The organism is Massilia sp. Masssp93 (genome assembly GCF_059491295.1).
Map to the genome: position 1 here is coordinate 4,754,869 of NZ_CP168502.1, position 57,671 is coordinate 4,812,539.

General features: G+C 60.3%; 44 protein-coding genes and 1 pseudogene (1 of these 45 running past the window's edge). 11 read left to right on the top strand and 34 right to left on the bottom strand.

The features are described from left to right. Positions 1-245 precede the first annotated feature (245 nt). Positions 246-1,664, top strand: a complete 1,419-nt coding sequence (locus ACEN9Q_RS19625) for a mannose-1-phosphate guanylyltransferase/mannose-6-phosphate isomerase (protein WP_495625721.1) — start codon at positions 246-248, stop codon at positions 1,662-1,664. A gap of 21 nt (positions 1,665-1,685) precedes the next feature. Here the strand turns inward: ACEN9Q_RS19625 and flhA are convergent, their stop codons facing one another. After that, complete coding sequence (gene flhA / locus ACEN9Q_RS19630; RefSeq protein WP_495625722.1) at positions 1,686-3,812, bottom strand: flagellar biosynthesis protein FlhA; 2,127 nt, start codon at positions 3,810-3,812, stop codon at positions 1,686-1,688. Positions 3,813-3,983: 171 nt separating this feature from the next. Further along, positions 3,984-5,150, bottom strand: coding sequence for a flagellar biosynthesis protein FlhB (flhB, locus tag ACEN9Q_RS19635; RefSeq protein ID WP_495625723.1), 1,167 nt, complete (start codon positions 5,148-5,150; stop codon positions 3,984-3,986). Positions 5,151-5,510: 360 nt separating this feature from the next. Here flhB and ACEN9Q_RS19640 point away from each other — a divergent pair, with 360 nt between their 5' ends. Continuing rightward, positions 5,511-5,825 (top strand): hypothetical protein, encoded by a 315-nt coding sequence (locus ACEN9Q_RS19640; protein WP_495625724.1) that lies wholly within the window; start codon positions 5,511-5,513, stop codon positions 5,823-5,825. Between the two features lie 108 nt (positions 5,826-5,933). Here ACEN9Q_RS19640 and rfbC read toward each other — a convergent pair whose 3' ends face one another. From rfbC to ACEN9Q_RS19755, 23 genes are all read right to left on the bottom strand, one after another. Then, positions 5,934-6,485: a dTDP-4-dehydrorhamnose 3,5-epimerase gene (gene rfbC, locus ACEN9Q_RS19645; RefSeq protein ID WP_495625725.1), complete on the bottom strand. Its 552-nt coding sequence runs from the start codon at positions 6,483-6,485 to the stop codon at positions 5,934-5,936. A 7-nt stretch (positions 6,486-6,492) separates the two neighbouring features. Beyond that, positions 6,493-7,368: a glucose-1-phosphate thymidylyltransferase RfbA gene (rfbA, locus tag ACEN9Q_RS19650; RefSeq protein ID WP_495625726.1), complete on the bottom strand. Its 876-nt coding sequence runs from the start codon at positions 7,366-7,368 to the stop codon at positions 6,493-6,495. Between the two features lie 9 nt (positions 7,369-7,377). Next, a complete protein-coding gene (gene rfbD / locus ACEN9Q_RS19655) occupies positions 7,378-8,265 on the bottom strand; it encodes a dTDP-4-dehydrorhamnose reductase (RefSeq protein ID WP_495625727.1) in 888 nt (295 codons plus the stop codon). Beyond that, positions 8,266-9,324, bottom strand: coding sequence for a dTDP-glucose 4,6-dehydratase (rfbB, locus tag ACEN9Q_RS19660; protein WP_056443647.1), 1,059 nt, complete (start codon positions 9,322-9,324; stop codon positions 8,266-8,268). 99 nt (positions 9,325-9,423) lie between these two features. Further along, positions 9,424-12,273 (bottom strand): YjbH domain-containing protein, encoded by a 2,850-nt coding sequence (locus ACEN9Q_RS19665; protein ID WP_495625728.1) that lies wholly within the window; start codon positions 12,271-12,273, stop codon positions 9,424-9,426. A gap of 154 nt (positions 12,274-12,427) precedes the next feature. Beyond that, positions 12,428-12,943, bottom strand: coding sequence for a WbuC family cupin fold metalloprotein (locus ACEN9Q_RS19670; protein ID WP_495625729.1), 516 nt, complete (start codon positions 12,941-12,943; stop codon positions 12,428-12,430). Continuing rightward, positions 12,840-14,177 (bottom strand): glycosyltransferase family 4 protein, encoded by a 1,338-nt coding sequence (locus ACEN9Q_RS19675; RefSeq protein WP_495625730.1) that lies wholly within the window; start codon positions 14,175-14,177, stop codon positions 12,840-12,842. Before ACEN9Q_RS19675 ends, ACEN9Q_RS19670 begins: the two co-directional genes overlap by 104 nt. Before the next feature lie 255 nt (positions 14,178-14,432). Further along, positions 14,433-15,599, bottom strand: coding sequence for an EpsG family protein (locus tag ACEN9Q_RS19680; RefSeq protein ID WP_495625731.1), 1,167 nt, complete (start codon positions 15,597-15,599; stop codon positions 14,433-14,435). A gap of 64 nt (positions 15,600-15,663) precedes the next feature. After that, entirely contained in the window at positions 15,664-16,818 is a 1,155-nt protein-coding gene (locus tag ACEN9Q_RS19685; RefSeq protein WP_495625732.1) for a glycosyltransferase, read from the bottom strand. Positions 16,819-16,822: 4 nt separating this feature from the next. Beyond that, complete coding sequence (locus tag ACEN9Q_RS19690; RefSeq protein WP_495625733.1) at positions 16,823-18,133, bottom strand: flippase; 1,311 nt, start codon at positions 18,131-18,133, stop codon at positions 16,823-16,825. Between the two features lie 54 nt (positions 18,134-18,187). Beyond that, on the bottom strand, positions 18,188-19,054 hold the full coding sequence (locus ACEN9Q_RS19695; RefSeq protein ID WP_495625734.1) for a DUF4422 domain-containing protein: 867 nt from the start codon (positions 19,052-19,054) through the stop codon (positions 18,188-18,190). A gap of 27 nt (positions 19,055-19,081) precedes the next feature. Continuing rightward, positions 19,082-20,338 (bottom strand): glycosyltransferase family protein, encoded by a 1,257-nt coding sequence (locus tag ACEN9Q_RS19700; protein ID WP_495625735.1) that lies wholly within the window; start codon positions 20,336-20,338, stop codon positions 19,082-19,084. A gap of 147 nt (positions 20,339-20,485) precedes the next feature. Continuing rightward, entirely contained in the window at positions 20,486-21,586 is a 1,101-nt protein-coding gene (locus ACEN9Q_RS19705) for a DegT/DnrJ/EryC1/StrS family aminotransferase (RefSeq protein WP_495625736.1), read from the bottom strand. Beyond that, a complete protein-coding gene (locus tag ACEN9Q_RS19710; protein ID WP_495625737.1) occupies positions 21,583-22,038 on the bottom strand; it encodes an acyltransferase in 456 nt (151 codons plus the stop codon). Before ACEN9Q_RS19710 ends, ACEN9Q_RS19705 begins: the two co-directional genes overlap by 4 nt. Further along, positions 22,028-22,852 carry a WxcM-like domain-containing protein gene (locus tag ACEN9Q_RS19715; protein WP_495625738.1) on the bottom strand — a complete coding sequence of 275 codons (825 nt, stop codon included), beginning with the start codon at positions 22,850-22,852 and terminating at the stop codon, positions 22,028-22,030. Before ACEN9Q_RS19715 ends, ACEN9Q_RS19710 begins: the two co-directional genes overlap by 11 nt. 71 nt (positions 22,853-22,923) lie before the next feature. After that, entirely contained in the window at positions 22,924-24,054 is a 1,131-nt protein-coding gene (gene wecB / locus ACEN9Q_RS19720) for a non-hydrolyzing UDP-N-acetylglucosamine 2-epimerase (protein WP_495625739.1), read from the bottom strand. Next, positions 24,051-25,163 (bottom strand): UDP-2-acetamido-2,6-beta-L-arabino-hexul-4-ose reductase, encoded by a 1,113-nt coding sequence (gene wbjC / locus ACEN9Q_RS19725; protein ID WP_495625740.1) that lies wholly within the window; start codon positions 25,161-25,163, stop codon positions 24,051-24,053. Before wbjC ends, wecB begins: the two co-directional genes overlap by 4 nt. After that, on the bottom strand, positions 25,160-26,200 hold the full coding sequence (locus ACEN9Q_RS19730; protein ID WP_495625741.1) for a polysaccharide biosynthesis protein: 1,041 nt from the start codon (positions 26,198-26,200) through the stop codon (positions 25,160-25,162). Before ACEN9Q_RS19730 ends, wbjC begins: the two co-directional genes overlap by 4 nt. Before the next feature lie 165 nt (positions 26,201-26,365). Next, a complete protein-coding gene (locus tag ACEN9Q_RS19735) occupies positions 26,366-27,571 on the bottom strand; it encodes a GumC family protein (RefSeq protein ID WP_495625742.1) in 1,206 nt (401 codons plus the stop codon). 55 nt (positions 27,572-27,626) lie between these two features. After that, positions 27,627-30,035, bottom strand: coding sequence for a polysaccharide biosynthesis/export family protein (locus ACEN9Q_RS19740; protein ID WP_495625743.1), 2,409 nt, complete (start codon positions 30,033-30,035; stop codon positions 27,627-27,629). A gap of 406 nt (positions 30,036-30,441) precedes the next feature. After that, positions 30,442-31,356: a fumarylacetoacetate hydrolase family protein gene (locus ACEN9Q_RS19745; RefSeq protein ID WP_495625744.1), complete on the bottom strand. Its 915-nt coding sequence runs from the start codon at positions 31,354-31,356 to the stop codon at positions 30,442-30,444. Between the two features lie 59 nt (positions 31,357-31,415). Then, a complete protein-coding gene (locus ACEN9Q_RS19750) occupies positions 31,416-32,537 on the bottom strand; it encodes a phospholipase A (RefSeq protein ID WP_495625745.1) in 1,122 nt (373 codons plus the stop codon). Between the two features lie 114 nt (positions 32,538-32,651). Then, positions 32,652-33,368, bottom strand: coding sequence for a pseudouridine synthase (locus tag ACEN9Q_RS19755; protein ID WP_495625746.1), 717 nt, complete (start codon positions 33,366-33,368; stop codon positions 32,652-32,654). A 167-nt stretch (positions 33,369-33,535) separates the two neighbouring features. On the opposite strand from ACEN9Q_RS19755, the gene ACEN9Q_RS19760 reads away from it, so the two are divergent. Then, entirely contained in the window at positions 33,536-34,135 is a 600-nt protein-coding gene (locus tag ACEN9Q_RS19760) for a hypothetical protein (protein ID WP_495625747.1), read from the top strand. 223 nt (positions 34,136-34,358) lie between these two features. Here the strand turns inward: ACEN9Q_RS19760 and ACEN9Q_RS19765 are convergent, their stop codons facing one another. The 4 genes from ACEN9Q_RS19765 to ACEN9Q_RS19780 form a co-directional block, all read right to left on the bottom strand. Next, positions 34,359-35,360, bottom strand: coding sequence for a S49 family peptidase (locus ACEN9Q_RS19765; protein WP_495625748.1), 1,002 nt, complete (start codon positions 35,358-35,360; stop codon positions 34,359-34,361). Between the two features lie 16 nt (positions 35,361-35,376). Continuing rightward, positions 35,377-35,787 (bottom strand): Rieske (2Fe-2S) protein, encoded by a 411-nt coding sequence (locus tag ACEN9Q_RS19770; protein ID WP_056443669.1) that lies wholly within the window; start codon positions 35,785-35,787, stop codon positions 35,377-35,379. Then, positions 35,784-36,443: an HAD-IIIA family hydrolase gene (locus ACEN9Q_RS19775; protein ID WP_056443673.1), complete on the bottom strand. Its 660-nt coding sequence runs from the start codon at positions 36,441-36,443 to the stop codon at positions 35,784-35,786. The genes ACEN9Q_RS19770 and ACEN9Q_RS19775 overlap by 4 nt, the downstream gene beginning before the upstream one ends. Before the next feature lie 102 nt (positions 36,444-36,545). Then, complete coding sequence (locus ACEN9Q_RS19780) at positions 36,546-37,568, bottom strand: RluA family pseudouridine synthase (RefSeq protein WP_495625749.1); 1,023 nt, start codon at positions 37,566-37,568, stop codon at positions 36,546-36,548. 897 nt (positions 37,569-38,465) lie between these two features. Here ACEN9Q_RS19780 and ACEN9Q_RS19785 point away from each other — a divergent pair. The 6 genes and pseudogenes from ACEN9Q_RS19785 (at position 38,466) to ACEN9Q_RS19810 (ending at position 47,969) form a co-directional block, all read left to right on the top strand. Beyond that, complete coding sequence (locus tag ACEN9Q_RS19785) at positions 38,466-41,693, top strand: Rne/Rng family ribonuclease (RefSeq protein WP_495625750.1); 3,228 nt, start codon at positions 38,466-38,468, stop codon at positions 41,691-41,693. 230 nt (positions 41,694-41,923) lie between these two features. After that, positions 41,924-42,292 (top strand): VOC family protein, encoded by a 369-nt coding sequence (locus ACEN9Q_RS19790; RefSeq protein ID WP_495625751.1) that lies wholly within the window; start codon positions 41,924-41,926, stop codon positions 42,290-42,292. A 10-nt stretch (positions 42,293-42,302) separates the two neighbouring features. Continuing rightward, positions 42,303-43,668 (top strand): annotated as a pseudogene (chrA, locus tag ACEN9Q_RS19795) (chromate efflux transporter). After that, positions 43,661-44,779, top strand: coding sequence for a GTP 3',8-cyclase MoaA (gene moaA, locus ACEN9Q_RS19800; RefSeq protein ID WP_495625752.1), 1,119 nt, complete (start codon positions 43,661-43,663; stop codon positions 44,777-44,779). The pseudogene chrA and the gene moaA overlap by 8 nt, the downstream one beginning before the upstream one ends. 4 nt (positions 44,780-44,783) lie before the next feature. Then, entirely contained in the window at positions 44,784-46,658 is a 1,875-nt protein-coding gene (gene moeA, locus ACEN9Q_RS19805; protein ID WP_495625753.1) for a molybdopterin molybdotransferase MoeA, read from the top strand. Positions 46,659-46,997: 339 nt separating this feature from the next. After that, positions 46,998-47,969, top strand: a complete 972-nt coding sequence (locus tag ACEN9Q_RS19810) for an IS110 family RNA-guided transposase (protein WP_495625417.1) — start codon at positions 46,998-47,000, stop codon at positions 47,967-47,969. Between the two features lie 169 nt (positions 47,970-48,138). On the opposite strand, the gene ACEN9Q_RS19815 is transcribed toward ACEN9Q_RS19810, so the two are convergent. From ACEN9Q_RS19815 to ACEN9Q_RS19835, 5 genes are all read right to left on the bottom strand, one after another. After that, on the bottom strand, positions 48,139-48,678 hold the full coding sequence (locus ACEN9Q_RS19815; RefSeq protein ID WP_495625754.1) for an REP-associated tyrosine transposase: 540 nt from the start codon (positions 48,676-48,678) through the stop codon (positions 48,139-48,141). A gap of 91 nt (positions 48,679-48,769) precedes the next feature. After that, positions 48,770-50,095: a DNA recombination protein RmuC gene (locus tag ACEN9Q_RS19820; RefSeq protein ID WP_495625755.1), complete on the bottom strand. Its 1,326-nt coding sequence runs from the start codon at positions 50,093-50,095 to the stop codon at positions 48,770-48,772. 14 nt (positions 50,096-50,109) lie between these two features. After that, complete coding sequence (locus ACEN9Q_RS19825) at positions 50,110-50,547, bottom strand: group II truncated hemoglobin (protein ID WP_056443704.1); 438 nt, start codon at positions 50,545-50,547, stop codon at positions 50,110-50,112. A 155-nt stretch (positions 50,548-50,702) separates the two neighbouring features. Beyond that, positions 50,703-53,234: an ABC transporter permease gene (locus tag ACEN9Q_RS19830; RefSeq protein ID WP_495625756.1), complete on the bottom strand. Its 2,532-nt coding sequence runs from the start codon at positions 53,232-53,234 to the stop codon at positions 50,703-50,705. A gap of 30 nt (positions 53,235-53,264) precedes the next feature. Beyond that, positions 53,265-54,281, bottom strand: a complete 1,017-nt coding sequence (locus ACEN9Q_RS19835; protein WP_495625757.1) for an adenosine deaminase — start codon at positions 54,279-54,281, stop codon at positions 53,265-53,267. Positions 54,282-54,939: 658 nt separating this feature from the next. Here ACEN9Q_RS19835 and ACEN9Q_RS19840 point away from each other — a divergent pair. Further along, positions 54,940-56,862, top strand: a complete 1,923-nt coding sequence (locus tag ACEN9Q_RS19840) for a PrkA family serine protein kinase (RefSeq protein WP_056443711.1) — start codon at positions 54,940-54,942, stop codon at positions 56,860-56,862. Positions 56,863-57,044: 182 nt separating this feature from the next. After that, positions 57,045-57,671: the beginning of a YeaH/YhbH family protein gene (locus ACEN9Q_RS19845; RefSeq protein WP_056443712.1), read on the top strand. It continues 645 nt past the right edge of the window; only the first 627 of its 1,272 coding nucleotides appear in the window; the start codon lies at positions 57,045-57,047; its stop codon lies beyond the right edge, outside the window.

Below are 57,671 nucleotides of genomic sequence, written 5' to 3' on the forward strand. Positions count from 1 at the left end.
CGCTCGACCTCAGAAGAACGGCACGACTTGCGTCGACCGATCAGTGGGGTGTAACCGACTCTGCAACAAACGGAGACTCTTTGGACATTTGTCTTGGGGTAAACTCATGAGTTTTAGCAAGATGAGCCTGCGTCGATAAATCTTCACCAGCAGGGTCCTCGCTGCCGTGCCCGGGGCGGTCGCTAGCGGCCGGACAAATCGACCTTGCCAAACAGAGTCATCCCATATTTAGAGAAAGCCAACGCATGAAAATTTACCCAGTCATCCTCTCCGGCGGTGCCGGTACCCGCCTGTGGCCGCTGTCGCGGGCAGTCATGCCCAAGCAGCTGCTGCCGCTGGTGACGGACAAGACGATGCTGCAGGAAACCGCGCTGCGGGTCCGCGGCTGGCCGGGGTTGATGGCGCCGCTGGTGGTGTGCGGCAACGAGCACCGCTTCCTCGTGGCCGAGCAGATGCGCGACATCGGCATCACGCCGCACGGCATCCTGCTCGAGCCGGCGGGGCGCAACACGGCCCCGGCCGTGGCCGCCGCCGCGCAATACCTGCACGCGCAGGACCCGGAGGCCGTGATGCTCGTGCTGCCGGCCGACCACGTGATCGAAAAGAACGACGCATTCCGTATCGCGGTCGAGCGCGCCGCGGCCCAGGTCGGGCAGGGCGCACTGGCCACGTTCGGCATCGTGCCGAGCGGTCCGGAAACGGGCTACGGCTACATCCGCCGCGGCGAGCCGCTGCCGGGCTGCGACGATTGCTACAAGATCGAGCGCTTCGTCGAAAAGCCCGACCGCAACACGGCCGAAGGCTTCGTCGCCGACGGCGGCTTCTACTGGAACAGCGGCATGTTCATGTTCCGCGCCGACCGCTTCCTGGCCGAGATCGAGAAGCACGCGCCGACGATCGCCGAGGCCACCGGTGCCGCCGTGCAGGCCGCGTACAGCGACCTCGACTTCTGCCGCCTGAACGAAGCGGCGTTCGCGGCCAGCCCGTCCGATTCGATCGACTACGCGGTGATGGAACACACGCGCGACGGCATCGTCGTCGCGGCCGACATCGGCTGGAGCGACGTCGGCTCGTGGTCCGCGCTGGCCGACGTGCAGCCCAAGGATGCCGACGGCAACGTGGCGCGCGGCGACGTCTACCTCGACAGCACGACCAACACGCTGGTGCGCGCCGAAAGCCGCATCGTGGCCGTCGTGGGCGTGAAGGACCTCGTCGTCGTGGAAACGAACGATGCCGTGCTCGTGGCGCACAAGGACATGGTCCAGCGCGTCAAGAACGTCGTCGACCACCTCAAGGGCAATGCGCGCACGGAGCACCTAGTCCACACCAAGGTGTACCGTCCGTGGGGCTATTACGAAGGCATCGACGCGGGCGAGCGCTTCCAGGTCAAGCGCATCTGCGTCAAGCCGGGCGAAAAGCTGTCGCTGCAGATGCACCACCACCGCGCCGAACACTGGATCGTCGTGTCGGGCACGGCGCGCGTCACGTGCGGCGACCAGGTGACGCTGCTGGCCGAGAACGAGTCCACGTACATCCCGATCGGCATGACGCACCGCCTGGAAAATCCGGGCAAGCTGCCGCTGCACCTGATCGAGGTGCAATCCGGCAGCTACCTCGGCGAGGACGATATCGTCCGCTTCGAGGATATCTACAAGCGCGCCTGAGCGCGCGGCCCATTCGCAGGATCAGGCCGCACCAACGAGGCTCGTCACCCGGATCGTCTTCGATTCCGGAATCTCGGAATGCGACAACACCTTCAACTGCGGCAACGCCCGGCGCAGGAAGCGCGACAGCAAGGTGCGCAGCGGCCCCGGCACGAGCAGCACGGGAGTCAGCCCCATCGCTTCCTGCTGCTGTGCCGCGTTGGCGGCCTGCTGGACGATGGTGTCGGCCAGGCCGGGCTCGATGCCCGTGCCGTCGCCGCCGGCGTTCAGGGCCTGCACCAGCAGGCGTTCGAGACGGTTGTCCAGGGTCATCACGGACAGCTCGTTGGTGCCCGGGAACAATTGCTGCACGATCGCACGGCCCAGTGCGACGCGCACCAGCGACGTCAGGTCGTTCGGATCATTGGTCGCGCCGCCATGCTCGGACAGCGTCTCGATGATCGTGCGCATGTCGCGGATGTGCACGCCTTCCTGCAGCAGGTTCTGCAACACTTTCTGCAGGGTCGACAGGGACACGACCTTGGGCACCAGGTCCTCGACCAGCTTGGGCGCGTCCTTGGCCAGGTGATCGAGCAGCGCCTGCACTTCCATCCGGCCCAGCAGTTCCGACGCATGCGTCGTGATCAGGTGGTTCAGGTGGGTGGCGATGACGGTGCCGGCGTCGACGACGGTATAGCCCATGCTCTGCGCATCGTCCTTGAGACCGGCGTCGATCCAGATGGCCGGCAGGCCGAACGCGGGATCGGTCGTCACGAGGCCCGGCAGCGTGCCGCTCGCCATGCCCGGGTTGATCGCCAGGTACTGGCCGTTCATCGCCTCGCCGCTGCCCACTTCCACGCCCTTGAGGGTGATGCGGTAGGCCGACGGCTTCAGCTCCAGGTTGTCGCGGATGTGCACGGGCGGCGCCAGGAAGCCGACTTCCTGTGCGAATTTCTTGCGGATGCCCTTGATGCGCTTCAGCAGTTCGCCATTCTGCCCCTTGTCGACGAGCGGGATCAGGCGGTAGCCCACTTCCAGCCCGAGGGTATCGACCGGCAGGACGTCCTGCCAGCTCGCTTCTTCCTGCTCGGCCGGCGTGGTAGCGGCCCCGGCGCCGCCCGGCGTACCCGCCGGCCCCGCGCCACCGGGTGCGCCCTGCAATTCTTCCGGGGGCATGTTTTTACGACGCTTTTCGAGCAGGTAGGCGCCGCCGAACAGCGAGCTGCCCAGCAGCAGGAACACGAGGTTCGGCATGCCCGGGATCAGGCCCATGCCGCCCAGGATGCCGCCCGTGATGTACAGCACTTCCGGTTTCGCGAACAGCTGGCTGACGACCTGGCTGCCGACATCCTTGTCGCTGGCCACGCGCGAGACGACCATACCGGCCGCGATCGAGATGATCAGCGACGGGATCTGCGCGACGAGGCCGTCACCGATGGCCAGCAGCGTGTAGTTCTTGATGGCGTCCGCAAACCCCATGTCGTGCTGGACCATGCCCACGATCAGGCCGCCGACGACGTTGATCACGGTGACCAGGATGCCGGCCACCGCGTCGCCGCGCACGTATTTCGACGCACCGTCCATCGCGCCGTAGAACTCGGCTTCCTGCGCCACTTCGGAACGGCGGGCCTTGGCGTCCTGTTCGCCGATCAGGCCGGCGTTCAGGTCGGCGTCGATCGCCATCTGCTTGCCCGGCATCGCGTCCAGGGCGAAGCGCGCCCCCACCTCGGCAATACGACCCGCGCCCTTGGTGACGACGGTGAAGTTGATGATGGTGAGAATGATGAAGACGACGAGACCGACCGTGTAGTTGCCGCCGATCAGGAAGTGGCCAAACGCTTCGATCACCTTGCCCGCCGCGGCGCCGCCCGTATGGCCCTCGGTCAGCACGACGCGGGTCGACGCCACGTTCAGCGACAGGCGCAGCATCGTGGTCACCAGCAGCACGGCCGGGAAGGCCATGAAATCGAGCGGCTTGATCGTGTACAGCGCGGTCAGCAGCACGATCACGGACATCGCGATGTTGAAGCTGAAGAACAGGTCGAGCGCGAATGCCGGCAACGGCAGGATCATCATTGCCAGCAGCAGGATGATCAGGATCGGCGCGGCCAGCGCGTTGCCGCGGGAACCGATCTTCTTCAGCCAGGCCGGCAGTTTGAAACCGTTCATTGATGCTCCGTCATTCAGTGTCGATGCGTAGGCGCGGCAAGCCGGCCGGGATACGACATTATTGCTGATGCCTGACGGAAACTATGCAGCAAGTAGACGGGAAAAACCCGCGTATTTCGTGGGGTGGGCGCACGCGCCCACGCGAATATCTGCAATATGCTGGCATTGCGATCAATGCGGCTTGCCGGCTTTTTGCGACGCCGGGTTGAACGGGTCCATCTCGGGCGGCACCGGCAGCCTGGTCGGACGGTCCGGATACTGGTCGAGGGTACCCTTGGTGTAGGCACGCAGCTGGTAGACATAGGCCAGCACTTCGGCCACGGCCGAGTACAGCGCTTCCGGGATCTCGTCGTCGATATCGGTGTGCTTGTACAACGCACGCGCCAGCGCCGGGGCTTCCAGCATGGCGACCTTGTTTTCCTTGGCGATCTCGCGGATCCGGGCCGCGACTTCGTCGGTACCCTTGGCGACGACGCGCGGCGCGCCCCGCTGCCCTTCCCCATACTTCAGCGCGACGGCGAAGTGGGTCGGGTTGGTGACGACGACGTCGGCGGTCGGGACGTTGGCCATCATGCGTTTCTGCGCCATCTGGCGCTGCAACTGGCGGATCTTGCCCTTGATCTGGGGATTGCCGTCCGATTCCTTCGATTCCTGGATGACTTCCTGGCGCGTCATCTTGAGCTTGTCGGCGTAATGCCACATCTGGTACGGGCCGTCGAGGATGGCGATGGCGCCCAGAGCGCCGACCATCGTCAAGAACGCCTTGGCGAGCAGGCCGCCCAGGTGAGGCGCGGCCGTGCCGAACGGTTCGGTGACGAGGCCGATCACCGCATCCTTCTGGCTCAGCACGACGAACCACGCCACCGCGCCGACCAGGAAGGTCTTGGCGACGGCCTTCAGCAGCTCGACGAGGGCATGCGTCGACACCATATTGCCCAGGCCGCGCATCGGATTGAGCTTGCCGAAATTCGGCGTAAACGCCTTGGCGCTGAAGTTCCAGCCGCCGATCAGCATGGGCGACGCCAGCATCATCAGCATGACGGCGCCCGCCAGCGGCAGGCAGGCCAGCAGCACGCCGCCGACGTCCGCCGCGATGCGCTCGATGAGGACGTTGGGGTTGTAGATCTGCTCGCGGTCGAGCGACAGCCCGCGCTGCAGCACGGTCGACAGCGTGTTGACGATACCGCCGCCCAGCATCCACAGCCCGGCGCCCGCCGTCATCAGCACGGTGAACGTGGCCACTTCGCGCGAGCGGGGAATGTCGCCGTCTTCGCGCGCCTGCCTCAGCCGTTTCTCTGACGCTGGTTCGGTCCGTTCTGCGTCGCTGTCTTCTGCCATTCCTGCGCTCCGGTGTCCGCCGTCCTGACGACGGCTAGATTGTTCAGGCTGGCATTATTCCAGATGTTGCCGCGCGGCCAGGAAAGAAGAAGGAGGGGAAACAGGCTGCATATCACTTCCTGACGCATTCTCTCGACGCGATGCATATGTGAACACGCAACAAAAACCGGTAAAATTGGTAGGAATGTCGTGCGCTATCTGTCAAAATTGCAAATTGCTTATGTCGAAAAAAGATCACATTTTAGGCTGAGCTGAGTTTAAGTCGGCATTTGATGAATCAGAGCAATGTTTAATTGCTATATAATTGGCTAGGAACATTGCGCTGTGCAGGTGCCCCGTTAATTGAACAAAGGATACGAAATGAAGAAACTCCTCGTCACGACCGCTATTCTGAGCATGCTGTCGGCTCAGGCATTCGCCCAGGAAACCGGCGCCACCGCAGGCCAAACCGCAGGCACCGCGACTAGCACCGGCACCGCCACTGGCACGGCCACTGGCACCGCCGCAGGCACCGCGGGCACCGCCGCTGCAGGTACCGGCTTCGCCGCTACTACCGCAATCGCCGGTCTGTCGGTCGGCACCGTGGTAGCGATCGGCGCAGCAGTTGCCGCCGTGGCTGTCGCCTCGTCGGACAACGGTTCGACCACGAACCACTCGACCACGACCCACCACTGATCGCAACAGGGGCGCTTGCGCGTTCCGTTGCAGCCAGTTGCAAAGAAAACGGCCGCATTCGCGGCCGTTTTCTTTACCGTTGCGGCGACGCGATGCGCCGCAAGACGATCAGTCGAACACCTCGGCCTGCACCAGCAGCTTGCCGCCCTGGTCCTTGGCCGCCAACTGCGGCTCGAAATCGATGGGCCAGTCGATACCGATGGCCGGATCGTTCCAGAACAAGCTGCGCTCGTGCTCGGGATACCAGTAATCGGTGGTCTTGTAAAGAAACTCGGCCGATTCACTCAACACGACAAAACCATGGGCGAAACCCGGGGGTACCCACAGTTGCAGGTGATTATCGGCGCTCAGCACCGTACCAGCCCAACGGCCGAAGGTCGGTGAGGACTTGCGCAGGTCGACCGCCACATCGAACACGCTGCCCTGCACCACCCGCACCAGCTTGCCTTGCGCATGCTGGATCTGGTAGTGCAGCCCGCGCAGCACGCCCTTGGCCGACTTGCTGTGATTGTCCTGCACGAACTGGGCGTCGACGCCGGTGGCCTGCGCGAAATCGCGCGCATTGAAGCTTTCGTAAAAGAAGCCGCGTGCGTCGCCAAAGACTTTCGGCGCCAGTATCAACACATCGGGGATTGCGGTCGGGGTAACGGTAAAAGGCATGCTCGAATTATTTCAATAGGTTTAATAGATAGGTGCCATAACCATTCTTGGCCAGCGGGGTGGCGAGCGTCTGCAATTCGGCGGCGCCGATCCAGCCCTGGCGATACGCGATCTCTTCCGGGCACGCCACCTGCAATCCCTGCCGTTTCTGCAGTGTCGCGATGAAGCTCGCTGCCTCGAGCAGGCTGTCGTGCGTGCCGGTGTCGAGCCAGGCGAAGCCGCGGCCCATGATCTCGACGTTCAGCTTGCCGCGTTCGAGATAGCAGCGGTTGACGTCCGTGATCTCCAGTTCGCCGCGTGCCGACGGCTTGATGTCGGCCGCCACATTGCAGACGTCGTTGTCGTAGAAATACAGCCCGGTCACTGCGTACGACGATTTGGGCGCTTTTGGCTTTTCTTCGATGCTCAGTGCGCGTTGATTCGCATCGAACTCGACGACGCCATAGCGTTCCGGATCGTGCACGTGGTAGGCGAAGACGGTGGCGCTGTCCGTGCGCTCGTTGGCGCTGTGCAGTTGCCGGACCAGGTCATGGCCGTAAAAAATATTGTCGCCCAGGACGAGCGCACTCGGATCGTTCCCGACGAAATCCTTGCCGATGATGAAGGCCTGGGCCAGGCCATCGGGCGAGGGCTGGACGGCATACTGGATGTTCATGCCCCAGCGGCTGCCGTCGCCAAGCAACTCGGCAAAGCGGGGGGTGTCCTGCGGCGTGCTGATGATGAGCACGTCGCGGATGCCGCTCAGCATCAGCGTGCTGAGCGGATAGTAGATCATCGGCTTGTCGTACACCGGCATCAACTGCTTGCTGACGGCCTGGGTGACAGGGTACAACCGGGTTCCCGAGCCGCCGGCGAGGATGATGCCTTTGCGATTGTTTGCCATGGCTGTCTCTTAGAAAATTTGCTGGAGCACGTGGCGCACGCCGTCCTGCCAGGGCGGCAGGCGCAGCCCGAACGCCGTGCGGAAGCGGGCCGTGTCGAGCCGCGAATTGAGGGGCCGCTTGGCAGGGGTCGGATACTGCTCGGTGGCAAGCGGCGCGACCGCATCGACGGTCGCCTTCAGGGCCTTGCCGGCCGCCAGCGCTTCGCCGATCACGAATTGCGCATAGCCGTGCCAGCTCGTCTCGCCGCCGGCCGCCACGTGGTACGTACCGTAGGGGAAGCCGGGGCCGCCCGCGCGCGCATGCTCACGCACGAGGTGGGCGCTGACGTCGGCCAGCAGCGCGGCCGGGGTCGGCGCGCCGAACTGGTCCGCGACGACCGTGAGCTTCTCGCGTTCACCGGCCAGGCGCAGCATCGTCTTGGCAAAATTGCCGCCGTGCGCACCCACGACCCAGCTCGTGCGCAGGATCAGGTGGCGTGGATTGGCGGCCGCCAGGCCCTGCTCGCCTTCGAGCTTGGTACGGCCGTAGACGCTCTGCGGCGCCGGTGCGTCGCTTTCCGTGTAGGCGCCCTGCTTCGTGCCGTCGAACACGTAGTCGGTCGAATAATGGATCACGAGCGCGCCGAGCTTCGCGCCCTCCTCGCCCAGGATGGCGGGAGCGACGGCGTTGACGGCACGGGCCGTCGCTTCGTCGGACTCGGCCTTGTCGACGGCCGTGTAGGCCGCCGGGTTGACGATCACGTCCGGCGCCACGCGGCGCACGAGTGCGCGCAGCGCGTCGGCGTCCGCCAGGTTGCAATCCTGCGTGCCGACGGCGACGACCTCGCCGAGCGGCGCCAGCGCGCGCTGCAGTTCGAAGCCGAGCTGGCCGTTCTTGCCGGTCAGGAGAATCTTCATTCAGGCTCCGTATTGTTGGCCGACCCAGGCGCGGTAGCTGCCGCTCGTCACGTGCTGGACCCATTCCTGGTTGTCGAGATACCACTGCACCGTCTTGCGGATGCCCGTCTCGAAGGTCTCGGCCGGCTTCCAGCCCAATTCACGCTCGAGCTTGCTTGCGTCGATCGCATAGCGGCGGTCATGGCCGGGACGATCCGTCACGAACGTGATCTGGGTCGCGTACGACTGGCCGTCCGCACGCGGGCTCAATTCGTCGAGGATCGCGCACAGGGTGCGCACGACGTCGAGGTTCGCCTTCTCGTTCCAGCCGCCGACGTTGTAGACCTCGCCCAACTGGCCCGCCTCGAGCACGCGGCGGATGGCCGAGCAATGGTCTTTCACGTACAGCCAGTCGCGGATCTGCTGGCCATCGCCATAGATCGGCAGCGGCTTGCCTGCCAGCGCATTGTGGATGCACAGCGGGATCAGCTTTTCCGGGAAGTGATACGGACCATAGTTGTTGGAGCAATTGGTGGTAAGCACCGGCAAACCGTACGTGTGATGGTAGGCGCGCACGAGGTGGTCGCTGGCCGCCTTGCTGGCGGAATATGGGCTGTTCGGCTCGTAGCGGTTCGTTTCGCGGAAAGCGGGGTCGTCCTTGCCGAGGGAGCCGTAGACTTCGTCCGTGGACACGTGCAGGAAGCGGAACGCGGCCTTGCGATCGTCCGGCAGCGCACCCCAGTATTCGCGCACGGCTTCGAGCAGGTGGAAGGTGCCGACGATGTTCGTTTCGATGAATTCGCCCGGGCCGTGGATGCTGCGGTCCACATGGCTCTCGGCCGCAAAGTTCACGACGGCGCGCGGCTGGTGTTCACGCAGCAGGCGACGCACGAGATCGACGTCGCCGATATCGCCGTGCACGAAGACGTGCCGCGGATTGTCGCGCAGGCTCGCCAGGTTCTCGAGATTGCCGGCATAGGTCAGCTTGTCGAGGTTGATGACCGGCTCGTCGGCCAGGGCGCACCAGTCCAGCACGAAATTACTGCCGATAAAGCCGGCGCCGCCTGTCGTCAAAATCATCTATTCATTCTCCAGTTGACGGGTAACGCACGGACCGGCCGGACCGTGCCTGTCCGGCCGACCCGAGAATCCGGTGCGCACGATCCCTGATTTCAAATATTAATAAGTGCCGTACCAGGCCATGCCGACGGATTTCGCACCCGGCGTCACGGCAAAATTCGAACGTGTATCCGAGCGCTGTGCCTGCCACAGCCAGCCGCCGACCGCCATGCCGAGCACACCGCCGGCGACGACGTCCGATACCCAGTGCTGGCGGCCCGCCGTACGGCCCAGCGAACCGGCTGCGGCCAGTCCGTACAGCCATGGTGCGTCGTATTCCTGGGCGAACGGCGTGACTGCCGCAAACGCCACGGTGGCGTGGTTGGACGGGAACGATGCATTCGAACGGTCCGTTGTCCTGCTCCATTGCCCCAGCCCTTCACTCGGCCGCGCCCGCCCGACGACATGCTTGGTCGCCATCGACAAAGCCGCGGCGCCTGCGATCGATTCCAGCGAGATGATACCAATGTTTTGCATGCGCGCATCGCCGAATGCAACGGCGCCGGCAGACGCGCCGGCCAGGACGATGGGCATCGCCTTGCCGATGTCGTTCCAGGACCGTGCGACGTTCGATCCCTCGTGCTTCTTCATGAAACGGTCGACCGGCTTGTCGAGCAAGGCACCGGCCAGGATCGCGCCGCCGCCGAGCACGGCGCCATTGGCCCATTGCGGCAGCGTCGGCGTCGTCTTGACGGACTGCTCGACGCGCATGCGAAACAGGGGCCACGGGTTCGGCATCGCGTCGACGGGCGGGTTCACGGCAGGCAGGTTCTGCTCGTCACGCCGCTCGGCAAAGTTGCCCAGCCCATCGTAGGTCGTCAAGTCGCGGCGCGGCTGTTCCATCAAATCGTACAGGTCGCCCGGGCTGGCCACCATCTGGCCGACGTCACGAGTCCAGGGCGACAGCGCGACGCTTGCGGTGCTCTGGCTATCCATCGGCAGCATGATGTTGAGTGGCACCGAAATGAACACGCCCTTGTCGTTGTATGGATTGGCCGGCGTGCCTGGGTTAGTGATGTCCTTGCCGTTGGTCTTCGCATACCATGCGCCGATCTCGACGCCGGATGGGAACCGGCGCTTGAACTCGAAACGCACGCCTTCATCCTTGGCCAGGAAACGCCCCGCCCGTGCGGTCGCTGTGACGCCGTACGGCAGTTTGTAATGCAGGGCGGCAAATCCAGTGACGGTCTGGTAGTCTCGTTTGTCGAACCAGCCCTTGAAGCCACGTTGCTGCACCACATCAGCCGTCAAGTCGGTCGCCCAACGGCTGTCGTTCGGCAGGTACAAGACCTGCCCGCCAAAGCCGCGGTACATTTCTTCATAAAAACCGCCCGACACGCGGGCGTACACACGCTCGGCCGGCATCATGTATTTGTTGATCAGCAGGCGGTTCAGCTTGAAGCGGCCGCCACGCTTGTAGTCTGCGATGTCCGTGCGTACATGCGGCAGCAAACTGTCCGACCGCTGCGTAACGGCCGAGACGTTTTCGAACGCCGTCAATTTGAGGTCGCTGTTCAGGTACAGTCCGTCCCCAAGGCGCCGATCGTAATTGATGGCGCCCCAAAGCTCGTAGCGAAGGGCGCCGCTCGGGTCGTTGAAGAAGAACGACACCTTGGGCTGCAGTTTGAAGCGGTTCGCTTCGCGGTCCTCAGACAGCACCTGGACCACGTCGCCGTCGCGGCCGACCCGCACTGCCAGCGTCTCGTCCTCGTCCTGCACAGAGGCGAGCAACCCACGCTGGTCGTCCTCGACCTTATCGGATGGCATCGCATAGCGTACGTCTACCGTCTTCAGGAAGGCCTCGCGGGTGATGAGGCCCGTCAGGTAATCGGTCAAGGACGGCAGATCGGCGAATACGTATGTCGCGATTGGCTGTTCGAGGCGCGTATAAGTGATCTGGATGCGACGTGTCCCCTCGGGTGCGAAAGCGAGTGCCGTGCGGGCCGCACGACCGACGGCACGGCCCATGTTCGCGATGCGGCTGTTGGTCAAGGTCAGCTTGAGTGTGGCCTCTTCGAACTCGACACGAACATTCTTGAAGTCCTGCTTGACGAGAGCCTGCACCAGTTCAGCGCCATGACTGCCGTGCTGTAGCCATTCCGCGGCCGAGACGCGCGCGGGAGCGTTTTTCGGCTCGAACGGCGCCGGCTCGTAGATCTTGGGGACGAATTCACGTTCGGAGAACGGAATAGTCACGTAGGCATTCGCACTGAAATGGTCGCGATTGCGCGCGATTTGAGCGCCGAGCCAGCCCCAGCGATACTCGACCCCGACGACCGGCCCGCTGGCGCGTTGTCCCGCATAAGTCTCCGCCGCGCGATAATCGTTCTTGTAATTGTTCGCATCGTACTCGGCAACAAAGGCCAAGCCGGGCGCACTGAGCGGCGCCCACCGCGCTCCCGCAAAAACGCCGCTAGGACGTCTGTTTCCAAAACCAACGCTGGCCTCGACATTCCGCGCGCTGCCGAACGTTTTCGACGCGACGACGTAATGTCCTTTGAAAAGCTCCGTACCCAGGAGATCGGTAGCACCAACAGCGACTGCCGGGCGCCAGGTCGATTCACTCAGCAGCTGCAATTTAGCATCGACGACCTTGTCTTTATAGCGGCCATATTTGCTGCCGTATGCGCCCTCGACATTTGAAAAACCCGGGATGCCCGTGATCGAAACGTAACGGGCGGTCATCTGAAGGAACGGCAGAGGCGTCGCCGTCAGCCAGAAGCTGCCATAAGGTTTGTCGTAGCTATAGCCGGTCGAGAACGTGCCATCGGCCTCGACCAAGGCACTCGGCATATTGACATATCCCGATTGCCCTTGAAGGGTCGGGGTCGCTCCGAAGGCATTGGCGGCTGACAGTGCGATAAGACCGCACCAGGAGTACTTGATAGAGTGACGGAGTTGGACTAGCAATCTGGACTGCCTGTGGCTTAAAGGTAAAGCATGTGGCATTGCACAAGGACCGACCCTGTGCATGCACCGAATTTTTCGACAACTGAGCATTGGGGCGGCATCAAATTAGCGTATAGAGCCGACTACGCCGCTGCCCCGCTCAGCGGATATTGTCCTATGCTTCTGCGAGCGTGCGCCCGTTCTGGACCGCCTGCCGGAGCGCTTTCAAATACAAAACAGCATCGTCCGTATTTTCCTCCGGCGCCCACGGCGCGAATTCTTTCGCCGCAGCCGGATTGAAGGGGCCGGCCTTCACTTCCAGCATGACAGCACCTTCAGTCAAGGCGACGACAGTATGCCAGATACCGGGAGCGAGCTCTACGCCCACGCCCTGTGCAGTCTCGCCATCAAATCTCTCGGTGCCGAACTTGAGAATCTCGGCAATTTCCCCGTCGTCATCGAAAGTAATAAGCGAAAACAAACCGCGGATCGCGACCAACGTTTCTGCTTTGGGATCGAGCGAATGCCGGTGCGGACGAATATAACTGTCTACGCAAATCGCGTTCAGAAACCGCTGACAAGGGTCATCAAAGCTTTGGTGAATATTCAGGTGCTGCCTGGCTCTGGTCGACCGCTGAGCCGTCGATATGAGAGACTCCAGCGTATTTTGAGAGAATATTTTTACGTTCATGTTCTTTTTGCAATGCTGCGGTAACTTGACGGACGGCGGTGGCGGCAGAGAACATATTCGTCGCCAACGCCTTGCAACGATTTTTTATATCTTCGTCCCTTGTGAGATCATCCAGCAAGTCCTCCGCATTCCTCGCGAGCGAGACAGCCGAGTGATCAGTGCAAACCGCGCCCACTCGCTCATCTTTAATGAGGTCGACCAAGTCGTTTCCGGCGTTGACACTCGCCAGAACGGGCAACGAGGATTGCATGTACGACAGGAACTTACCCGGGATGTTATGCGTCTTGTGGCGCCGATCTAACGCCACCAGACCAACATGACATTGTGCGTACAGACCAGGAATCTCGTCAGGATCGATTTCATCGAAGAAGACGACATTATCCAGCTTGCGGGCCAAGGCATTTTCGCGAAGGCGCTTGGCATCGCTTCCACGGCCTACAAAAAGGAATCCGATATCGCTGCGGTCCCTGAGCCGTTCCGCCAAATCGATTAATATCCCCATCCCTTGCGCCACCCCCATATTGCCGGCGTACACGAAGATTTTCCTGCCACGCAAAGCAGTGTTGCGGACGGCGATGCTGCACCCGGATTCCGGGGCCGGTGCCAGCCAATTGTGGAGCACCTCAATGCCGTGGCCGACACGTCTATCGCCATCGGAAAAATATGCGAGGTTTCCTGGTGTTTGAACACCAATAACGTTCGCGACGGAATACTGATAATTCGCGATTGCTTTGAAAAACCGGTACGGCAGACCTCTTCCCATTATTCCCATATCGACGGCCCACTCAGGGAAAATATCCCGGATGATGAGATAACTCGGGCAAGCACTACGTTGTTTGAGAGCGTTGGCGATCGGCCCGAGGAAGATCGTGGGCGAATACCAGACGACGCCGTCCCACGTCTCTTTTGCGAGCGGCGTTCGTTTCAGGTTACGTAACATAACGTACGGCATCATGAACTCGCCAAGAGTGCGCCGAACGTAGTTCACGTCCTTGGTTTTTGGCGTCCGCAGCCGGACAATTCGCACGCCGTGCCAGATATCGATTCGCCAATCCTGCGCGAGCTCGGGAGACGCTACCAGCACAGTTACATCATGTCCTTGTCTGGCGAACTCACGTGACAGATCCCGGAGTTGCACGGCTCCGGAAGAACGAAGCGGCGGAAATACGTCCGCTATCAATACGACCCGCATTTTGCAGGCCGGCTTCAGTTCCGTTTGAGTATCCACCATCATTTCAAATCCTTGCAAGATAACGGGAACAACGAGCAAACCATTATCGACCCTCTCTCATTGTCCAAATCGAAGCTTCCGATTATTTGATTAATGCGTGCGCGGGACGTAGATTAATGCACGCTCACCGTCTCATCGAATACATTTCAAAAATGCTCCACACATGCATGCGCTGCAAACGACCTGTTTTGAAGGCAAGCACTCTGTCTCAAAATCATGTTTATTTACGGCCGGGCCAGCGCACGATGCATACGAATTTCACTCTTTGCCCTCAAAGCGGGTGATATATTCGCGTTCTTCGTCGACATCCTCGCTCAAGAATGTATGGTAAGGATAGTAACGTTTATAAGTCGGGACATGGTATTCGGAATGCGGCGGCAGCAACGGCAACACGTAGAAAACGCCTACGACGATAAACATGGCGCTCACAGCCGGCGGCACCGCAAGCTTAAATTCGCGCATCTCCTTATAAATCGTCGAAGAAACGAGAAGAATAGGAAAGAAAATAAAGTAATTCGTGAACCGGTCGGCGAACGGCAGCACTGTTACCCGAATGAAAATCAGCACCAGGTAAATACCGCACATCGTGAAAACGAGGGATTTCCGCAAGCTCATTCCTTCGATTTCGCAATCTCGATACTTAATCATGATATACAAACAAGGAAGGCCTCGCAAGAAATTGTACAAGTACCCCGACCATGAAAGTTCAGCTTGAACATCATATGCCAGCAAATCAGTAAGCCCCACGGACAACAGCAAGCGATAGAAATAATCCATCGGATCACCGATCAGAAGCAAGAAAGCGATAAAGCCAACCATCAGGACAATCTTTACTTTGGGCCGCAAAACATCGGCCGCCAAAAATAATGCCAACCCCAAGAACACGGCATATTGATGGAAAAGTACGGCAACCACCCACAGCAGGAGAGCTTTGACATATTTCCGTTCGTCGTATGCCAAAACACACAACAGGAAGAATCCGACTGCCACCGACTCCCTGAGCACCTCCATGCTGAAATAAAAGAAGCAAAGAAGGTAAAAAAACAACAGGGCAGAGAACCGGTTTCGGCAGGATTTACTGATAAATACCAAAAAGCACGAAAGAGAGATCCCGGCCACAGCAAACTGCATTACATAATAATTCCCGATCGACTTGCATGCCGAAGCAAGCAGTGTCCAAAGCGGTTGATACCGAGCCTCCATGAGACTTTGATACGTGAGGCGAGACAACGGCTCGACCTCGCTGCGAAAATACGTCATGTACCACACGGTATCGGGCGCCATACGGAAGCGCAATGCCGCGATAAAAAACAAGACCAGTCCGGATAGAAAAAAGTGGAAGTTACTCTTGGGACTATAAGGGTCCTTTAAATCGAACCTCAGCACCAGAAATAACAAGTAAAAGCCAACAAGCAAATACAACACTGCCTCTATCCTTTCAAAACTTCCGCTTTATCTGTCAGCGGAAGAAGGCAACCGAAAAGCGCACTCACGACGCAGGCACGGAACAGAGCAAGGCATCATAAAGAAGAACAATCTCTTCTTTGAAGCGGCGGTTATAGTTCTCCACCTCGGTCTCCAGCCCGGCGACATCGCGTCCACGGAGGCGATCGACGTGCAGAATCTCCAGCATCTTTGCAGCCATTGCCTCGGGATTCTCCGTCTGGAAGAACGAATCCTTCGGTATCAGCGCGTTATTCTTAAACATGGGAATATCCGAGCAAATAACCCTGACCCCTAAAGAGAGTACCGAGCCAGGAATACCACTATTAGTTCCGCGCTTATAAGGAAGAAGCACACAATCCGACGACGAGATCAACTCATAATACAGCTCGTCGCTGACAAACGTCGGCAGAATCTCGACATTTTCCATGGCGCAGAGATCTGCATAAATCGGTGAGCGCTTGTCAATATTGGATGCGACAACCAGCTTGCAGTTGTTTCGACCTGAATCAATTTGCCTCCATGCCTTGACAAGAAGATCCAGGCCTTTCTCGATACGGGGGTGACCGACAAACAAAAATTTATATGGTTCGGCTCCACCGTGAGCAGGGCGATCGTTTGTCGCCACACCGAACATGTCCTGAAGATCCATTATCGGGAAAGAATGCTGGACAATTTCCCCGTTAAACTCAAAGGACGAATGAAAGTCATCAATCGAGTTTTTATTGTGCACCAGGATATAGTCGGCCAGATCGATGATCTTTTGCTTCGTGTTCGACGCCGCGAAGAACGACCTGTACTGCGGAGCAAAAGGGACAACATCGTGCAACGTGATCACAATCCGTTTCTTCAGGCTTCGCTTCCAGAAACGCAGGAATAAATACTCGACGTTGTGCTGGCTAATTAAATTATAATTAACGATTTTGCTACCATTTCGAGCCAGCAACACCGTTGAACACATGAGTCCGACGACGAGTTCAAGATAGCGAATAAAAAACCGCAAATATTTCCACGAACGAAAAACGTTTTTTCCCGATAACTCTGTAAACCTGAAAAAGTACCGTCGACCGTAATCAAAAGGAAAATAATGGTTGACGATGCAGTCTTGTTTGAACTTTTTGCTGAGCGCCTGATGAATGCGGTGGGTATACAAACCAGCGGCACCTGCGGTGCCGAAGTAGAGATGAGTAATGTCGACCATGATGCTAGCTTTCGCAAGAAAGCGCCAAACGCTCTTCTGAAACACTTCTCGCAACCAGTCTCGCCTTGAAATATTCCAAAATGCAATAATCAAGCGCAGTACGGAGCGACCAGGCTATTGCCGCGCCAACCACCCCGAACATATGAAGAAGCGTGAGCAGGACTGGAACATATACCACCACCTCCGCAGCATGGATCAATGCCGTCAATTTGGATTGGCCGGCAGCCTGCAGATAGGTAAACGGAAGCGACCCGAGGGAATTGAACAAGATCCCTACGCACAATATTGTACCGATCTTCCAGGCAGCCGCTGAGAACTCTTCATTGATCCAGTGGTTGAGGAAAATTTCGAATCCTATGCCAGCGATAATGCAGACAGGAAGCATCAAATACATGACGGCACGGAACGACTGCTTATAAATTTTAGACGCCGTCTCGGATCCATTCGCGATTTGATGGGCCAGCGCTGGAAACAACGCCGAAGTCAGCGCGACTGGGAGTATCAGCAATCTCATGACGACTTCATATGGCACCGTATAAAATGCGACCACTGAAGCACCGAGCACGGACGATATGAAAAATCGATCGGCAGAAACCATAACGGGACCGATCACGTTCGAAACAGTCGTCCAACTGCCGTATCGAATCAGACTAACCGACGAGCCAAAATTCAACAAGCGTTTGTCAAAGCGAATATGGTAGGCTTGCCAAAGGTAAGCATAATTCAAGAGAAGAACGAACAGTCTCGAACCCACCAACCCCAGCGAAATAAGGACAAGAGAGTGGCTGAAAAAATAGACAACAGCTACCGGAACCAAAAAGTTCAGTACGCCGAGTAGAACGCGATAAAGATTGCTTATTTTAAAATCATTATGGGCTTCAAGAATGCCACGGCAACCGATACTAAGCGTTGTCATCGGTATTCCGCACGCGGAAATCAGGAGCGCGTGCCAGGTCTGTTCCCGCAGGTGAACGCTCACATTAAGCCAACCATAGGCAAAATGGTGCGACAAACCCCCAAGTATAAGTGCGCCGACAATCCCGGCCGCGAGCGTCAGTCCCAGACCACTGTGAGCGATCGACCTGATCTTTTCATCGGATTCCACGCCCAGAGATGCGCTGATCACTTGCGTTAGCGCGCGGCCGAGTCCGAGATCAAACAGGCTGAAATAACCGATAATGGACCAAAGCAATGTCAGGACGCCAAAGGCTTCTTGGCCGATTGCCTTCAAGAGAAACGGGATAGAAAAGGCTGCGACACCCAGCGGCGCGCCCAGTCCTACCAGATTCCATAGCGTGTTTTTTCTTAACGACATAAACGTCTTTTTCCTTTTGCCGGCTTGCCCAGGAGGCACGCGAGCGCATAACAATCACGCGGCTTTACGCACCAGATGGCTGTATTTCTCGCCACGCATTCTAGAGAGGTTATAGAATATCTCGGCACTGGTTCTGTAAAATTTGCTATTAAAATGGCATTTCTGAGCGTCATTGACCCACAGGAGCTGCGAGCGTTTTGCCCGCATTTTATTTTTTAATATGAACACCTCGAGAAGAAGTTCATGCATATACCCGTAGATACGAATTTGATTTTTAGGGTAATTATGCGGCCGGGTACATTTTTCAACCTCGAATAAAACCGCGAAGACCCATGAGCAAAAACTCTGGAAATTTTCCCAACTCATGATGAACATATTGTGCCCGATCATTTTGTTGTTATTGTACATGTGCTCAATATATGCATCCAGATATTCAGGATGTTGCTCACGAATAATATTCTCCAGCTTATCAAAATCCGAATCGTTATAGTTCATACTGCACACTCTTCTGATGCTGTAAGCGTACGTGTACGGAATCGGAGTAATTACATCTGCGTTCTCGAAGTGCGCAACGTGATAATTCGGCAAAGTGGATTGGAGAATTCGCCCGGCGTCCTTTACGGAAGCAATCTGTATCGGATCGTTTGTATTGAAGTTGAAATTAAAGTATCGACGATAACTGGCCAACCCCATGAAATCCACCTTCGTCAAGTTCTTCCAGGCCCAGTACAGACCGGTGATCTCTGACCAAAACGGATTTCGCTCGCTGATGTTGTCCCCTGTGTCGTCTCCCAACATATTCAGCGTGTTGCCGGTAAGACTGCGTCCACATTGTATATTGATGAACGGCTCATAATCAGTATTGATCAGACCATGATCGTAATACAGGCACAGGGACTTTATGGTGCAATTATCTTGCATAGTTTGCTCGAATTCTTTATTACAGCTTTACTGCGGCGCCAGCGATTTGAACAGCAGTCGACGGAGCGGCGGGCACTCGGGGTATGGCAGGTCCAGATTTGGCGAAACAAAAGCCTCAGCGGAAGTGACAATTTCAAAATATCGCCGAAAGTTCACGTCCGACGAAAAATGCGCCTTGGCATAATCATGGCACTTGGCTGAGATGCCCTCGTAGTCAGCATCGATGTCGTCAAATGCCTTTTGCAACGTGATAATATTGGACGCTGCCTCACCCAATATCAGCTCCGAGCCATCGCACCCTAATGGCTGATCAAAAAAAAGACCGCCGCATATCGGGTCGGTGTATTCTTTGTGATCGTAACTCGCCAATGCCACAACCACCGGAATCCGGTACATGGCAAGTTCGACTAACGACGTGCCCATCGCATATCCGATCGAATGCTTTAGTATTTCCGGGCCGATAGCCTCATACTTCAATTCGCCGATGAAGCGTACCCTGTCGGAATGAACGTCATTCGCACGCATTGCGTTTCGGATGCGATCGGAATCCCCGGCTCCAACGATGGTGAGTGTATATCCCTCGTTCAGCGAAAGAAAGCGTATCATCGCCAAAACAGACGGCATCTTGAAATCGACAAGCCGCCCCAACCATATTATCGAACGATTTTTCACCCGATAAGGAGCCACAACTTCTTTCTCGCCAAATGAAGGCAAGGGGACAATGTTTTCGCGGGGAATATTGATTTTAAACTGGCTCGACCAGTGCTTCGCAATCACCTCGGCCATGCATATCAATGCTTTTTTATCGTTTAATCTTTGAAGCAAAGACCGATTGAACTCGATGTTTTTCAAGTGATTGAACCGACGCGCACCCGTGAGTTTATACCTTATCTTATCGACGAGGGATTGTCCGGTATACAGATCATCCTGAATGTGCAGCACCAGATGGGTTATCGACAATCCCGGATGCGTTCGACTCAACGCAACTGCGGTATGTAGATCCCGCATACAGAAGGTCACGAACTTTACTTGCCGCGCTTGCTGCAGAGTTTTTTCGAACTCGTCCAGGAGGCGCCGCTTTTCATATGTAGAAAGATAATAGTAGTCGACGTCGCAACTCAGGGCAACGCAGGTAACGTCATCCCCAATATTTCGTTCGATGTAACTATCACGAGAGCACACGACAATAAAGTCGGCACCGATAGCTTTTAAATATTCGGCGAATCGGATCAATAACGTCTCGCCGCCGCCGAGATATTTATTTGCGTTGTAAAGTACAATCATCTGTCTTGGTTCAGGACTGGGCTTTGGCACAGTTAGCCGATATCGTGCTGTGCCGAATAGCTGCGTACGCTCTCGAACAGCTCGTCGATCCAACACGACATCGCACCTGGATCGCGCTCGCACGCGAACGCATACACTCGAGTTCGGTTAAAGAAGTCCTGCAACGGTTCGTGCTACAAGCTCGGTTTGCTCATTGGTTTGCGTCGGACCAATCGGAAGGCTCAAGACTTCGGCATGAATCGCTTCTGTAATCGGGAAGTCGCCCGCCTTGTAGCCAAGATCGCGATACGCCGGCTGTAAATGCGGAGGAATCGGATAATGTATCATCGTGCCGATTCCCGCTTCGGTAAGCGAGCGTTGCAGCTCATCTCTTTTGGACGACCGAATGACATATAAGTGCCAGACTGAGCGGACAGAGTCGCTACTGAGCATCGGGACCCTTACATTCACGCCCCGCAAGTGTCCGTCGTATATCTCGGCCAACTGCGCCCGGCGATGATTCTCGCTGTCAAGCGCAGGCAGCTTCACACGAAGAAAAGCAGCATGCAACTCGTCCAGTCGACAGTTGAAGCCTTGTATCTCGTTGTGGTATTTGACTCTAGAACCGTAGTTTAGGAGTCGACGCAACTTGTCCGCGAGCTCAGCGTCGTCCGTCGTTATCGCACCGGCGTCGCCGAGCGCGCCGAGATTTTTTCCAGGATAAAAACTGAACGCAGCAGCATGGCCAAGCGCACCTACCCGTTTTTCTTGGTAGAAAGCACCATGTGCTTGAGCCGCATCTTCGATTACCTTCAGACCATGGCGGTTTGCAATTTCCATGATACGATCCATCTCGGCCGGCCGGCCATAAAGGTGGACCGGGATAATCGCCTTGGTTCGAGGTGTAATCGCCTTTTCAATTCTTTCCGGGTCGATATTGTAGGTGTTCTCGTCAGGCTCCACCGGAACCGGCGTGGCGCCCGCAAACGTCACCGCAAGCCATGTTGCGATATATGTATTTGCCGGGACGATTACTTCGTCACCAGGCCCGATATCAAATGCTCGCAATGCCAGATGAATTGCATCGAGCCCGTTGCTGACACCGACGGCATGACGGGTACCGCAATATGCGGCAAACTCTTCCTCGAATTTCGCGACTTCGTTTCCGAGAATGTACCAACCCGACTGCAAGACTCGCGTGAATGCCTCGGTCAATTTTTCGTCGTGAGCAAGATTAATGCTACGCAAATCTAAAAATGGGACTTTCATTTCGTCAACCTTAAAATACGCGCAGGATTGCCGACAACCACTGCATTATCTGGAACATCGCAAGTCACGACACTTCCCGCTCCCACCATCGCGCCCTCGCCTATCGTCAGACCGGGCAAAATGGTGGCATTCGCGCCGATCGAGGCACCCGCCTTTACGGTTATCCTTGGCAATTCCGCTTGATACATTCTGGATCGAGGATACTTGTCGTTGCAAAACGTAACGTTCGGCCCGATGAATACGTCATCCTCAATAGATATGCCATCCCAGATCTGGACACCGGATTTTATCGTAACGCGATCCCCGATACGAACATCGTTTTCGATGAGACAATGCGAACAAATATTGCAGTGATCGCCGATCTGAGCTCCGGGCAGGATCACAACATATTGCCAGACTCGGGTTTCGTTTCCAATCGCCGACGTCTGGACGTCGCTAGACTTATGAATCATTTCGTACCAGGTCCAGGAAAGAATCGTAATTGCGAACGTAGTCTTCGGAATCGTAATAATGCGATGCGAATACCAGAAGCAACGCGTCGTCCGTATATTTGTACTGTATACCCCAGGTCAACGGCGGCAAATAAACGCCCTTACTCGGGGAATCAAGTACGATTTCGACTTTTCGATAGCCGTCATCCGCGACAACAGTACAGCTTCCGTGGGTGCAAATCAGGAACTGATGACATTCGAGGTGGGCGTGCTCTCCCCTCACTTCCCTGTTCGGGACGCCGTAGACCATGAAATAGCGCTTCGGAACGAAAGGAATCTGTTTCTCGAATTCACCGACAGTGAGCATGCCGCGCAGGTCAGGAATAACCGGAAAATTTACAATCCGCACGCCTTTGACAAGAAGCTCTTCATCGTTCTGGCCGGTGACTTGCTTTTGGACTGGGGACGACTGTGGACGCTGAGCGTCGACGTAGCCGACAATTTGAGCCGGATTGCCCTCGACAATCGCTCCTTGAGGAACCGAGCGGGTCACGACAGCGCCAGGGCTTACTCGGGATCCGGATGCGATAGTCAAGTCTGCGCAGATCACCGCTCCAGCGCCAAAAAACACGTTATCGCCGACCACAATGTCGTGCCCCGAATTCGCGGAGTTTTCGAAAGTAACGTTAGGGCCAATAGTTACGTGACCGCCAATTCGAACGTTACTCGGCAAAAACGCACCGACGTCGATTGAACACTCCGGTCCGATCTCGGCCAATTCGGAGACGTATGCGCGTGGCGATATTTTTGGTGTCGGTTCTGAACTATTACCCATATTCGGAATTTAACTCGATGTTTTTTCGATAATTGCAGCTTAGGTTGCCGTAAATGCGAGCCAAGGTACGCCTAGGCTTTCTTCCAAACGGTACGATTCACGTAGTCAGTATAGCTGTGAATGATTCGGACTACTTTCTCCGCAACGTTGGGCATACTGTAGTCGGCGACCAAGCGGAGCCCGCGTTCGCGACCGCGTGGTTGACTATCAAGCACCGCGAGACCTTGCAAAACCCGTTCCACGCTGAGTCCGACCATCATGACGGATGCTTCTTCCATTCCTTCCGGCCGCTCATGCGCTTCGCGAATATTCAGCGCCGGGAAGTTCAGAATCGACGACTCCTCGGTAATCGTGCCGCTGTCCGATAGCACGGCCTTGGATTCGACCTGAAGTTTGTTGTAATCCCGAAAACCCATCGGTTTCAGCAATTTGACGAGCGGGTGAAAGCTCGCGCCCGCGGCATCGATTCGCTTTTGCGTACGAGGGTGGGTGGATACAATGACAGGCAGGCCAAACTGTTCAGCCACCGAATTCAATATTGCCACCAGACGCTCGAAATTCTGGCTCGACTCGATATTTTCTTCGCGATGTGCGCTGACCACAAAATACTGCTCAGGGCTTAATCCGAGCCTATGCAAGATATCCGAGCTTTCGATACCGTCACGGTAATAGCTCAGGACCTCGTACATCGGACTGCCCGTCTTGATTACGCGGTCGGGCGGAAGCCCTTCTCTAAGCAGGTATTCGCGCGCGATATCGCTGTAGGTAAGATTAATATCCGCGACATGATCGACGATTCTGCGGTTCGTTTCCTCGGGTACGCGCTGGTCAAAACAGCGGTTCCCGGCTTCCATATGAAAAATCGGCACCTTGCGACGTTTCGCTGGAATCGCGGCCAGACAACTGTTGGTATCACCGAGGATCAATACTGCGTCCGGTTGTACTTGTGCCAGGGCCGCGTCCACGGTGATAATGATATTGCCAATAGTTTCCGCTGCGTTAGTACCGGCGGCGTTCATGAACTGATCGGGTTTTCTTACGCCAAGGTCTTGAAAAAAAATCTCGTTCAGTTCGTAGTCATAGTTCTGGCCGGTATGGACCAGGACGTGATCGCAGTAATTGTCCAGTGCAGCGAGCACGCGCGACAATCTGATGATCTCGGGCCGCGTGCCCACGATACTCATCACCTTTAGCTTTTTCAACTACGCACCTCATAACTTTTTGTATCGGGGCGGCTCGGGTCAAATATTTCATTGGCCCAAAGCATCACCACCATAGTGTCGTCACCGATATTGGTTATATCGTGAGACCAACCTGGAACGGTTTCGACCACCTGTGGTGTATCGTGTTCCGTGCAAAGTTCGTATTCTTCGCCCGAGACGATATTGCGAAATTTAAACAATGCTGTACCTTGCACCACGAGAAATTTTTCGTTCTTTGTGTGGTGATAATGACCGCCGCGTGTCACGCCAGGGTGTGCAGTGAAGAAGGAAAATTGCCCACTATCTTTCGTCTTCAGCATTTCCGCAAAGCTGCCACGGGGATCCTCATGTTTCACCAGCGGGTAGGCAAACTCGCTCGGCGGGTAATAACTAATGTATGTTGCGTACAGTGCACGCAAAAATCCGTGGCCAACAGGTTCGATTACCATATTGGTGCGACTCTGCTTGAATGCCTGAAGCTGAGCGGCCAGGGTTCCGACTGTGGTCTCATATATTGGCTCGACTTGCGCAAAGCTGAGACCGCCGGCCGGCTGGTCTAAATGTGACAAGAAGGCCAAAGTCACGTCGTCTACATATACGAGACGCAACACCGCATCGGGATCGTTAATTGCAATCGGCAACCCATGGACGAGGTTGTGGCAGAACGTCGCTACTACTGAATTGTAGTTTGGACGACACCATTTGCCGAACACGTTTGGTAGACGGTATATCCATACCGGGGCCTCAGTCTGCTCGGCCAGCACGGCCAGGGCCTGCTCGGCACCCAGCTTACTCGTGCCATAGGCGTTGTCTCGCTCTGCCTGCACCGACGAAGTATAAACGATCGGGATCTTGCGGCCGGTCGCTCGTACGGCGTCGCAAAGATGGTTTGTCAGGTCGTTGTTCCCCTCGACAAATTCGGCCTCATGTTGTGGGCGATTGACGCCCGCCAAGTGAAAGACGAAGTCAGCCTGCGCGACTTTTGCGAAAAGATCCGTCAACGCATCGCCGCGGACAAAACATTGCACGTCGATATCGGCACGTTCCTTCAGCCGGATGACGAGGTTCTTGCCAATGAATCCATTGGATCCAGTTACGAGAACCTTCATTGATCGCCGTCCGCGACTGGCGTTTCGCCTGCGACAATAGCTCGCATAAAGTCAAGCTTCATCAGCAGACCCTTCATGCCATTTACGTCCAGGCGCTCGGTATTATGGGAGTTGTAATCGTCGAGCCGAGAGATTTTTTGCTCCCCTTCTTCAACGAACTTTCCGTAATTCAGGTCACGAAGATCCGGAGGCACACAATAATATTGTCCCAAATCCCGTGCCGCTGCCATCTCTTCACGGCTGAGCAAAGTTTCGTATAGTTTTTCGCCGTGACGGGTACCGATCACGTTCACGTCGTGCGTCCGCTTTTCCATCAAAGACAGCAGCGCCGATACCAGGGTATCGATCGTAGCGGCCGGAGATTTTTGGACGAACATTTCGCCGTTGCGACCATTTTCGAATGCGTACAGAACAAGATCGACCGCATCGTCGAGTGTCATCATAAAGCGCGTCATGGCCGGATCGGTAATGGTAATCGGCTTTCCAGCACGCACTTGATTCACAAACAAAGGGATAACCGAACCCCTTGACGCCATCACGTTGCCGTACCGCGTACCACAAATAATGGTCTTTTTATCATCCAGTCCGCGCGACTTCGCAACCATCACCTTTTCCATCATGGCCTTGGATATACCCATGGCATTGATCGGATAGGCGGCCTTATCGGTCGACAGGCATACAACCCGGCGGACCGAGTTCTGGATTGCCGCCTCGAGCACGTTATCGGTTCCCAAGACGTTGGTTTTCACCGCTTCCATCGGATGGAACTCACAGGAGGGCACCTGCTTGAGCGCGGCAGCGTGAAAAATATAGTCGACGCCACGAGTGGCGTTGAGAACACTCGAGAAGTCACGCACGTCACCGATATAAAACTTCAGCTTGTGGTTGTGATACTTCTTGCGCATGTCGTCTTGCTTTTTCTCATCGCGACTAAAAATCCGGATCTCCGCGATATCAGTTTCGAGAAATCGCTTCAGCACTGCATTGCCGAACGACCCAGTGCCCCCAGTGATGAGAAGTACTTTACCTTCAAACATAACTCTTCCTATTCTGTATTATCCCTACCGCGCATCACATGGAACTTACCGTTCTCATCGACGTCCTCGGAAACCTGATCGTGTGGCAATTTAGCTTGTGCATGCTGATACCCGGAAATACGCCACGAATACGGGACCAGCAATATTGCAAACGCACGGTGCTGATTATCCGGCCTTGCGCCTGAAACGCACCAGGGAAGACAATTCTTGCCATTTCTCGGCCATCACAGGAGAAGACAACAATCGCTTCTTTTTTTCCTCAACGAGGATCCACGCTATTGCGCACGCCAATGCTGCCAGCATGCTTCCCAAAACGATCAGCGCGCGTCTCGGCTTTATTTTCCGCTCAGGCTCGATAGCTGGATCCAGAACCTGTATCAGCGAAGGGTCTTTGGCTTCGTCGAGCCGAGCGATTTCAAATTGCTTAGAGAGCAGCTCATACAACATTTCGTAATACTTGACGTCGCGAAGTATTTTGATGCTTTGCAGTCCCTCAGGAGTTTGCGCGGCATTTAACGACGAGCCCTCGGTTCCGTTTTCCATCCGAGAAAGTTCAGCGCGTAAACTCTTCAATTCCTCGCTAGTACGCATGAACTCTGGATTCGCTTCCGTGACGAATGCCCTCATCGCGTTGAGCTGGATCTCTTTGGCGGAAACCGCAGCTCTTAAACGGGCAAGCCTTTCGATAACAGCGCGACTTTCCGCATCGACGCTGGTGACTCCGCGAGAATTCAAGGCCTGTTTCAGATTCATTTCGGCCTTGGCCAGATTGTCTTTGGCCGCTTCTAGTTCTTTTCCGAAAAACATCCGTCGTTGGCTGGCGCCGGTCACAGCGAGAACTTTAGTCAAGCGCAACAACTCTTCAACGTATGCATTTGCGATCAGGGCGACTCTTTTCCTGTCCTGGTCCTCTACTTCGATAACTATCAAACCGTCTTTTCCGGAAATGACGCTTGTGTTGTTTGCCAGTTCACTCCGAGCCTCTTCGAGCGACTTGGTATCGTAGACGTTTTTTAGGGAGAAACGAGAAATGAGACGGTCAGCAATTGTGCGACTCTTTAGCATTGCCACGTACAGGTCGTTTGGATTTTTCAATCCGGCCATGCCAGCGGCCAAGCTGGCACCGCCACCCAGTTGGGACAGTAATGCCATGCTGGTCGACTGTTGCTGTGGCGGCAACAACCTTGCACCGGCCTTATAGACGTTAGGTAGAGCAAAACTCAAAGCAGCGACAATCGATCCGACTACGAGCGGCAGGACAATCAGAAATTTCTTTCGCCTGGCCACGACAACCATCGTTTCAAGAATCCCGGCTTCGCTCCCTGCCTCGTTCGTTTGTTCGTGCGCTTTACGCGTCAGCGATTCATTCATACGTTCACACCAAATATCGATAATTCGCCAATTGATAGAAGGGAGGTACCCTTGCTCAATCCCGTAAGGTTTTGATCGCAGCGGCGCCCAAACCGAAATTCGCGAAGATCTGAGTCCAATCACGCGCTCCCTGCATGAACTTGCTCCACCCAGTCTGCTTGTCCAACTTCTCGGGCACGACGATGGTATCGCCCGGCATCACTTCGACGCCGCCGATCTTGCCAAAGAACCAGCCCTGTGATTCAGCCGACACTACGGTGCCGTCGACGCGCAACACGAATACATTATCGACATCAGCGTCCACGGCCGTGCCGGCAAGCTTCAGGTAATCGCTGACGCGGCTATTCGGCTTCCACAGCGGCGATGCCTCGGCATTGACGGCGCCAAACACGTGCACGAAGGCCGGTTTCGACGGAACGACGAGGCGGTCGCCGTTTTTCAGGGTAACCTGGGGTAAATGGGCGAATGACCGGTCGCTGGGGTCCAGGCCGAAGGCGATGCGGCCAGTCGGCTGCAATCTGCGAAAACGAGCGATGCGTTCCTCTGCAAGGCGGCGTTCCGCATCGAACTGGGCAGCCGCTGCGGCCGCGTCATTCTGGCTCATTCCCCGTAAATTGGCCGCCTGCGCGGACTGCTCGCTACGGACTTGCGCTTCAAGGCGATCCGCGGCTCGCTGGAGATTCACTTGCTGCTCTTTGCGCACGTCTTCACGATAAAATGCGGTTCCGAACAGATAGGCATTGGAGGTCGGGCCACCCGCTTTGGCGATCAGAGACTGCAGGGTGTCGCCTGCGGTCATCTGATAGACCCCCGGCACGTTGACTTCGCCCTCGACGCGCACAAAGACCTGACGCTTGTCCATCGGTACGGCTACGTCGTTCTGGGAGAAGATCGTGACCACATCGCCCGACTGCAACTGGATGTTATCGGGACCGTTGGGATTGTTGAATACATTGCCCAGGTTGAAAGGAATCAGCCGGGTGTTCAAGGTAGAGCGGTCGAGGCGCTCGATGACGGCATAGTCCCAGTTGATTTCATCGACGAGCCCGCCAATATGCGACGCAATCGTATCTGCTTTCTCGTGGGTATCTTTTTCGTTCTCGCCCGTAGCGATCACATTGTTTTGCCGGTTGACAGAGTTTCGGGTCAGCAGATATTCCTTGCTCGGGATAAGGTCGCTGACACGCATGCCGCTCTTATAGGGCGCGCGGACCGGCTGATCGACATTACCGCGCAAAACCACGGCGTTCGAGAATTCCGGCGTGATCGAAACGACGTTCAAGACATCGCCATTTTTCAGCGAACGATGGAGCCCGTCCGTATTCAGTGCGAACTCTTCAACAGTACGCGGTCGATTCTTGCTCGGGTCGATACGTTCGAGGAAGGCTCGGCGCGGATCGGCCACTACCGGTAGCCCGCCGGCGAAATCCAACAAGGATTCAATGGTTTCGCCGTTGTTCTTCAGTTCATACACGGCGGCGCTGTTGACCTTGCCGACCAGCGCAACAAAACCGCCCGCTGGCGGAATATAGATCGTGTCCCCGTCCTGCAGCTTGATGTCCGCGGACTTATCGCCTTTGGCGATGAAGGAGTACAGGTCCAGTTCCGCAGCTACCTTGCCGCCGCGCTTGACCTGGACGTGGCGCATGCTGCCGTTCGCGTTCGGACCGCCGCTGGCGAACAGCGCGGTCACTAGCGTCGATAAGCTCGACACAGTATAAGTGCCCGGCCGATTTGCCTGGCCCACCACGTACACGGTAATCGCACGCAGCTGACCGAAAGTCACGTTGACGGTCACGCCTTTGTACAGCCGGCCGACGGCGGCACGAATGACATTCTGCGCGTCGCCAGCCTTCACGCCAGCTAGCGGCACATTGCCGATAGTCGGGATCGAGACCGTGCCATTGCGGTCGATGGTGGCGCGGTAATCGATATCGATCGTACCCCAGCCGCGAATCATCAACTCATCGCCCGGCCCAAGAGCATAGTCGGACGGGACCGGGGCGTTCGAAATCGGCGCAAATGTAGACGGAGTATTGGAAAAAAACTCGGACCCGAAAATCGGAAGCAGCTCGCCAGTGTTGTTCGCAATAAATTTTTGGAATTCGCTCGGCTCTTTGTCTGCGTCGATTTGAGTTCTTTGACTCGTTTGCTGCAGGCCGGCGTTCTGGCGACGTTGCGCCTCGCGGTCCGCAACAGCAGTGCCGACGCGATCCGCGACAGGCGTGCTGCCACGCACGGCACCGACCCCGAGCTCACTGACCTGACCGTTAGCAATGCGGATTTTGCGCGTCGTGCCGCTTGCCAGTCCGTTGGGTAGCCCAGCATCGCCCGTGTTCGGCGTTGCAGACATGGCGGACGACTCCTGGTTGAAGAGATCAGACTTGTTCGTATCCTGCGCGGAAGCTGCAATGGAAGCAACGGCCATGACCACGGCCGCGAAACTCTTGTTGAACTTGAACATTGGGCGTTAGGAAAATGAGGCGTGAATGCTTGTGGACCAATCCGGCATTTTAACTGAGGGCAACGGAGACTGGAAACCTTTTGTTGTACTGGCGATCATAAATTGTGCAATGCAATATCGTTACGGAGGCTTATCTGCCACAGTAAAGGCATTCGGGTATGGAAAGTGCTGACTGAGGGAAACGGCAATTATCTTTTTGTTAGATAATTTGTCTTGATAGTGTAATAATTACGTGGTATTTGGTGATAATTAGAACAAATTTTTTTTGCGTACACACCAACTCTCCAGTTAAATTCATGTGAAAAACACAATAAATACGATCCGGATTCGCATCGAGGCAACCCCGTTTCACCCGCCAAACGTCCCCCGTCACATGAGGCAAACCCGCTCGGCGCACGGCGTCGGTTCACCGCTCCAACCTCACAACCTTCTGTTCGATCGCCCCGAACACTGACCTGCCCTTCTCATCCAGCATCTCGATCCGGACCATATCCCCGAAACGCATGAACTGGGTCACGGCTTGCCCGTGCTCAGCCATTTCCCGGCTGCGTTGCTCCGCGATGGACGCATACCCTCGCGACGGGTCCGGGTTCGTCACGACGCCCGACCCGACGATACTGCCGGCCCGCACGTTGCGCGTTTTTGCCAGATGCGCGATCAGCTGCGCAAAATTGAATGCCATGTCCGCGCCGGCGTCCGGCTGACCGACCAGATGTCCGTTCCAGCTCGCGCGCAGCGGCAGGTGCACCTTGGCGTCGCGCCAGGCGTCACCCAACTCGTCCGGCGTCACGGCGACGGGCGAAAAACCGGTCGCCGGCCGGGATTGCGGCAATCCGAGGTTACGCAGCGACACCTCGTTGGCCAGCATTACCAGGCGGATCTGCTGATGGGCGTCGTCCGGCGTGGCACCCATGGCGACATCGCCCGTCACCGCCGCCACGCCCGCGCCGAAATCGATGCCCCATTCCTCGTGGGCCACCACGATATCGTCGGTCGGACCGAGCAGATCGTCGCTGGCGCACTGGACCATCCGTGGCCCGTCGTCGACCTGATCGCCATAAGCCGCGCTGACGGCCAGCTGGCAGGCACGCGGCAACGGCGCCATGCAGCGGCCAGGCTCGAAATCGAATGGACGGCGGGCACGGCCCGCGTTCAGGTCCGCATACAGCGCGGCCAGTTGCGGCGCGATGAAATGCCAGTCGTCCAGCGCCGCCTGCAGGGTGGGCGCGATGCCGTCCGCGATGTGGGCGGTCTTGAGGTCGCGCGCGACGACGGCCAGCTGGCCGTCGCGCGTGCCGTCGTTGAGGGTGGCGAGTTTCATGGCGGGAACGCTCGGGATCGGGCCGCTATTGTAGTGCAGTGCGGGCATCCCGTCCCGATTCAGAATGTGCCGAGCAGGCCGACCCCTAACGTGTTCTGGTAATAGTTGTAGTCGATCAGGCTTTGCCCGTAGCCCGAGAACAGATGGGTGTAGCCCTTGATGTGTCCGGCCAGCGGAAACGCCCAACTGAGCTGGACGGCACCGCGGTCGGTCGAGAAATTGCGCCGCAACAGGGCCGAGTAATCGTTGCCATTGCTGCGATAGGTGACGACGACGTCGCCACGCCCCAAGTAATCGACGATGTCGCGGTTGTCGTCGTTGGCGGCCGCTTCGTTGACGCGTTTCCACACGCGTCCGACCACGGTCCACCCGGCCCGCTCGAGCCCGACCTGCGCATAGACTCGATTCCAGCTGCGCGACAACGTCGAGGCCTGACCGTTCGATTGGTGCACCAGACCGAGATTAAGAAAGCGCGCGTTCATTCCCAGTACACTGAAATGCAGTGGAGTGACGGCCATCAGCTCGGGCTGATAGTTCGTCTCGCGGAACGGGCTGGACGCCTCGTGATTGCCGGCTTGCCAAAAGCTGTTCTGGGTATAGCCGAACCACAAATCGATGGGCTTGTCGAAGGCGTTTTCGACGAGCTTCATCTTGAATCCCAGCTGGAACACGAGTTCCGAATGCGCGAGGTCGCTCGTCAGGACGTCGAGACGACGGAACGGCCGGTAGGGCTCGTTGTTGGGATGCGCCGTGCGGGTCAGCATCAGGTAATTCACCTGGTGCGGACGGAAATTGAAGACGCCACGCTTGTGTTCCTGGTCCAGCTCCCAATGATCGGCGAGGCTGAAATCCCGCATCGTCTCGGGTGATGCGTCAACTGCGGCGGGCACCGGTGGCGTGTCGGCGGCGGTTGGTGCAGCGGCAACAGCGACAGCCGGGGCGGACGCTGGGGCAGGCCGGACTGTCGCAGGCACGACGACAGGCGTATTCGACGCAGGCGCATTCGACGCAGGCGTCGGGGGCCGCCCCGCCAACGCGTCATAACAGCCGAGGCGCTTTCCGGTATCGGCAATGCGCGCACATCCGGCCAGGCCCGGATCGGGCTGCTGGGCGATTGCTGGACTAAACGCAAGAAAAAGAACCAGTGGCAGGAAACGGAGATTTGTTGCGAGCATCGTCATCGTTGATATTAAACTGATCCAAGTCAATAAAATATTGACAAGATTCGAATGACGAGTGTCTCGGAAATCTCCTATACATGTCGCACGACAGCGCACTGTCGTGTGTTTTTAATATCAGCCCGGCACCAGCAGCGCCAACTGCGCCTGCTCCAGATAACACCACTCTCCCTCCTGCAACCCGAGCGCCTCGAGCGTCAAGCCACCGACCTGCGAACGATGCAAGGCGGCGCAATGGTTGCCGGTCGCCGCCAGCATGCGCTTGACCTGGTGATATTTCCCCTGCTCTAGCACAATCTCCAGCTGATGATCGCCCCGCTGCACGCACGACTGGGCGGCCAGCGGCGCCGGCTCGTCGTGTAATTGCACTCCCGACAACAGCTGATCGACAAGCGCCTGAGTAACAGGTTCCTGGGTCGTGGCCTGGTAAACCTTGGGAATATGGCGCTTCGGTGAAGACTGCGCATGAATGAACGGACCGTCATCCGACATCAGCAAGAGGCCTGTCGTGTCGTGATCGAGCCGGCCGACGGGCTGGACGTCGCGCCAGGTAAACTGTTCCGGCAACAAGGTCAGGACGCCGGGATGGTGGCTGGGCTTGCGCGAACACTCGAAGTCGGACGGTTTGTACAAGGCAATATAGACGTGCTCGCGATACGTCCACTCCTCGTCGAAGACGGTCAGGACGAGGCCATCCGTTTCCACCAGGGTCTTGTAGTTGTCGTAGACGTCGCCGTTGATCGTGACGTCGCCGTCCTCAATCAAGGCCCGGCAATACTTGCGCGTACCAAAGCCTTGCGATTGGAGAACGCGGTCGAGGGATAATTTACTCATGGGGCGAGACTGTAGCAGAAGGATTGCAAGCGTCAAAGTTCAGTAATCTCAGCGTTTCAACTCGAAGCAAGAACTCGTTTGACACATCTCAAGAATTGACTGTGTCCCGTTGATACACTGAAACCTGATTAGGAATCGACCTACAGTTACTGAGTGTAGGACTAAAGGTGGGCCGCACCATCTGGCACATCAGATCGAAAACCCCCAACCACGAGGCAAAAGTGCAGATCGAAAAAAAGCAGAACCACAGCACCCCGTCTTCGTTTGCAGCCAAAAGCAGCGGAACGAAGGTGGCCCAGGAATATGCCGCAACTTTCCCAACCCGGCTTGCGCTGGCGCGCTGGACGCGCGGTGGCGACATCCCGCATGTACATTGTTTCGAACACCAGCTACCGATGCGCGCCGCTTGGTATGAGCAGGCACAACGCCGCTTCCAGGCGTGGCTCGAGGCCGGTGGCTTTCATGAGCCCGAACCGGGTTCGCTTGATAGCGTTATCGCCGACACGCCGCAGGAAGCCAACAAGAACACCGTGCTCAGCAGGAAGTTCGTCGTGCATGGCGGTCCGCGTTCGGCCTCGCGGCCGTCGGACACATCGTCCGGCGACTTTCCATCCACGTCGCCCGCTCGGCATGCCGCCCCGGATACGAACGGCCCGGCACTCGAAGGCGACGACACGCATCACCGTCAGGACACGCCCGGCATGACGCCGCCTTCGCGCCCTGACATGCAATCGTTTTCAACTGGATCCGGCGGCACCCAAAAATGAAAACGACGGCGTATGCCGTCGTTTCCTTCCCGATTGGGACTCCAGCTTGAGGAATTGAATTCTCTCGAAACCGCACGGATGCGGGTCTGAAGCGGTTCCGACAACGACAGGAACAGGCTGGTTTCCTTGTCGTTCGCGCCGAAACAGCTACACACCAACTATAGACTACGGCCCGTAAGTTTCAAGCCAAATATTGAGACTGGGCCTTGTTCGACGCTCGTGCTCAGCGCAAGCTGGGCACGGGCCCCCGGTAGATCGAGTGCACCGCACCAGCGCCCACCGACGCGCCAAATTTCTTCAACACCCGTTCCGGCAAACCTTCGTGTGCCGTGTAATCGATGATGTCTTCCGCCTTCACGACGTCGCGCGCGACCGTGTCGACCGTACCGAAACCATCCGCCAGGCCCATCTCGACCGCCTTTGCGCCGGTCCAGTAGAGACCGGAAAAGATGTCCGGGGTCTCCTTGAGGCGCTTGCCGCGGCCGGCACGCACGACGGCAATGAATTGCTCGTGGATCTCGTTAAGCATCTCGAGTGCATGCTGCTTCTGCTTGTCGGACTGCGGGCTGAACGGATCGAGGAAGCCCTTGTTCTCGCCGGCCGTCAACAGGCGGCGCTCGATGCCGAGCTTGTCCATCAGGCCCGTGAAGCCGAAACCATCCATCAGGACGCCGACGGACCCGACGATGCTGGCCTTATTGACATAAATCTTGTCGGCTGCGGCTGCGATGTAATAGCCGCCCGATGCGCAGATCTCGTCCACGACCACGTACAGAGGCTTGTTCGGATAGCCCTTCTTCAGACGCTGGATTTCATCGACGATGATGCCGGCCTGCACCGGGCTGCCGCCCGGGCTGTTGATACGCAGCACGACGGCCGCCGAACCCGGATCGGAAAATGCCTTGTTCAGTGACGGGATCACCGTGTCGGCCGCGCCGCTGCCCTCGTCGTCGATGGCGCCGTCGATCTCGATCAACGCCGTGTGGCGGCCCAGTGCCTCGATGTCCGAACTGCCGAAGTTGAAATCGAAATAGGCCCAGATCGCGAAAAATGCCAGCAAGAGAAAGGACAGTTTAAAGAAGATGCCCCAGCGGCGGGCGGCACGCTGTTCGCGCACGGTGGCGAACACGAGCCGCTCCAGGGTCTCGCGTTCCCAATTGTTGAAGGTCGCCGGAGCGGCCGCTCGGTTGTCGCTCGGATTGTCGTTCCTGATGTTGTCGCTCATAAATGCCTGGTGATGGTTACCCCGTTTGGCTGTCGGTCACGCCGTTTATCTGCCCTGGCGCCGGTGGGCGGATGTGCTGGTCCGGCTGCCAGTAGACGCGGTCGTCGGCCTCGCGCACGACGATCGGCCGCAACTTGCCGCCGCGGCATGGTCCACCCGCGCAAGCGCCGCTTTCGGGTGCGTAGATGGCACCGTGCGTCGAGCACATGAGGTAAAGCTTGCTCGACTCGAAAAACTCGCCTTTCGACCAGTCGAGTTCGATGGGTACATGGGCGCAGCGGTTCAGGTATGCGTAGACCCTGCCCCGAAAGCGCACGACGAAACCTGTCGCGTCCTCGCCAAATGCGCGCACCGGAAAACGGATGCCCTCGCCGCCATCCTCGACGGTGGCCGATTCGCAAATATAGACGTCTTCGGTATCGCTCATGCGTTCTCGACCAGCCACTGATGCAGCTCGGGCACGTTCTTTGCCGTAAAGACGGGATGACATGCCTGCAATTGCTGGACCGGATGGGCGCCGTATTCGACGGCAATGCCGGAGGCGCCGGCATTGTTTGCCATAAGCAAGTCATGCGTCGTGTCGCCGATCATAACGGTACGCCGCATGTCCTGGCCGAGTTCCCTTGTCAATTCTTGCAACATTGCGGGGTGCGGTTTGGAAAATGTCTCGTCCGCGCAACGGGTCGCATCGAACACGGAAAGCAGGCCAGCCGCATTCAGGGCGCGGTTCAGGCCGACCCGGCTTTTGCCCGTCGCAACCGCCAGGAAATAGCCCTCTTGAGACAGTTCGTCGAGCATCGTCCGCACCCCCTTGAACAGGACCAGTTCATGGTCCTTCGTCAGGAAGTGGTAGCGATAGCGCTCGATCATGCGCGGGTGCATGGCCGGATCGATGTCCGGCATGACGGCTTGCATGGCTTCGCCCAGGCCGAGGCCGATCACGTGCGAAGCCGCGGCGTCGCTCGGTACCGCCAGGCCCAGGTCCTTGGCGGCGGACTGTATACATTTGACGATGGTGGCGGTGCTGTCCATCAGCGTTCCGTCCCAGTCGAAGACAATCAGATCGAATTGCTTTCTTGCCATGTCTTGCGGCGCTCGTGGCGCCGGCTCCTCATTTCCGCCTGCAAGAACCCAGGCCCGCCGGCAGGATCTGCCGCTGGCGGGACCGGGTTCCCGGTTGGCGCGTTATCGATTGGTGATGCGCGCTTTGGCTTCCTGCGCTGGCCCCAAGCTTACCAAGAAACGGTCGCATTCCGCCGGCAACGGGGCCTTCAAGGTCATCGGCTTGCCCGTATCCGGATGCTGGAACGTGATCTGGTATGCATGCAGGAACATCCGGCGCAATGCGCCGCGCGTGTCGGTTGCCTTCTGAAGCTGCTTGTTGAGTGCAAAATCGCCGTATTTCTCGTCACCGAGGATCGGAAAGCCGGAGGACGCCAGGTGCACGCGGATCTGGTGCGTGCGCCCCGTCTTGAGTTCCGCCTCGAGCAACGCGTAGTCCGGCCACTTGCGCAGCAAATTGAACACGGTATGCGATTCCTGGCCGCCGGCCTGCACGACGACGCGGCGCTCGCCGTCCGGCGTCGTGTATTTATGCAGCGGCAGCTTGACGTGCTGGCGCGGATTACGCCAGTCGCCTGCGACCATGGTCAGGTAGCGCTTGTCGGTCTTGCCGTCGCGCATTTGCTCGTGCAAGCTGGTCAGCGCGGAACGTTTCTTTGCGAGCAACAGTAGTCCGGACGTTTCGCGGTCCAGGCGGTGCACCAGTTCCAGGAATTTCGCATCCGGCCGGGATGCGCGCAATTGTTCGATGACACCGTACGACACGCCCGAGCCGCCGTGCACGGCCACGCCGGACGGCTTGTCGATCACGAGCAGGTGGGTGTCTTCGTGGACGATGCGGAACTCGGCCCCGGGAACGGGGGCGGCGCCAGGAGGCTTCTCGGCCATGCGCACGGGCGGGATGCGGACGATGTCGCCCGTCGCCAGACGGTACAACTGATCGATACGACCTTTGTTCACGCGCACTTCGCCGGAGCGAAGGATGCGGTAAATGTGGCTTTTCGGGACACCCTTGCAGACGCGCAGCAGATAATTATCGATGCGCTGACCTGCTTCTTCCTCGGTAATTGTGACAAACTGGGCGGTAGCAGCGGGGCGGCTATCTGTCTGTGATGAAGGGGGAACAACATCGTTTTGCAAGGTCATTCGCTCTGTCTTCCCAGAAATTCTCTCTAAGTCCTTCATTTTGAATATATAATCGACAGGCGGCGGTCAAACCTCTGCTGGTGTAAGAATTAAAACGATATTTTACACAGGGGCGTCTCCATCGGCCCCGCCAAAATGCAAATTCGATGGAAAAAAACGGAATCCCAAAGAATCGTCGCAAGCGGCAGCGGTCGCGGCATCGCAGCGACAATGCGAACGCGCAGCGGCGGATTTCTCGGGATTTCTAGACGTGTACGCACATTCCTGTGCGAACCTGGGTTGCACCGCAGTTGCAGCCGGGTAGCCGCACAGGATGCAGGATTGGATTGTTTGGAATTGTAAGGATAAGTACCGGCAAGCTGGCCCCAGGGTCGGCTCGCCGGGTGATGGTGTCGATAACGCTTGCCGTTTCGCCCGACCCGAAGTTAGAACCTCGAAACCGTCGTGAGCGGTAGCAGTGTTGTTGGAGACAGTGATCCGGGAAGGTCATGCGGGTGCGCAGTGCGCATCGCAATCTTCAAGGTCCGGATCGCGCACCCCGGCAGCATCGCATTGCCCGGCTGTTCCAGGGTTCCACAGGCAGCAGGCCCGGCTTGGGATCAAGGCTGATATTCGCCTGATTCGCAACTGGGTATGCATGCCGACTGAAAGTCTGGCTGCGTCGCACCGCTTGCCTGCCCCTGCGCCGCCCCGATCGGGCCGCCCGGGCCGAGCAAGACGTCGTGCGCGCGGCAATTACGTTCGACGCCACTGCGCCCTGTGGCCGGCAATGCCGTGCCACACCTCGGGCATACCACCGCCAACACTCCCTTCCCGCGTACATCCCTGTACTTGCGCCGCCCTGTACCTCTGTACAAGACGGCATGAAACGGCCCAAGGGTCGCGGAGTTTATAAAAATGAAACGTATGTTGTTTAACGCTACGCAGCAAGAGGAGCTGCGCGTAGCGATTGTCGACGGCCAGAAACTGATCGACATCGATATCGAGACCGCCGGCCGTGAGCAGCGAAAATCGAATATCTACAAAGGCGTCATCACCCGCATCGAACCCTCCCTCGAGGCCTGCTTCGTCAGCTACGGCGAAGAGCGCCACGGTTTCCTCCCCTTTAAAGAAGTTGCGCGCACCTATTTCCGCGACGGCGTCGACGTCCGGAATTGCACCATCAAGGAAGCCCTGCGCGAAGGCCAGGAAATCATGGTCCAGGTGGAAAAGGAAGAGCGCGGCAACAAGGGCGCGGCCCTGACCTCGTTCATTTCGCTGGCCGGCCGCTACCTGGTCCTGATGCCGAACAATCCGCGCGGCGGCGGCGTGTCGCGCCGCGTCGAGGGCGAAGAGCGCCAGGAACTGCGCGAGACGATGGACAAGCTGGACTTGCCGCAGGGCATGTCCGTCATCGCCCGCACGGCCGGCATCGGCCGCAATGTGGAAGAACTCCAGTGGGACCTGAACTACCTGATGCAGCTGTGGCGCGCGATCGAAGGCGCCGGCAAGTCGGCGCCGGGTCCGTTCCTGATCTATCAAGAGTCCTCGCTGGTCATCCGCGCCATCCGCGACTATTTCCAGCCTGACATCGGCGAAGTCCTGATCGACACCGACGAGATCTTCGACCAGGCCCAGCAGTTCATGAGCCACGTGATGCCCGACATGGCGCACCGCGTGAAGCGCTACACGGACGACGTGCCGCTGTTCTCCCGTTTCCAGATCGAACACCAGATCGAGACCGCGTATTCGCGTACCGTCCCGCTGCCGTCGGGCGGCGCGATCGTGATCGACCACACGGAAGCCCTCGTCTCCATCGACGTCAACTCGGCGCGCGCGACGCGCGGTTCGGACATCGAGACCACCGCCTTCAACACCAACTGCGAAGCGGCCGACGAAGTGGCCCGCCAGTTGCGCCTGCGCGACCTGGGCGGCCTGATCGTCATCGACTTCATCGATATGGAAGTCGCCAAGAACCAGCGCGAAGTGGAACAGCGCCTGAAGGATGCCCTGCACCATGACCGTGCACGCGTCCAGATGGGCAAGATCTCGCGCTTCGGCCTGATGGAACTGTCGCGCCAGCGGCTGCGTCCATCGCTGTCGGAAGGTTCGCACGTGACGTGCCCGCGCTGCTCGGGCACCGGCCACATCCGCGATACGGAATCCTCGGCACTGCAAGTCCTGCGCATCATCCAGGAAGAGGCGATGAAGGAGAACTCGGCCGCAATCCACGTCCAGGTCCCGGTCGACGTCGCCGCCTTCCTGCTGAACGAAAAGCGCGGCGAAGTGCTCAAGATCGAGACGCGCCACCGCATCACGGTCATCCTGGTCCCGAACAAGCACCTGGAAACCCCGCACTACAAGCTCGAGCGCATCAAGCACGACGATCCGCGCCTGGACGACGACGCCGCCAGTTACACGATGGCCGAATCGGCCGACACGGACATGGCCTTCGCCAAGCGCCAGAAGGAAGAAGCCAAGCCGCGCCAGGAAGCCGTCGTCAAGACCATCACCCCGGCCCAGCCGGCACCGCTGGTCGAGCGCCAGCCGGCCAAGCCGGTCGAAGCGCCGGCGCCCGCCCCTGCTCCGGCCGCCGCTGTTCCGGCCGCACCGGCCGCGGATGACGGTTTCTTTGCCAAACTGCGCAATTTCTTCTTCGGACGTCCGGCCCCGATCGCACCGCCGCCCGCTCCGGCAGCCCCGGCCAAGCCCGCTGAAGCGGCCCCGGCCGCCGGCGAACGCGGCGACCGCAATGGCCGTGGCCAGCGCGCCCGCGGCGGCCGCAACGGCACCGGCACCGGCAAAAGCCGCCCCGAACGCGAAGACCGCGAGCTGAAATCCGCTGGCGCCGAGGAAGGCGCCAAGCCGGTCGAGGCCGAAGGCAAGCCGGCACGTCCGCCGCGCCAGCCGCGTCAACCGCGCGAAGCCCGCGAGCCGCGCGAACAGGCCGCCGCCACGGCGGACGGCCAGCCGCAAGCCCCGCGCGCCGAGCGTGCGGAACGTGGCGAACGTCCGGAGCGCGGCGAGCGCCCGGAACGGGCACCGCGCCAGCCGCGCCCGCCGCGCGAGGGTGGTGAGCGTACCGAACGTGCCGAGCGCGTCCCGGTCGCCGAGGCGAAGAGCGAAGAGCTGAACGCGGCCCAGGCCGTGGCGGCCCAGGCGGCGATCACGCTGGCCGGCGAGCCGGAGATCCCCGAAGCGCTCAAGCCGGTGGCGACCACCCCGGCGGCGACAGCCGCGGTGGCGACCGGCGCGGTGGCGACCGCCGCGGTGGCGACCGGCGGCCCTGACAGCGACGAACTCGATACCGACGCACAAGGCGACGAACCGCGCCGCCGTCGCCGTCGTGGTGGCCGCAACCGTAACCGTCGCGACCGCGACCAGATCGAAGGCGCCGAACACGACGCCGTCGAAGGCGAGGCCGCTCCAGCCTTCACGCCGGTGGCCGACGAGGAAGCCGCCAAGGTCCAGGCCGAAGCCAAGGCCGCGAAGACGACCAAGCCGGCCAAGGCCGTCGCACTGGGCCCGTGGCCGTTCCCGACCACGGAATCGGTCAAGGCCGCGGCCGTGAAAGCCGCCGCCGAGCACGCTGCGGCCGAGCAGGCCGAAGCTGCCCGTGTGCACGCCGAGAAGGCGAAGGCCGAGCAGGCCGCCGCCGCGGCGGCAGCTGCCGAAGCGGCGCCGGTCGAGACGACCGTGCACGCCGAACCCGCCGTCGAAGCCAGCGCGGCCGTCCAGACGCCGTGGCCGTTCCCGACCACCGAGTCGGTCACCGCCGCCGTCGTCCGCAAGGCTGAGCTCGATGCCGCCGCACAGCCGGCCGAGGAACCGGTTGCGGCAGCTGCGCCGGCACCCGCTCCGGCTCCGGCTCCGGCTCCGGCACCCGCTCCGGCGCCCGCTCCGGTCGAGACCGTGCAGCCTGCCGTTGCGCAAGCGCCGGTCGCGGCGACGCCGGCCCCGGCGGCCGACCTCAACGAGCTGCTGGAACAAGCCGGCCTGACGCTGGCCTCGACGGATCCCGAAAAGCTGCGCGCCGCCCAGGAAGCGGCCGCGCAGGCGGAACCGCAGGCACGTCCGCGCCGCACGCGCAAATCGGCCCCGCCGCCGGTCAACGAGCCGCTGATCCAGGTCGATACGCGTCAATAAGCAGCGCGACACGGCCTTGACGTAAAAAAGGAAGCTTCGGCTTCCTTTTTTTTTGCTAAGATCACGGCGTCGAAAAAGGCAGGATCGGTTTTGGTAAGCCCGATCCCTTCGCGCCAGCTTTGCCGCGAAGCTCTGTTCCGTGCGTACGCGCATGAGTACCCGCGACGAACCGTCCGGCGCCCTTGCGCCCAACGGGTTCGTTCGCCCGGGCCCACTCATCGGAGCATGCCATGCAACTCAACCATCTCGACCTTCCCGTCCCCGACGTCGCGGCCACCGCCGCCTTCTTCACGACGCATTTCGGCTTCCGCCTGTGCGAAACGCGCGGCAACAACGGCTTCGCCCTGCTGCAAGGCAGCGGCGGGTTCGCGCTCGTCCTCACCCGGCGCCGCGCCGAAGGCGTCCAGGACTTCCCGGACACGTTCCACATCGGCTTCCTCGTCGAATCCGAAGCGGCCGTGCACGCCGCCCACGTGCGGCTGCAGGCAGCGGGCGTGTCCGGCCTGCCGCCCGTCTCGTTCCAGCGCGGCGCGACGCTGTTCTATGTGCAGGCACCGGGCGGCATCCTCGTCGAAGTGAGCCATCGCTCATCCGTTTGATGCGTGTAAGATGGGCAACCCGATCAACGCTTGCCCATCCACCTTGTCCGCCCTTCCCTTCCGCACCGCCCTCCGCTTTTGGCTCAAACTGGGGTTCATCAGCTTCGGCGGCCCGGCCGGGCAGATCGCCATGATGCACGCCGAACTGGTCGAGCGCCGGCGCTGGATTTCCGAGCGGCGTTTCCTGCACGCGCTGAACTACTGCATGCTGCTGCCGGGGCCGGAAGCGACGCAACTCGCGATCTACATCGGCTGGCTGCTGCACCGCGTGCCGGGCGGGATCGCGGCCGGCGTGCTGTTCGTGCTGGCGCTGCCGCCGCGGCGGCAGCCTGCTGGTGCTGATCGCGCTGTCGTGGATCTACATGGCGTGGGGCCACTTGCCCGCCATCGCCGGCATCATGGACGGCATCAAGCCGGCCGTCGTCGCCATCGTGCTGGCGGCGGCCTGGCGCATCGGCAGCCGCACGCTGCGCAACGGATTGCTGGTCGGCGTCGCGCTGGCCGCCTTCATCGCCATCGATGTCCTCGGCGTGCCGTTTCCGCTGATCGTGCTGGGCGCGGCGGCGGTCGGGCTCGCCGGCGGCCGCGTGCGGCCCGCGTTGTTCGACCTGGGCAGCGCGCACGCGACCGCGCCTGACGGCACCCCGCACCCGCCGGCGCTGATCGACGACACGACCCCGACGCCGGCCCACGCACGCTTCAGCTGGCGCCGCCTCGCGACGGTCGGCGCGGCCGGTTGCGCCATCGGCCTCGCCGGCTGGAGCGCGCTGGCGCTCGTCTTCGGTCCCAACGGCGAACTGCCGCGCATGGGCGCCTTCTTCGGCCGGATGGCCCTGATGACGTTCGGCGGCGCCTACGCCGTGTTGCCGTATGTCGTGCAGCACGCCGTGGAGCAGTATCACTGGCTCGACGCCGGCCAGATGATCGACGGCCTCGCGCTGGGCGAAACGACGCCCGGCCCCTTGATCATGATCGTCGCCTTCGTCGGCTTCGTCGGCGGCTGGAGCCATGCGCTGTTCGGTCCGGGCGCGCGCTTCCTGGCCGGCGCGGCGGCGGCCGGCGTGGTGACCTTCTTCACGTTCCTGCCGTCGTTCGTGTTCATCCTGGCGGGCGGGCCGCTCGTCGAGTCCACGCGCGGGGACGTGCGGCTGACGGCGCCGCTCACCGCGATCTCGGCGGCCGTCGTCGGCGTCATCGCGAGCCTGGCCGTGTTCTTCGGCGCCCACGTCTTCGTCGCGCACGGCGCGCCGCGCTGGGATGCGATCGCCATCGGCGCCGCCGCCGCAGTGGCGTTATTGCGCTACAGAACGGGGACCATCAAGACCATCCTTGCCTGCGCCGTGGCCGGCCTTCTGCTATCTTACTGGCATGGCTGAAAAAATCATCATGATGGCCGATGCGCGCGCGCCCGCGCTGGCCGTCCCCGACACGCTGGAGACACCGAACGGCCTGCTCGCCGACGCCCTCGGGCGCCCCCTGCACGACCTGCGCATCTCGGTCACCGACCGCTGCAATTTCCGCTGCGTGTACTGCATGCCGAAGGAAGTCTTCGACAAGGACTACGCGTACCTGCCCCACGCCGCCCTGCTGAACTTCGAGGAAATCGCGCGGGTGGCGCGGCTGTTCGTCGCCCACGGCGTCGAAAAGATCCGCCTGACGGGCGGCGAACCGCTGCTGCGCAAGAACCTGGAGCGCCTGGTCGAACAGCTGCGCGCCATCGAGACGCCGTCCGGCCGCCCGCTCGACCTGACGCTGACGACGAACGGCTCGCTGCTCGCGCGCAAGGCGCAGACGCTGAAGGATGCGGGCCTGGACCGCGTGACGGTCTCGCTCGACGCCATCGACGACGCCGTGTTCAAGCGCATGAACGACGTCGACTTCGCCGTGTCCGACGTCCTGGACGGCATCAATGCCGCCCATGCCGCCGGCCTCGGACCCATCAAGGTCAACATGGTCGTCAAGGGCGGCATGAACGACGACCAGATCCTGCCGATGGCGCGCCACTTCAAGGGCACGCCTGCGATCCTGCGCTTCATCGAATACATGGACGTGGGTGCGTCGAACGGCTGGAACATGGCGGAAGTCGTCCCGTCGAGTGAAGTCGTGCGCCGCATCGCGGCCGAGATGCCGCTCGAACCCGTCGGCGCCAACTACGCCGGGGAAACGGCGGCACGCTGGCGCTACGTGGACGGCGGCGGCGAAGTCGGCATGATCTCCAGCGTGACGCAAGCCTTTTGCCACGACTGCTCGCGCATCCGCCTGTCGACCGAGGGCAAGCTGTACACCTGCCTGTTCGCGACGCACGGCCACGACCTGCGCGAGCTGCTGCGCGGCGGACGCACGGACCTGGAGATGCAAACCGCCATCGCCCGGCTCTGGCGCGCGCGCGACGACCGCTATTCCGAGACCCGCACCGTCAACACGGCGGGCCTGTCCCCGCGGGCGGAGAGCGCACAAAAAATCGAAATGTCCTACATCGGCGGATAACAACATGAACAAGGAATCCATCAGCGGCCTGATTCTCGCCGGCGGCCGCGGCACGCGCATGGGCCACGTCGACAAGGGACTGCAGCCCTTCGGCGGCACGACGATGGCGGCACACGTGCTGGCGCGCCTCGCGCCCCAGGTCGCAACCGTCGCCATCAACGCCAACCGCAACCAGGACGCGTACGCCGGCTACGGCGTGCCCGTCTGGCCGGACGACACGCCCGACTACGCGGGCCCGCTGGCCGGCCTGCAGGCGGGGCTGCGCCGCTGCGCGACCACTTACCTGCTCACGGCGCCATGCGACTCGCCGTTCCTGCCCGCGGACCTGGGCGCACGCCTGGAGGACGGCCTGCGCGCGAACGACGCCGACCTCGCCGTCGCCGTCACCGAGGAAAACGGCCGGCGCCAGGTGCACCCCGTGTTCTGCCTGCTCAAGGCGAGCCTGGAACCGGTACTGTCGGCCTACCTGGACGGCGGCGGACGGCGCATGGACGGCTGGTACCCGCGGATCAAGGTGGTGGAAGTGCTGTTCGACGATGCCGACGCCTTCCGCAACATCAACACGCTGGACGAGCTGCGCCAGCTGGACGTTGCGCCGTCCGCCGTCCCGCGGCTGGCGGACGTCGTCAGCTGCCTGTCGGCCTACGATCCGGACGCCCTGCCCGTGCGCGACGCCCAGCGCATCATCCGCGAATTCGTCGCGCCCGTGCGCGCGACCGAGATGGTGGCGCTGCGTGCCGCGCTGGGCCGCGTGCTGGCGGCCGACATCACCTCGCCGATCGACGTGCCGTCGCACGACAACTCCGCGATGGACGGCTATGCCCTGCGCGGCGCCGACCTGCCCGCCGGCGCGCCTGCGCGCCTGCGCGTGATCGGCACCGCCTACGCGGGCCGCGCGTTCGCCGGCAGCCCGCAACCGGGCGAATGCGTGCGCATCATGACGGGCGCCGTGATGCCCGCCGGCTGCGACAGCGTCGTCCCGCAGGAATTCGTCACGGCCGACGGCGACACGATGACCATCGCCCCCGGCACCATCCGCACGGGCGACAACCGCCGCCTGGCCGGCGAAGACCTCAAGGCCGGCAGCGCGGCCCTCCGCCGCGGCAGGATCGTGCGCCCGGCCGACCTCGGGCTGCTCGCGTCGCTGGGCGTGGCCGAAGTGCCCGTGCAGCGCCGCCTGCGCGTGGCCTTCTTCTCGACCGGCGACGAACTGCGTTCGATCGGCCAGCCGCTCGACGCAGGCTGCGTCTACGACAGCAACCGCTACACGATCTACGGCATGCTGCAGCGCCTGGGCTGCGACCTGATCGACATGGGCGTCGTGCGCGACGATCCGCAGGCGCTGGAACAGGCCCTGCGCGACGCCTGCGAGAACGCCGACGCCATCATCACGTCGGGCGGCGTGTCGGTGGGCGCGGCCGACTACACGAAGCAGATCATGGCGCGGCTGGGCGACGTCACGTTCTGGAAGATCGGCATGCGCCCGGGCCGCCCGCTGGCCTTCGGCCGCATTGCATCGAACGGCCGGAGCGCCTTTCTGTTCGGCCTGCCGGGCAATCCGGTGGCGGTGATGGTCTCGTTCTACTTCTTCGCCCGCGACGCGCTGCTGCGCATGATGGGCGCCGAAGCGCCGCTCGAACTGATGCGCGCGCGCTCGGCCGGCACGATCCGCAAGAAGCCGGGCCGCACGGAATACCAGCGCGGGCTGCTCGAGCGCGGCGCCGACGGCCAGCCGACGGTCGCCATCACGGGTGCGCAGGGGTCGGGCATCCTGCGGTCGATGTCGGAGGCGAATTGCATGGTGGTGCTGCATGATGAGCAAGGCACCGTGCAGGCGGGCGACATGGTGGACGTGCTGCTGTTCGAAGGCCTGATTTAACGTTCGCTTCGCCTCGTTGGGTGGGCACCCCGTGCCCACGCGGGACGTTTGCGTCATGCCGACGTTCGCGTCGTGTCGACGTTCGCATCATGCCGACGTTCGCGTGGGCTCGGGGAGCCCACCCTTGTATCTTGAGCGTGTTGGTGATTAGCTACCACTAACTGAGGTGAAGACCAGCTTGTGCCCACCCTGAAGGCGTTGACCTTGTGGAGTAGATTAGGCCCTTCACCTCTCCCCACCCCATGACTGAACACTGGACGGTATCCGAGGGCTCTGACCCTGCATGTACAAGGCGAGTGTGGAGTGGATAGGGAAAATCAAGAACACAAGGAAGATCAAATGTTTTATCTTGGCGTAGACGTTTCGAAGAAAAAACTGGACTGCATGCTGCTCGATACTAAGAACGGCAAGTTGAAGTCCAAATCGTTATCCAACACAAAGGCTGGATTCGAAGAACTGATTGAATGGCTGGCCACAAACAAAGCGCCTGATGCGCATGTGATCATGGAGCCGACCGGTGTGTATCACGAACCGGCCGCGCTGGCGCTGACCGATGCGGGCTTGAAACTGTCACTGGCTAATCCGGCCCAGCTGCGGCAGTTTGCCCAAGGACTGGGCGTCAAGAACAAGACCGATAAAGCCGACAGTACCGTACTGGCGCGCTACGGCGAGACATTGAAACCCGTAGCTTGGCAACCGCCGTCGAAATCTGCGCGTCACCTGAAAGCCCTGCTGACGCGCCGTGACGCTATTGCCGATGATTTGCAGCGCGAACAAAACCGTCAGGAGGCCATCGATTTCGGTGTATCACCGGACGAGGTCAAGCAGTCGATCATGCAGTCGCTCAGGTTTTTGCAGGCTGAGCTCAAGCGTCTGGAACAGATGATCGAAGAGCATATCGACAACGATCCTGATTTGCGCAACAAGCAGGATCTGCTGGAGACGATTCCTGGCGTGGGCGAGCGTGTCTCGAGTAACCTGACCGCGCTGTTTGCCGCTAAAACCTTCGACACTGCCGAGCAACTGGCCGCTTATCTTGGCCTGGTGCCGGTACAGTGGGACTCAGGTTCGTCGGTGCATAAACGTCCTCGCCTATCCAAGGCTGGCCCATCGCACCTGCGCAAGCTGCTTTACATGCCAGCCGTGGTGGCCCGCCGCTGGAACCCTCACATCAAATCCTTCAGCGACCGTTTGCTCGCCAAAGGCAAGACCAAGATGGCCGTCATCGGTGCCTGCATGCGCAAGCTGGCCCACCTGTGCTTTGGTGTTGTGCACTCAGGCAGGCCATATGACCCGAATTACGCCATGTGAAGCTTGACGCACAAGACGGTATCTACATTATTCAAAATCGCCCCGCTCCGGATTTACCCCTGCCCGGTCAACCGGATGCTCCCGTCACGCACATACTTTAACGTTCGCTTCGCCTCGTAGGGTGGGCACCCCGCGCCCATGCGTGACGTTTGCGTCGTGCCGACGTTCGCTATTCAAAATCGCCCCACTCTGGATCCGCTCCACCTGCCCAATCGGCCGGATAGACGCCCTCGCGCACATACCGATGGATCGTGGAATACGGCCAATCGACCGCACGCGCAACGTATCGATGCCGCACCGGGTTGTAATGGATGTAGTCGAGATGCCGCTCGAAATCGACGTCGTCACGGATCAGATGTTCCCAAAACCGTCGTTGCCAGATCGTCGATTCGCGATGCTTGCGTGCGGACGCACCACGCAGATTTGGATTAAGCGCGGCATCCGGCGAAAAACGCGAGACGGAACGTTTGATCAGCGACCAGCGCGTGGAAAAATCGGAGTCGCCATCGGGCAGAGTCCAGATACAGTGCAGATGATCAGGCATCGATACCCAGGCGTCGATCGAGAACGGACGCGTTTTTCGCACATCATCGATCGCACGCCGTAACGACAGCCGGATCGCCGGATCACACAGGATAGGGCGCCGGTGGAAGGAAACGAGTGTGAAGAAGAATGTATTGCCCGTCCGGGCACGACGATAATAGGTCATGATCCGGCGATCGTACGCCGGCGGTCATCAACCGAGCAGGAGGCCGGTCAAGCGTACGCGTGGGCACGGGGTGCCCACCCAACGGCAACGTTCATTCGTCCGTATCGGTTGCGGTCCCACCCAACATCAACTGCGCCGCCTCGGTCGGCAACGCCTCCACCGACTTGAGCTTGCGCGCCATCTGGCGGCTGCGCACCTCGGCATTCTCGATGTTCTTGGCGGCGCGCTCCAGCGTCAACTTGGTCTGCGCCAGCACGTCGCCGAACTTGCCGAACTCCGTCTTCACGGCGCCCAGCACCTGCCACACTTCGGACGAGCGCTTTTCCAGCGCCAGCGTGCGGAAGCCCATCTGCAGGCTGTTGAGCAGCGCCGCCAACGTCGACGGCCCCGCGATCGTCACGCGCAAGGTGCGCTGCAGGTCGTCGGCGAGGCCCGGTCGGCGCATCACTTCCGCGTACAGGCCCTCGGTAGGCAGGAACAGGATGGCGAAATCCGTCGTCGCCGGCGGTGCGAGGTATTTGTCGCAGATGGTCTTCGCCTCGCCGCGCACGGCCCGTTCCAGCTCCGCGCCTGAGCGCGCGACGCCGTCGGCATCGCCCTGCTCGGCCGCTTCCAGCAGGCGTTCGTATTGCTCTTTCGGGAACTTGGCGTCGATGGGCAGCCACAGCGGCGGGCCGCCGTCGATTGAGCCCGGCAGCTTGATCGCGAATTCCACGCGCGCGTTCGAGCCCCGCACCGTCTCGACGTTCTTGGCGTACTGGTCGGCGGTCAGCACCTGCTCGAGCAGCATCTCCAGCTGCACTTCGCCCCACGTGCCGCGCGTCTTCACGTTGACGAGCACGCGTTTCAGGTCGCCCACGCCCACGGCCAGCTGCTGCATCTCGCCCAGGCCCTGGTGCACTTTTTCCAGGCGGTCGGACACCTGGCGGAACGATTCCGTCAGGCGTGTCTCGAGCGTCGCGTGCAGCTTTTCGTCGACGGTCTGGCGCATCTCTTCGAGGCGCTGCGCGTTGTCGTTCTGCAGGTCGCGGATCTTGGCCTCGAGCGTCGCGCGCACCTCCAGCATGCGCTGTGCGTTCGACTCCGTCAGGTTCGCCAGCGCGCCGTTCAGCGTGTCGGAAAAGCGCTTGAGCGCGCGCGCCTGTTCTTCGCGGCCGCCCTGCGAATTCAACTGGATCTGCTGGCGCATGCCGTCCAGCTGCTGCACGGTGGCGGCCTGGTTCTGCGCGAGATGCGCTGCCAGTTCCTGGCGCGTCGCCTGGGCGCTGGTCTGCAGTTCCTGGCGCAGCTCGCGCTCCAGGCGTTCGAAGGCATGGCGTTCGTCGCCACCGCGCCGCGCACGGCTCAAGAGGACGACCTGCAGGCCGAGCACGGCCAGCAGCGCCAGCGCGAGCACGATGAATTCGAGGGTCGACATATCAGTGCGCGCGCTCAGTGTGCTCGATTTCGCATCCAGTCGGCCGTCTGGTAGAACGATTGCATCAACTTGAGGCGCAGATCGTAGTCGTAGCCGAGATCTTCCAGCGCCATCGCCATGCAGCGCAGCCACTGGTCGCGCTCGGACGTGCCGATCGCGAACGGCAGGTGGCGCGCGCGCAGCATCGGATGGCCGTAGCGCTCGATGAAGAGGTTCGGCCCGCCCATCCAGCCGGACAGGAACATGAACAGCTTGTCGCGCGAACTGTCGTTGGGGACGGGGTGCATCGCGTGGATGCCGGCGAAATCCGGCTCCAGTTGCATGAGGTCGTAGAAACGGTCGACCAGTTCGCGCAGGCGGGTTTCGCCGCCGATGACTTCGTACAGGGTGCGGGTCTCTTCCTGCTGCTCCTGCGCGTCCTGGGAATCTTGGGGTGCGTGGGGTTGTGACATCCATCCATGATAGCGCAGCGGAAGCAACACGTGGGAAGGCGGTTTGCCGCGGGTCAGCGATATGCAACACGTCTTGCGATGATGGTGGGCACAGGGTGCCCACCCTACTGCGATCCGGTCATCGTAGGGTGGGCACCCCGTGCCCACGGAGGACGTCACGCTTCACGAAGGGTTTGTAGCGGCGGCTGCCGCAACACATTGCGCAGGCCGAACCAGCCGCCCGCCAGCGCGCACACGATCCCCACGACCAGCCCCGCCACCCACACCTGCGGATCGAACGTCCACGGAAACTTGAACTGGTACCTGGCCAGCGCCCAGCCCAGTGCCGCCGCGCCCGACGCCGCCAGCAGGCCGGACAGGCTGCCGACCAGCACGAACTCGATGCGCTGCGCCTGCGCCAACTGGCCGCGCGTCGCGCCCAGCGCGCGCAGCAGGCCCGCTTCGCGCGTACGCTCGCCCTGCGATCCCATCAGCGCGGCGTACAGCACGAGCACACCCGATGCGAGCGTGAACAGGAACAGGAATTCCACCGCGACGACGACCTGGTCGAGTACCTCCTGCAACTGGCGGATGATGCCGCTGACGTCGATGACCGTGAGATTCGGCCACGCGCGCGTCAGCGCGTTGGCCAGGCCGATGCCGCGCGCCGGCAGGTGGAACGCCGTCATGTACGTCGTCGGCGCGTTCTCCATCGCGGCCGGGTTGATGATGACGAAGAAGTTGGCGCGCATCGATCCCCATTCCAGCTTGCGCAGGCTCGTGATCCTGGCCTCGACGATCTGGCCGCCCATGTCGAAGCGCATCGTGTCGCCCAGCTTCAGGCGCAGCGTGCGCGCGAGGCCCTGCTCGACGGACGCCTCGGCCACGCCCGGCGCGTCGTGATACCAGCGGCCCGCCGCGATCTCGTTCGACGCCGGCAGGTCGCGCGTGCTCGAGAGGTTGAACTCGCGCTCCGCGAGGCTTTTCGCGCGCTCGTCCGTGTACGTGCCGGCCGTGACGGCGCTGCCGTTCACCGCGACGAGGCGGCCGCGGATCATCGGATACAAGGTCACGTCGCGCACCCCGGCAGCGCGGATCGTGCGCGCGACGCCGTCGCGCTGGTCGGGCTGGATATTGATGATGAAGCGGTTCGGCGCATCGGGCGGCGTGGCCATGCGCCACGCGGACATCAGATCGCCGCGCACGACGGTCAGCACGAGCAGCGCCATCAGGCCGAGCGACAGCGCGACGATCTGCACGACCGTCGCGCCGGGCCGCCGCTGCAGCGACGTGATCGCGAAGCGCCAGGCCTGGTGGCGGAACACGCCGCGCAGATGACGCAGGCCGCGCAGCGCGCCCCAGCCGACGAGCGCGAACAGGCCGAACGCGCCGACGAAGCCGCCGGCAGTGAGCAGCGCGAGCTGCAGGTCGCCGGCCTGCCACAGCAGCAGGCCGACGAAGACGGCCGTGCCGAGGCCGTACGTGGCCAGCGCGAGCGGCTTCGGCGCCGCCTGTTCGCGCCGGATCACGCGGTTGTGCGGCACGTTGCGCAGCTGGAGCACGGGCGGCAGCGCGAAGCCCACGAGCAGCAGCATGCCGGTGGCGACACCCTGCAGCGCGGGCAGCAGCGACACGGGCGGCAACTCGGCCGGAATGAGATTCTTGACCATCTCGAGCAGCACGAAGTGGGCGCCGAAACCGACGAGCACCCCGAGCACGCTGCCCGCGAGGCCGACGATGGCGAATTCGATGAGGAACAGGAGCCCGACCTCGTTCTGCGTCATGCCGAGGCAGCGCAGCATGGCGCAGGCGTCCAGGTGGCGCTGCATGAAGCGGCGCGCGGCCATCGCGACGGCCACCGCGGCCAGCATCGCCGACAACAGGCCGACGAGCGACAGGAAACGCTCGGCGCGGTCGATCGTCGAGCGCATCTCGGGCCGGCCGTTTTCCAGCGTCTCGATGCGCACGCCGCGCACGTTGGCCTCCGCGATCCGGGCGCGCAGCCAGCGCTCGTAATCCGCGACCGCGGCCTGGTCGTTCGGCGATTGCGCCGCGACCTGCATGCGGTACGTGACGCGCGCGTAGGCGTCCACGAGTCCCGTCGCCTTGAGGTCGGCGAGCGCCAGCATCACGCGCGGCGCGAAGTTGGCGAACGATGCGCCGCGGTCGGGCTCCGATGCGATCAGGCGCGCAATTTTGAACGTCTTGTCGCCCAGCTGGATCGTCGAGCCGACCTTCACCCGCAGCGGCGGCAGCAGGTTGACGTCGACCCATACCGTGCCGGGGGCGGGCGTGTCGTGCGTGATGTCGCCGAGGGCTTCGCTGGCGTCGGTCGGACTCGTCGTGACGCGCATGGCGCCGCGCAGCGGATAGTCCGGCGACACGGCCTTCACGGAGGCGAGCAGCGCCTGCGACGCGTCGCCCTGTCCCGCCTGCGCCATGCTGGGAAACGTCACCGTGTCGGCCAGCAGCAGGCCGCGCCGGGTTGCCTCGTCGCGCCAGTCCTGGCGCAGCGGCTGGTCGGCGTTCACGAGGAGGTCGGCGCCGAGCAGCTGGCGGGCGTCGCGGTTCAGGCCCGCGCGCATGCGGTCGACGAAGAAGCCGACCGCCGCCAGGGCCGCCACCGCGACGACGAGCGCCACCAGCAGGAAGCGCAACTCGCCGGCGCGCCAGTCGCGCGCGGTCATGCGCAGGGATTGCATCAGCATCGTCGTCGGTCCTCGTGCCTGATTACTGGGTTATGCGGCCTGCGCCGCGGCGAAGAACGCGTCGACTTCGGCCAGATACGCGCGCTTGCGCTCGGGCTCGAGGAAGGCCGCGCTGAAACTGTTCCTGGCCAGCCGGCGCGCGTGGCCGGCGTCGAGCGGCAACGCGTCGAACGCCGCAAGGTAGTTCGCGTTGACGTAGCCGCCGAAATAGGCCGGGTCGTCCGAATTCACGGTGGCGGCGAGGCCCGCGTCGAGCAGGCGGCGCAGGTTGCTGTCGCCCATCACGTCGAACACGCGCAGCTTCAGGTTCGACAGCGGACACACGGTCAGCGCCACCTGTTCGCGCGCCAGGCGCTCGACCAGGACCGGGTCCTCGAGACAGCGCACGCCGTGGTCGATGCGGTCGACGTTCAGCACGTCCAGCGCGCTTTCGATATAGGCCGGCGGCCCTTCCTCGCCGGCGTGCGCGACGAGGTGCAGGCCGAGATTGCGGGCGCGCTCGAACACGCGCGCGAATTTCTCGGGCGGATGGCCGACCTCGGACGAATCGAGACCCACGCCGATGATCTTGTCACGGAACGGCAGCGCTTCTTCCAGCGTGGCAATGGCTTCTTCCTCGGACAGGTGGCGCAGGAAACACATGATCAGCGTGGCACTGATGGGGCCGTCCTGGCAGGCGCGCCAGATGCCGTCGATGACGGTCTTGAACGGTACGCCGCGCGCCGTATGGGTCTGCGGATCGAAGAAGATTTCGGCATGACGGACGTTGTCGGCGGCGGCGCGGCGCAGGTACGCCATCGTCATGTCGTAGAAATCCTGCTCTTTCAACAGAACACTTGCACCAGCGTAATAAATGTCCAGGAAAGACTGTAGATCGGTGAAAGCGTACGCTTGTCGCAACATTTCAACGGATGCATACGGGAGCGACACGCCATTCCTTTGCGCCAGCTCAAAAATCAGCTCGGGCTCGAGCGAGCCTTCGATGTGGATGTGCAATTCTGCTTTCGGCATCGCCTGCAACATGTGGCGCAGCTGGTCGTTCAGCATGGATTCTCCGATGGATCGATGGAATGGATTCGGGCGCCAGTGTAGCGCATGGTTGCAAGCCTCTCATTTCACTGGAGAATTCGGGCTATATCGCTGCGCCATACGCGTGCGCCACTGCTTAGCAAGATAGTGCACTATTTACTTACCAATTAATAAACACGATTGTAGCCGCCGGGATCAAAAGTCCCGTTTGGAAATCATGTCGATATTACCAAATTGGTGTAAAGACCTGGTTCACAATCCTATTTAAATTGGTTATTTCCTTATTCGTTTCAACGACTTAGGAAGGCCACGCACAAGTGCGCGACACTGTTTTGACTTCGAGAACTAATAGGCAGATAATAAATTTCATAAGCGTAAGAAGACGCTCTCAGCGGGCGCTAACAATCCGGCGAGGGACCTCGCCACCAGCGCGGATCCACGCCAGCGGGCTCCACGAGGTCCCGGTGAAACCGGATGAAAAAAAGAACATCGCCCTTCGTTTTGTGTCAGATCTTCTGACCTCCAAAATTCAGACGGCGACCCCAACAAGAACGCTTGGGGACCTCGAAAAACCGTCGGGTTTTTCAAGGTCCCATCTGCCGGAACGGGGCTTGGGCGACCACCTTCATCGGTCGCCGGACAGTGATTCAGTGTTAGCACATTAGAGGACATTCACATGACCATTTTTGATAACTACGCAGCCCGCTACGAGCGTACCCGGGAAGAGGAATACTCCCTGTCTGAGTACCTTCAGCTTTGCAAAAAAGATCCCCTGACTTACGCCAGCGCTCCCGAGCGCATGCTGGCCGCAATCGGCGAACCCACCCTGGTCGACACCCGCCTCGACCCGCGCCTGTCGCGCATCTTCGCCAACAAGGTCATCAAGGTTTATCCCGCTTTCCGCGAGTTCTACGGCATGGAGGAAGTGATCGAACAGGTCGTTTCCTATTTCCGCCACGCGGCCCAGGGCCTGGAAGAGCGCAAGCAGATTCTTTATCTGCTCGGGCCGGTCGGCGGCGGTAAATCGTCCATCGCGGAAAAACTCAAGCACCTGATGGAGCAAGTGCCGTTCTTTGCGCTGAAAGGCTCGCCGGTGAACGAATCGCCGCTCGGCCTGTTCAACGAAGAAGAGGATGGCGCCATCCTTGAAGAAGACTACGGCATCCCGCGCCGTTTCCTGCGCGCGATCCCGAGCCCGTGGGCCGTCAAGCGGCTGCACGAGTACGGCGGCGACATCAACAAGTTCCGCGTCGTCAAACGCTATCCGTCGATCCTCAAGCAGATCGCGATCTCGAAGACGGAGCCGGGCGACGAAAACAACCAGGACATCTCTTCGCTGGTCGGCAAGGTCGACATCCGCAAGCTCGAGGACTACGCGCAGGACGACCCGGACGCCTACAGCTATTCCGGCGGCCTGTGCCTGGCGAACCAGGGCCTGATGGAATTCGTCGAGATGTTCAAGGCGCCCATCAAAGTGCTGCACCCGCTGCTGACGGCAACGCAGGAAGGCAATTACAAGGGCACCGAGGGCTTCGGCGCGATCCCGTTCGAAGGCATCATCCTGGCGCACTCGAACGAATCGGAGTGGAAGACCTTCCGCAACAACCGCAACAACGAGGCATTCCTCGACCGTATCTATATCGTCAAGGTGCCTTACTGCCTGCGGGTGTCGGACGAGGTCAAGATCTACGACAAGCTGCTGCGCAATTCCTCGCTCGACAAGGCGCCCTGCGCGCCGGGCACGCTGCGCATGATGGCCCAGTTCGCGATCCTGTCGCGCCTGAAGGATCCGGAGAACTCGAGCGTCTATTCGAAGATGCTCGTGTACGACGGCGAAAACCTCAAGGACACCGATCCGAAGGCCAAGTCGCTGCACGAATACGTCGACTATGCCGGCGTGGACGAAGGCATGAACGGCCTGTCGACCCGCTTCGCGTTCAAGATCCTGTCCAAGGTCTTCAACTTCGACAACACCGAAGTGGCGGCGAACCCCGTGCACCTGCTGTACGTGCTGGAGCAGCAGATCGAGCGCGAACAGTTCCCGGGCGAGACCGAGCAGCGCTACATGTCGTACATCAAGGAACACCTGGCGAACCGCTACGTCGACTTCATCGGCAAGGAGATCCAGACGGCCTACCTGGAAAGCTATTCCGAGTACGGCCAGAACATCTTCGACCGCTACGTCACGTTTGCCGACTTCTGGATCCAGGACCAGGAATTCCGCGATCCGGACACAGGCGAAAGCTTCGACCGCGAGACGCTGAACGCCGAGCTCGAGAAGATCGAGAAGCCGGCCGGCATCTCGAACCCGAAGGATTTCCGCAACGAAATCGTCAACTTCGCGCTGCGCGCCCGGGCGACGAACGGCGGCAAGAATCCTGCGTGGACCAGCTATGAGAAGTTCCGTTCGGTGATCGAGAAGAAGATGTTCTCGAATACCGAGGAGTTGCTGCCGGTGATTTCGTTCAACGCGAAGGCCAGTGCCGAAGATGCCACCAAGCACGCCGACTTCGTTGCCCGTATGGTCGAGAAAGGCTATACGCCCAAGCAGGTCCGTTTGCTGTGCGAATGGTATCTGCGTGTCAGGAAGTCCTCGTAAAAGGCCATCGCAAAACCAGGAGCGTGGGGCGGGTGCTGGAGCGTCCGCCGGCAGGAGCGGTGGCAGACTGACAAGGCCGGCCACCGGAATCCGCGACGCCAACCACGTTACGACGCGGCGCGTTAATATACAGGGACCGGGAAGGAATCCGGCCCGCCGCGACTTTCAGCAGGAGGCCTGTTTTGACTTACCTCATCGACCGACGCTTGCAAAGCAAGAACAAGTCTGCGGTCAACCGCGAACGATTCTTGCGTCGCTATAAGGCGCAAATCAAGGATGCGGTGGGCCGGGCGATCAAGGGTCGCTCGATCACCGACGTCGAAAATGGCGAAAAGGTTTCGATTCCCGTCAAGGACGTGAGCGAACCGCATTTCGGACACGCCCATGGCGGCGTCTGGGAGACCGTCAACCCCGGCAATACGGAATACCAGAAAGGCGACACGATCAACCGTCCCCGCAGCGGTGGCGGCGGCGCCGGACGTGGCAAGGCCGGCAACAGCGAGCAGACGACCGAAGACGATTTCATCTTCGAGCTCAGCCGCGAAGAATTCATGAACTATTTCTTCGAAGACCTCGAGCTGCCGAACATGGTGAAGACGCAGCTCACCCAGGTCGTCGAATACAAGAACCAGCGCGCCGGCTACAACATTTCCGGCACGCCGTCGAACATCCACGTGCTGCGCTCCCTGCGCGGCGCGCTCGGCCGGCGCATCGCGGTGGGCGGTCCGTCCCGCAAGCAGCTGACGGCCCTCGAACACCAGTTGCGCGAACTGCAGGAACAGGGTGTGGAAGACGACGACCCGCAGGTG

Bases quoted from the DNA above. Each gene is read 5' to 3' on its own strand.
- ACEN9Q_RS19625 (WP_495625721.1), top strand. From the start codon at position 246: ATGAAAATTTACCCAGTCATCCTCTCCGGCGGTGCCGGTACCCGCCTG.
- flhA (WP_495625722.1), bottom strand. From the start codon at position 3,812: ATGAACGGTTTCAAACTGCCGGCCTGGCTGAAGAAGATCGGTTCCCGC.
- flhB (WP_495625723.1), bottom strand. From the start codon at position 5,150: ATGGCAGAAGACAGCGACGCAGAACGGACCGAACCAGCGTCAGAGAAA.
- ACEN9Q_RS19640 (WP_495625724.1), top strand. From the start codon at position 5,511: ATGAAGAAACTCCTCGTCACGACCGCTATTCTGAGCATGCTGTCGGCT.
- rfbC (WP_495625725.1), bottom strand. From the start codon at position 6,485: ATGCCTTTTACCGTTACCCCGACCGCAATCCCCGATGTGTTGATACTG.
- rfbA (WP_495625726.1), bottom strand. From the start codon at position 7,368: ATGGCAAACAATCGCAAAGGCATCATCCTCGCCGGCGGCTCGGGAACC.
- rfbD (WP_495625727.1), bottom strand. From the start codon at position 8,265: ATGAAGATTCTCCTGACCGGCAAGAACGGCCAGCTCGGCTTCGAACTG.
- rfbB (WP_056443647.1), bottom strand. From the start codon at position 9,324: ATGATTTTGACGACAGGCGGCGCCGGCTTTATCGGCAGTAATTTCGTG.
- ACEN9Q_RS19670 (WP_495625729.1), bottom strand. From the start codon at position 12,943: ATGAACGTAAAAATATTCTCTCAAAATACGCTGGAGTCTCTCATATCG.
- ACEN9Q_RS19675 (WP_495625730.1), bottom strand. From the start codon at position 14,177: ATGATGGTGGATACTCAAACGGAACTGAAGCCGGCCTGCAAAATGCGG.
- ACEN9Q_RS19685 (WP_495625732.1), bottom strand. From the start codon at position 16,818: ATGGTCGACATTACTCATCTCTACTTCGGCACCGCAGGTGCCGCTGGT.
- ACEN9Q_RS19690 (WP_495625733.1), bottom strand. From the start codon at position 18,133: ATGTCGTTAAGAAAAAACACGCTATGGAATCTGGTAGGACTGGGCGCG.
- ACEN9Q_RS19695 (WP_495625734.1), bottom strand. From the start codon at position 19,054: ATGCAAGATAATTGCACCATAAAGTCCCTGTGCCTGTATTACGATCAT.
- ACEN9Q_RS19700 (WP_495625735.1), bottom strand. From the start codon at position 20,338: ATGATTGTACTTTACAACGCAAATAAATATCTCGGCGGCGGCGAGACG.
- ACEN9Q_RS19705 (WP_495625736.1), bottom strand. From the start codon at position 21,586: ATGAAAGTCCCATTTTTAGATTTGCGTAGCATTAATCTTGCTCACGAC.
- ACEN9Q_RS19710 (WP_495625737.1), bottom strand. From the start codon at position 22,038: ATGATTCATAAGTCTAGCGACGTCCAGACGTCGGCGATTGGAAACGAA.
- ACEN9Q_RS19715 (WP_495625738.1), bottom strand. From the start codon at position 22,852: ATGGGTAATAGTTCAGAACCGACACCAAAAATATCGCCACGCGCATAC.
- wbjC (WP_495625740.1), bottom strand. From the start codon at position 25,163: ATGAAGGTTCTCGTAACTGGATCCAATGGATTCATTGGCAAGAACCTC.
- ACEN9Q_RS19730 (WP_495625741.1), bottom strand. From the start codon at position 26,200: ATGTTTGAAGGTAAAGTACTTCTCATCACTGGGGGCACTGGGTCGTTC.
- ACEN9Q_RS19735 (WP_495625742.1), bottom strand. From the start codon at position 27,571: ATGAATGAATCGCTGACGCGTAAAGCGCACGAACAAACGAACGAGGCA.
- ACEN9Q_RS19740 (WP_495625743.1), bottom strand. From the start codon at position 30,035: ATGTTCAAGTTCAACAAGAGTTTCGCGGCCGTGGTCATGGCCGTTGCT.
- ACEN9Q_RS19745 (WP_495625744.1), bottom strand. From the start codon at position 31,356: ATGAAACTCGCCACCCTCAACGACGGCACGCGCGACGGCCAGCTGGCC.
- ACEN9Q_RS19750 (WP_495625745.1), bottom strand. From the start codon at position 32,537: ATGACGATGCTCGCAACAAATCTCCGTTTCCTGCCACTGGTTCTTTTT.
- ACEN9Q_RS19755 (WP_495625746.1), bottom strand. From the start codon at position 33,368: ATGAGTAAATTATCCCTCGACCGCGTTCTCCAATCGCAAGGCTTTGGT.
- ACEN9Q_RS19765 (WP_495625748.1), bottom strand. From the start codon at position 35,360: ATGAGCGACAACATCAGGAACGACAATCCGAGCGACAACCGAGCGGCC.
- ACEN9Q_RS19770 (WP_056443669.1), bottom strand. From the start codon at position 35,787: ATGAGCGATACCGAAGACGTCTATATTTGCGAATCGGCCACCGTCGAG.
- ACEN9Q_RS19775 (WP_056443673.1), bottom strand. From the start codon at position 36,443: ATGGCAAGAAAGCAATTCGATCTGATTGTCTTCGACTGGGACGGAACG.
- ACEN9Q_RS19780 (WP_495625749.1), bottom strand. From the start codon at position 37,568: ATGACCTTGCAAAACGATGTTGTTCCCCCTTCATCACAGACAGATAGC.
- ACEN9Q_RS19785 (WP_495625750.1), top strand. From the start codon at position 38,466: ATGAAACGTATGTTGTTTAACGCTACGCAGCAAGAGGAGCTGCGCGTA.
- ACEN9Q_RS19790 (WP_495625751.1), top strand. From the start codon at position 41,924: ATGCAACTCAACCATCTCGACCTTCCCGTCCCCGACGTCGCGGCCACC.
- moaA (WP_495625752.1), top strand. From the start codon at position 43,661: ATGGCTGAAAAAATCATCATGATGGCCGATGCGCGCGCGCCCGCGCTG.
- moeA (WP_495625753.1), top strand. From the start codon at position 44,784: ATGAACAAGGAATCCATCAGCGGCCTGATTCTCGCCGGCGGCCGCGGC.
- ACEN9Q_RS19810 (WP_495625417.1), top strand. From the start codon at position 46,998: ATGTTTTATCTTGGCGTAGACGTTTCGAAGAAAAAACTGGACTGCATG.
- ACEN9Q_RS19815 (WP_495625754.1), bottom strand. From the start codon at position 48,678: ATGACCTATTATCGTCGTGCCCGGACGGGCAATACATTCTTCTTCACA.
- ACEN9Q_RS19820 (WP_495625755.1), bottom strand. From the start codon at position 50,095: ATGTCGACCCTCGAATTCATCGTGCTCGCGCTGGCGCTGCTGGCCGTG.
- ACEN9Q_RS19825 (WP_056443704.1), bottom strand. From the start codon at position 50,547: ATGTCACAACCCCACGCACCCCAAGATTCCCAGGACGCGCAGGAGCAG.
- ACEN9Q_RS19830 (WP_495625756.1), bottom strand. From the start codon at position 53,234: ATGCTGATGCAATCCCTGCGCATGACCGCGCGCGACTGGCGCGCCGGC.
- ACEN9Q_RS19835 (WP_495625757.1), bottom strand. From the start codon at position 54,281: ATGCTGAACGACCAGCTGCGCCACATGTTGCAGGCGATGCCGAAAGCA.
- ACEN9Q_RS19840 (WP_056443711.1), top strand. From the start codon at position 54,940: ATGACCATTTTTGATAACTACGCAGCCCGCTACGAGCGTACCCGGGAA.